This window comes from Nitratireductor aquimarinus (genome assembly GCF_017255295.1).
Taxonomy (GTDB): Bacteria; Pseudomonadota; Alphaproteobacteria; order Rhizobiales; family Rhizobiaceae; genus Nitratireductor; species Nitratireductor aquimarinus.
On record NZ_JAFKDE010000001.1, the window covers coordinates 1 to 50,853 of the forward strand.

General features: G+C 62.4%; 44 protein-coding genes and 1 tRNA gene. 27 read left to right on the forward strand and 18 right to left on the reverse strand.

The genetic code is table 11. The features are described 5' to 3' along the window. Positions 1-1,261 precede the first annotated feature (1,261 nt). The 4 genes from JYP46_RS00005 to JYP46_RS00020 all read left to right on the forward strand — a co-directional run bounded on the left by JYP46_RS00005 (position 1,262) and on the right by JYP46_RS00020 (position 3,518). Complete coding sequence (locus JYP46_RS00005; protein ID WP_206546865.1) at positions 1,262-1,510, forward strand: hypothetical protein; 249 nt, start codon at positions 1,262-1,264, stop codon at positions 1,508-1,510. Positions 1,511-1,728: 218 nt separating this feature from the next. Then, positions 1,729-1,802: transfer RNA gene (locus tag JYP46_RS00010), tRNA-Gly, on the forward strand. A gap of 98 nt (positions 1,803-1,900) precedes the next feature. Beyond that, a complete protein-coding gene (locus JYP46_RS00015) occupies positions 1,901-2,164 on the forward strand; it encodes a DUF6460 domain-containing protein (RefSeq protein WP_113154067.1) in 264 nt (87 codons plus the stop codon). A 10-nt stretch (positions 2,165-2,174) separates the two neighbouring features. Then, positions 2,175-3,518, forward strand: a complete 1,344-nt coding sequence (locus JYP46_RS00020; protein WP_206546866.1) for an MATE family efflux transporter — start codon at positions 2,175-2,177, stop codon at positions 3,516-3,518. A gap of 125 nt (positions 3,519-3,643) precedes the next feature. On the opposite strand, the gene JYP46_RS00025 is transcribed toward JYP46_RS00020, so the two are convergent. Together JYP46_RS00025 and JYP46_RS00030 are read right to left on the reverse strand one after the other, a co-directional pair. Then, positions 3,644-4,735, reverse strand: coding sequence for a quinone-dependent dihydroorotate dehydrogenase (locus JYP46_RS00025; protein WP_206546867.1), 1,092 nt, complete (start codon positions 4,733-4,735; stop codon positions 3,644-3,646). Beyond that, entirely contained in the window at positions 4,732-5,079 is a 348-nt protein-coding gene (locus tag JYP46_RS00030) for a DUF952 domain-containing protein (protein WP_113154070.1), read from the reverse strand. Before JYP46_RS00030 ends, JYP46_RS00025 begins: the two co-directional genes overlap by 4 nt. Positions 5,080-5,215: 136 nt before the next feature. Between JYP46_RS00030 and JYP46_RS00035 the strand changes: the two genes are divergently transcribed. Then, positions 5,216-5,653, forward strand: a complete 438-nt coding sequence (locus tag JYP46_RS00035; RefSeq protein WP_113154071.1) for a hypothetical protein — start codon at positions 5,216-5,218, stop codon at positions 5,651-5,653. Between the two features lie 40 nt (positions 5,654-5,693). Here the strand turns inward: JYP46_RS00035 and JYP46_RS00040 are convergent, their stop codons facing one another. Then, positions 5,694-6,071 (reverse strand): hypothetical protein, encoded by a 378-nt coding sequence (locus tag JYP46_RS00040; RefSeq protein WP_206546868.1) that lies wholly within the window; start codon positions 6,069-6,071, stop codon positions 5,694-5,696. A 180-nt stretch (positions 6,072-6,251) separates the two neighbouring features. On the opposite strand from JYP46_RS00040, the gene JYP46_RS00045 reads away from it, so the two are divergent. Beyond that, positions 6,252-6,929, forward strand: a complete 678-nt coding sequence (locus JYP46_RS00045; protein ID WP_222473776.1) for a response regulator transcription factor — start codon at positions 6,252-6,254, stop codon at positions 6,927-6,929. 11 nt (positions 6,930-6,940) lie between these two features. Here JYP46_RS00045 and JYP46_RS00050 read toward each other — a convergent pair whose 3' ends face one another. After that, positions 6,941-10,429: a PAS domain-containing hybrid sensor histidine kinase/response regulator gene (locus JYP46_RS00050; protein ID WP_206544532.1), complete on the reverse strand. Its 3,489-nt coding sequence runs from the start codon at positions 10,427-10,429 to the stop codon at positions 6,941-6,943. A gap of 204 nt (positions 10,430-10,633) precedes the next feature. On the opposite strand from JYP46_RS00050, the gene mscL reads away from it, so the two are divergent. Next, on the forward strand, positions 10,634-11,053 hold the full coding sequence (mscL, locus tag JYP46_RS00055; protein WP_206544533.1) for a large conductance mechanosensitive channel protein MscL: 420 nt from the start codon (positions 10,634-10,636) through the stop codon (positions 11,051-11,053). Between the two features lie 99 nt (positions 11,054-11,152). On the opposite strand, the gene hemA is transcribed toward mscL, so the two are convergent. Beyond that, on the reverse strand, positions 11,153-12,430 hold the full coding sequence (hemA, locus tag JYP46_RS00060) for a 5-aminolevulinate synthase (RefSeq protein ID WP_206544534.1): 1,278 nt from the start codon (positions 12,428-12,430) through the stop codon (positions 11,153-11,155). Between the two features lie 163 nt (positions 12,431-12,593). After that, the gene (locus JYP46_RS00065) at positions 12,594-13,112 is read right to left on the reverse strand and encodes a MarR family winged helix-turn-helix transcriptional regulator (RefSeq protein WP_206546869.1); all 519 of its coding nucleotides are present in this window, start codon (positions 13,110-13,112) and stop codon (positions 12,594-12,596) included. Between the two features lie 90 nt (positions 13,113-13,202). Between JYP46_RS00065 and JYP46_RS00070 the strand changes: the two genes are divergently transcribed. Genes JYP46_RS00070 through JYP46_RS00080 form a run of 3 tightly spaced genes read left to right on the forward strand, consistent with a single transcriptional unit; the run spans position 13,203 to position 18,011 of the window. Beyond that, positions 13,203-14,978 (forward strand): N-acetylglutaminylglutamine amidotransferase, encoded by a 1,776-nt coding sequence (locus JYP46_RS00070; protein ID WP_206546870.1) that lies wholly within the window; start codon positions 13,203-13,205, stop codon positions 14,976-14,978. Positions 14,979-14,981: 3 nt separating this feature from the next. Beyond that, on the forward strand, positions 14,982-16,796 hold the full coding sequence (gene ngg / locus JYP46_RS00075; protein WP_206546871.1) for an N-acetylglutaminylglutamine synthetase: 1,815 nt from the start codon (positions 14,982-14,984) through the stop codon (positions 16,794-16,796). A gap of 57 nt (positions 16,797-16,853) precedes the next feature. Next, positions 16,854-18,011 (forward strand): osmoprotectant NAGGN system M42 family peptidase, encoded by a 1,158-nt coding sequence (locus JYP46_RS00080; protein ID WP_206544538.1) that lies wholly within the window; start codon positions 16,854-16,856, stop codon positions 18,009-18,011. Positions 18,012-18,218: 207 nt separating this feature from the next. Here JYP46_RS00080 and JYP46_RS00085 read toward each other — a convergent pair whose 3' ends face one another. Beyond that, positions 18,219-19,676 (reverse strand): aminotransferase class V-fold PLP-dependent enzyme, encoded by a 1,458-nt coding sequence (locus tag JYP46_RS00085; protein WP_206546872.1) that lies wholly within the window; start codon positions 19,674-19,676, stop codon positions 18,219-18,221. A gap of 108 nt (positions 19,677-19,784) precedes the next feature. On the opposite strand from JYP46_RS00085, the gene JYP46_RS00090 reads away from it, so the two are divergent. Both JYP46_RS00090 and JYP46_RS00095 read left to right on the forward strand, forming a co-directional pair. Next, on the forward strand, positions 19,785-20,246 hold the full coding sequence (locus JYP46_RS00090) for an Lrp/AsnC family transcriptional regulator (protein ID WP_113154079.1): 462 nt from the start codon (positions 19,785-19,787) through the stop codon (positions 20,244-20,246). A 32-nt stretch (positions 20,247-20,278) separates the two neighbouring features. After that, a complete protein-coding gene (locus JYP46_RS00095) occupies positions 20,279-21,502 on the forward strand; it encodes a multidrug effflux MFS transporter (RefSeq protein ID WP_206546873.1) in 1,224 nt (407 codons plus the stop codon). On the opposite strand, the gene JYP46_RS00100 is transcribed toward JYP46_RS00095, so the two are convergent. Then, on the reverse strand, positions 21,503-21,853 hold the full coding sequence (locus JYP46_RS00100; RefSeq protein ID WP_206546874.1) for a RidA family protein: 351 nt from the start codon (positions 21,851-21,853) through the stop codon (positions 21,503-21,505). An 11-nt stretch (positions 21,854-21,864) separates the two neighbouring features. Then, positions 21,865-22,971 carry an NAD(P)/FAD-dependent oxidoreductase gene (locus JYP46_RS00105; RefSeq protein ID WP_113154082.1) on the reverse strand — a complete coding sequence of 369 codons (1,107 nt, stop codon included), beginning with the start codon at positions 22,969-22,971 and terminating at the stop codon, positions 21,865-21,867. 392 nt (positions 22,972-23,363) lie between these two features. Here JYP46_RS00105 and JYP46_RS00110 point away from each other — a divergent pair, with 392 nt between their 5' ends. Further along, on the forward strand, positions 23,364-25,994 hold the full coding sequence (locus JYP46_RS00110; RefSeq protein WP_206546875.1) for an ATP-binding protein: 2,631 nt from the start codon (positions 23,364-23,366) through the stop codon (positions 25,992-25,994). Further along, complete coding sequence (locus JYP46_RS00115; protein ID WP_113154084.1) at positions 25,991-27,190, forward strand: sensor histidine kinase; 1,200 nt, start codon at positions 25,991-25,993, stop codon at positions 27,188-27,190. Before JYP46_RS00110 ends, JYP46_RS00115 begins: the two co-directional genes overlap by 4 nt. Here the strand turns inward: JYP46_RS00115 and JYP46_RS00120 are convergent. Beyond that, a complete protein-coding gene (locus JYP46_RS00120) occupies positions 27,175-27,912 on the reverse strand; it encodes a response regulator (protein WP_206546876.1) in 738 nt (245 codons plus the stop codon). The genes JYP46_RS00115 and JYP46_RS00120 overlap by 16 nt on opposite strands. Positions 27,913-28,288: 376 nt before the next feature. Between JYP46_RS00120 and fmdA the strand changes: the two genes are divergently transcribed. The 4 genes from fmdA to ampC all read left to right on the forward strand — a co-directional run bounded on the left by fmdA (position 28,289) and on the right by ampC (position 31,931). Next, the gene (gene fmdA / locus JYP46_RS00125; protein WP_007007629.1) at positions 28,289-29,515 is read left to right on the forward strand and encodes a formamidase; all 1,227 of its coding nucleotides are present in this window, start codon (positions 28,289-28,291) and stop codon (positions 29,513-29,515) included. Positions 29,516-29,654: 139 nt separating this feature from the next. Continuing rightward, positions 29,655-30,167 (forward strand): AmiS/UreI family transporter, encoded by a 513-nt coding sequence (locus JYP46_RS00130; protein ID WP_206544545.1) that lies wholly within the window; start codon positions 29,655-29,657, stop codon positions 30,165-30,167. Between the two features lie 62 nt (positions 30,168-30,229). Continuing rightward, positions 30,230-30,535, forward strand: coding sequence for an FmdB family zinc ribbon protein (locus tag JYP46_RS00135; RefSeq protein WP_206546877.1), 306 nt, complete (start codon positions 30,230-30,232; stop codon positions 30,533-30,535). 196 nt (positions 30,536-30,731) lie between these two features. Continuing rightward, positions 30,732-31,931: a class C beta-lactamase gene (gene ampC, locus JYP46_RS00140; protein WP_206546878.1), complete on the forward strand. Its 1,200-nt coding sequence runs from the start codon at positions 30,732-30,734 to the stop codon at positions 31,929-31,931. 52 nt (positions 31,932-31,983) lie between these two features. On the opposite strand, the gene JYP46_RS00145 is transcribed toward ampC, so the two are convergent. The 6 genes from JYP46_RS00145 to JYP46_RS00170 all read right to left on the reverse strand — a co-directional run bounded on the left by JYP46_RS00145 (position 31,984) and on the right by JYP46_RS00170 (position 38,880). Beyond that, positions 31,984-33,222, reverse strand: a complete 1,239-nt coding sequence (locus JYP46_RS00145; RefSeq protein ID WP_206546879.1) for a Gfo/Idh/MocA family protein — start codon at positions 33,220-33,222, stop codon at positions 31,984-31,986. Positions 33,223-33,236: 14 nt separating this feature from the next. Then, on the reverse strand, positions 33,237-34,256 hold the full coding sequence (locus tag JYP46_RS00150) for a LacI family DNA-binding transcriptional regulator (RefSeq protein WP_113154089.1): 1,020 nt from the start codon (positions 34,254-34,256) through the stop codon (positions 33,237-33,239). Further along, positions 34,253-35,209 (reverse strand): ABC transporter permease, encoded by a 957-nt coding sequence (locus tag JYP46_RS00155; protein WP_206546880.1) that lies wholly within the window; start codon positions 35,207-35,209, stop codon positions 34,253-34,255. Before JYP46_RS00155 ends, JYP46_RS00150 begins: the two co-directional genes overlap by 4 nt. Continuing rightward, the gene (locus JYP46_RS00160; protein ID WP_222473777.1) at positions 35,206-36,198 is read right to left on the reverse strand and encodes an ABC transporter permease; all 993 of its coding nucleotides are present in this window, start codon (positions 36,196-36,198) and stop codon (positions 35,206-35,208) included. Before JYP46_RS00160 ends, JYP46_RS00155 begins: the two co-directional genes overlap by 4 nt. Further along, positions 36,195-37,700: a sugar ABC transporter ATP-binding protein gene (locus tag JYP46_RS00165; protein WP_206546881.1), complete on the reverse strand. Its 1,506-nt coding sequence runs from the start codon at positions 37,698-37,700 to the stop codon at positions 36,195-36,197. The genes JYP46_RS00160 and JYP46_RS00165 overlap by 4 nt, the downstream gene beginning before the upstream one ends. A gap of 157 nt (positions 37,701-37,857) precedes the next feature. Continuing rightward, entirely contained in the window at positions 37,858-38,880 is a 1,023-nt protein-coding gene (locus tag JYP46_RS00170; RefSeq protein WP_113154093.1) for an ABC transporter substrate-binding protein, read from the reverse strand. Positions 38,881-39,286: 406 nt separating this feature from the next. Between JYP46_RS00170 and JYP46_RS00175 the strand changes: the two genes are divergently transcribed. Next, complete coding sequence (locus tag JYP46_RS00175; RefSeq protein ID WP_222473778.1) at positions 39,287-39,610, forward strand: hypothetical protein; 324 nt, start codon at positions 39,287-39,289, stop codon at positions 39,608-39,610. Between the two features lie 23 nt (positions 39,611-39,633). Here JYP46_RS00175 and JYP46_RS00180 read toward each other — a convergent pair whose 3' ends face one another. Continuing rightward, positions 39,634-39,852 (reverse strand): hypothetical protein, encoded by a 219-nt coding sequence (locus JYP46_RS00180; RefSeq protein ID WP_113154094.1) that lies wholly within the window; start codon positions 39,850-39,852, stop codon positions 39,634-39,636. Between the two features lie 374 nt (positions 39,853-40,226). On the opposite strand from JYP46_RS00180, the gene JYP46_RS00185 reads away from it, so the two are divergent. From JYP46_RS00185 to JYP46_RS00215, 7 genes are all read left to right on the forward strand, one after another. Further along, the gene (locus JYP46_RS00185) at positions 40,227-41,018 is read left to right on the forward strand and encodes a GGDEF domain-containing protein (protein ID WP_206546882.1); all 792 of its coding nucleotides are present in this window, start codon (positions 40,227-40,229) and stop codon (positions 41,016-41,018) included. Positions 41,019-41,183: 165 nt separating this feature from the next. Then, a complete protein-coding gene (locus JYP46_RS00190) occupies positions 41,184-41,690 on the forward strand; it encodes a hypothetical protein (RefSeq protein ID WP_113154096.1) in 507 nt (168 codons plus the stop codon). 80 nt (positions 41,691-41,770) lie between these two features. Continuing rightward, a complete protein-coding gene (locus tag JYP46_RS00195) occupies positions 41,771-42,358 on the forward strand; it encodes a L,D-transpeptidase (RefSeq protein WP_206546887.1) in 588 nt (195 codons plus the stop codon). A gap of 246 nt (positions 42,359-42,604) precedes the next feature. Further along, positions 42,605-44,050 carry a TolC family outer membrane protein gene (locus tag JYP46_RS00200; RefSeq protein ID WP_113154097.1) on the forward strand — a complete coding sequence of 482 codons (1,446 nt, stop codon included), beginning with the start codon at positions 42,605-42,607 and terminating at the stop codon, positions 44,048-44,050. A gap of 29 nt (positions 44,051-44,079) precedes the next feature. Next, positions 44,080-46,254, forward strand: coding sequence for a type I secretion system permease/ATPase (locus JYP46_RS00205; protein ID WP_206546883.1), 2,175 nt, complete (start codon positions 44,080-44,082; stop codon positions 46,252-46,254). A gap of 60 nt (positions 46,255-46,314) precedes the next feature. Then, the gene (locus JYP46_RS00210) at positions 46,315-47,592 is read left to right on the forward strand and encodes an HlyD family type I secretion periplasmic adaptor subunit (RefSeq protein ID WP_206546884.1); all 1,278 of its coding nucleotides are present in this window, start codon (positions 46,315-46,317) and stop codon (positions 47,590-47,592) included. A gap of 5 nt (positions 47,593-47,597) precedes the next feature. Next, positions 47,598-48,212, forward strand: coding sequence for a ribbon-helix-helix domain-containing protein (locus JYP46_RS00215; RefSeq protein ID WP_206544555.1), 615 nt, complete (start codon positions 47,598-47,600; stop codon positions 48,210-48,212). Between the two features lie 2 nt (positions 48,213-48,214). On the opposite strand, the gene JYP46_RS00220 is transcribed toward JYP46_RS00215, so the two are convergent. Beyond that, positions 48,215-49,198: a transglutaminase-like cysteine peptidase gene (locus tag JYP46_RS00220; RefSeq protein ID WP_222473780.1), complete on the reverse strand. Its 984-nt coding sequence runs from the start codon at positions 49,196-49,198 to the stop codon at positions 48,215-48,217. Between the two features lie 357 nt (positions 49,199-49,555). Here JYP46_RS00220 and JYP46_RS00225 point away from each other — a divergent pair. Next, positions 49,556-50,853, forward strand: a 1,298-nt coding sequence (locus JYP46_RS00225) for an Ig-like domain-containing protein (protein WP_206546885.1), incomplete at its 3' end; no start/stop codon positions are given.

The window sequence follows — 50,853 nt, forward strand, 5'->3', positions numbered from 1 at the left end:
ATGCTCCTTCAAGATGCCAATGATCTGTTCTTCTGAGAACCGTGACCGTTTCATTGCCTGTCTCCTTCGTTGAGGAACAGGCTAACCCAAAATCGGGAACATCTCAGGGGAGCAGGTCATGGCATCTGCATTGATTGTTAGCGGGTGCGTTTCACCGCTCAAGCAAGCGCGGCATGAGCGAGAAGCGAAGCAATGCGAAGCATTTGGATACAAGCTTGGCACTGACGCATACGCGAATTGTCGGATGCAATTCGAAATGCAGCACAAACGAAAGATGTCAGATATTGGTAATTCAATCGCACAAGCCAGCCAGCCGCGCCCCGCGGTCTATACGCCGGCAGCGCCGACTAATTGTACTTCTCGGCAAAGCTATCCGGGTGCGCCGGTCTATACGAACTGCTTTTGAGCAAGTCCGGTATCTGCAATTAGTCTGTCGGTACGGGCGACTTCTCCCAACCATGGTGTATTAATTTTCCGTCGGTAGGTCGGAATTTGGGCGGAGTGTCTTCAAAATCTGGGCTAGGCATACTGCGTAGCAGACTTTCTAAATGTCATAATGAAAAGAATAGAAGCTCAATGGCTTTTCGATTTGTACGTTTTCTTGACATGACGAGAGCCTCAGTCCTCCTCGCTGGGGTTGTTGTATTCTCCGTCGTTCCCTCTCTGTTGGATCGGAAAGATGACGTCCCGATCACCACACTTTCGTACACTGCATGGGCTCAAGATGAAGCGAGTGCTGGCGACGTTCCAGACCTGGGTTGGAGGTCAGACGCCAGGGGCTGCCCGCGCGGCGAGCAGCTCGATCCTTATGAAATCTGGCGTGAGGCTGGAGTTCACTCTCCCGCTGAAGGAGAGCGCTTCCTCCTGCTGAAGTACCGTGAAAAAGGCTTGATGTCGTTCGTCGATTGGTTGCGGTGTCAGGGCTTTAGCGTAAGAGTTCTAACCGAGGCAACTGTCGGTGTGCCGCCGGGCCAGTTGAGCGTAGCAATCTCCTTCGGGGTAGCCTCACGGAATCGTAGACCGCTTTGGGAGATCAAGGTTCCTTGGCTTCGCAGTGGAACCGTAAGCGGACAGGGATTCCAGATGAGACTCACGCTTGAGAGAGAGGTCATATCAATAACCTACAGCGAGTCTCTTTGGTGAAGGCTCGGACCTGCATGCCGGTGAGGTTCCGGATGCCCCTCTGCTAGCGCACTACGCGCTTGTCAAAGCGAGATATTTCAATAACTGCGGAGCACCGGTCTCGAGCATCGACTACACGGTGACGAGGAGCAGGACCTATTCCAGCACGTTCGGTGTAGACTGGACACAGGTGCTCTCACAGGAGGCAAAGAGCGTCGAGGTGGATGCCCGGTTTGCATCTTACGTTCGTGAGGCAGAGTGGGTCTATCCGCGCGCTGGCTGGACCGGGAGCTTCCGCAACTTCATTGAAAAGGCCGGTGGCTGCGGCAGTCCGATGCTTCAGGCGCTTGAAGACAACATGCTTCGATATCAGTCCCACGGTTCTTGATATAGGTGATCTCCGGGGCGCAGCTGATTTCGGTTCTAACGGCTGCGCTCCCCCTCCGGTCGACTGGCGTCTACTGGCATGAAGCGCGGCTTCCGAGAGTTTGTCGAGCACTCCGACAATCAGCAGACCCGCCCGCCCCAGAAACCGGCAACAACCGCACTGCCTTCTCACAAACCCGCTTGACGCCGGGCCGCGGGTCGCGGATTAATGCGCGCTGCGCGGGTATGATGTAATGGTAGCCTGTCAGCTTCCCAAGCTGAACGCGCGGGTTCGATTCCCGCTACCCGCTCCAGTCCCGCTCAGCCGGTATTTCCTTTTTCGCAGCGCGCAAGCTTGCGCCCGCGCCAGCGGGTGCGTATCTCTTTGCGGTCAAGATCAAGGAGCATTCCGGTGTCGGCACTGACCAGATTTCTGGGCGACAGCCCGCTGCGCGTCATCATCAAACTGCTGATCGTGTCGCTCATCGTCGGCTTCGTCATGAGCGCCTTCAACTGGTCGCCGTTCGATATCTTCTATGCGCTGCGCGACACGGTCGTGCATCTGTGGAACATGGGCTTTGATGCACTCGGCCGCTTTGCAAGCTACATCCTTCTGGGTGCAGCCATCGTCGTGCCGGCGTTCCTGATCCTGCGTCTTCTCAGCTATCGCCGCTAGGCCGGCGGGAATGGACGTTTCCACGCCGACGCGGGCCGCGCGCCCGTTCGAGGTCACCAACCGGCTGGTCCTGTCGATCGCCGTGCCGATGACGCTCGCCTATCTGACCACGCCGCTGCTCGGCATCACCGACACGGCCGTCATCGGGCAATATGGCGACGCCGCCCTTCTGGGCGGGCTGGCGGCGGGCGCCATCGTCTTCGACGTGGTGTTCACCACGTTCAACTTCCTGCGTTCGGGAACCACCGGGCTGGTTGCGCAGGCGTTCGGCCGCGACGATGTGCTGGAAGAGCAGGCGGTGTTGTGGCGCGCTCTGGCGATTGCGCTCGTCTGCGGGCTTCTGGTCGTCGCGCTCGGGCCGCTGGTCAATGCCGCCGGCGTCCGGTTCATGAACCCCGATCCGCGCGTTGCCGAGGCCATGCATGCCTATGTGGCGATCCGCATTCTTGGCGCGCCCCTGTCGCTGATCAACTACGCCATCCTTGGCTATGTGCTGGGGCGCGGGGAAGGGGGGCTTGGCCTTGGCCTTCAGGTGATCCTCAACGGCGCAAACATCGCGTTATCGGTCTTTCTCGGTCTTTCGCTGGGCTGGGGCATCGAGGGCGTGGCCTGGGGCACGGTGGGCGGTGAGGCGCTGGGTGCGCTGGCGGGCTTTGGTCTTCTGGCATGGCGGTTCAGAAACGGCCCGCGCGTTTCATTGGCGCGGGTGTTCGATTTCCCGGAAATCATGCGCATGGTGGCGATGAACCGCGACATCATGATCCGCTCCTTCTCGCTTCTGGCAGCCTTTGCGCTGTTCACGCGGCAGGGCGCACAGTTCGGAACGGTCACGCTGGCGGCCAATGCGGTGCTGATGAATTTCTTCCTGATCGCCGGCTATTTCCTCGATGGCATGGCGACTGCGGCCGAGCAGCTTGCCGGGCGGGCGGTGGGCGCGCGCTATCGGCCGGCGTTCCGGCAGGCCGTGAGGCTCACCATCGTCTGGGGCTTTGGTCTCGCACTGGCGCTGGCCGGTGTTTTCGTGCTGTTCGGCGACGATCTCGTCGCTTTCATTGCGAAAGCCGAGGATGTGCGCGAGATCGCCAGCGTGTTCCTGCCATGGGCGGCGCTGATTGCGGTCTCCGGCGTGCTGGCATTTCAGATGGATGGGGTGTTCATCGGCGCGACCTGGTCGCGCGACATGCGCAACATGATGCTGCTGTCGCTCGCCGTCTATCTCGTCTGCCTGTTCTTCCTGACGCGCGCTTTCGGAAATTACGGCCTCTGGGCGACGCTGCACATCTTCCTGATCGTGCGCGGCATCAGTCTGGCAGCCATCCTGCCAGCGCGCGCACGGCAGACCTTCGGGAGTTAAAGCAGTTCCGGGAAAAGCGGGAACCGGTTTTCCGTCCGGAACTGCGAAAAACAATGCGCCGGGGCGTTCTCGCGGTTCAGCGAAAATGCCGTAGCGTCTTTTGCCGTCAGGTTTGCGGGCGCGCGTCAGTTCAGGGCGCGCGCGGCCCACTTATCCACCCGCGTATCGCGGATCTGGCGCAGCGAGGCGAGGTTCTCGCGCTGGGCATAGGCGCTCATCTCTTCGAGGATCTTTCCGGGCAGGCAGGTGCCGCCGAAGATCATGCCGCTATACATCTGCACAAGGTCGGCACCGGCGCGGATCTTTTCGAGCGCCGTTTCGGCCGAGTCCACCCCGCCAACGCCGATCAGCGGCATGGCCGGGCCCACCAGAAGGCGCATGCGCGCAAGCACGATGGTCGAGCGCTCAAACAGCGGCTGGCCCGAAAGGCCACCCTTCTCATGCGCAAGCCGGCTGGTTGCGCCGGTTCTGGAAAGCGTGGTGTTGCTGACGATCAGGCCATCAATGCGCTTGTCGAGCACCTCGTCCGCAATGTCGGACATAGCCTCTTCCGTCAGGTCGGGAGCGATCTTGAGGAACAGCGGCACCGGCGAGCGGCGGCGCTTGGCCACCTCGTCGCGTGTCGCCAGAACGCGGGCCAGAAGCTCGGAGAGGTTTTCCCGGTCCTGCAGCGCGCGCAGGCCGGCGGTGTTGGGCGAGGAGATGTTGACGGTGAGGTAGGAGGCGATGTCGCCAAAGGCGCGCACGCCCGTCTCATAGTCGGCGATGCGGTCTTCGCTGTCCCTGTTGGCGCCGATGTTGACGCCAACGATGCCGCCACGCCCGGCGCGCTCTTTGATGCGCTCGCGCACGGCCACGAGGCCGTCATTGTTGAAACCGAGCCGGTTGATCAGCGCGGCGTCCTCTTCAAGCCGGAAGAGGCGGGGCTTCGGATTGCCGGCCTGCGGCTTCGGGGTCACGGTGCCGCATTCGACAAAGCCGAAACCAAGGCGCAGCAGCCCGTCTGCCGCCTCTGCGTTCTTGTCGAAGCCGGCCGCCATGCCGAGCGGATTGGGAAACACCATGCCGCCGACAATCGTCTTGAGGCGTTTGCTGATCTGCGGAGGACGGGCGAGGGGCATGCCGCTCTTCAGGGCCATGATTGCAAGGTTGTGAGCGCGCTCGGAATCCATCCGGAAGAGGGCCTGGCGCGCAATCTTGTCGAGCAGGGACTTCATTTGGCAAGCTCTGGAAAGACGTGGGCTCCATCCGCGCCAAGCGGCAGCGGGCGAACCCAGGAAACCGCATCAAGCGAAAGCGGAGCATAGAGATGCGGGAAAAGCGCCCCGCCGCGTGACACTTCAAATTTCAGGGCGTCGCCCAGCGCGTCGGCGTCGACGGCAACGAGAAGCAAATCGTCCTGACCGGCGAAATGTTTGGCCGCCGTTTCCGCAGCCTGCCCGGCGGTCGAGAAGTGAATATACCCATCGGCAAGATCGACAGGTGCGCCATGAAACACCCCCGCCTCTTCGGCTTCCTGCCAGAGCGTGCGGGGTGCGATTTTATAGATCATGTCAGCCATGCCTGCGGCTATACTTGTAATGCGGGTTCAGCGAAAGGGTCGAAAAGGTGTTTTCGGGGGATTGCGCGCGATCCCATTTATGGCGCATTCCTTGCTCATGATCCCATCACCAATTGCATGAAAGCGGAGCGGACCAATGCGCAAGACCATTGCGGCCACCGGGGCGCTGATCGTCCTGTCCATGACATCGGGCGCCATGGCGCAGGATGCCGAGCGGTTCCGGCTGGAGCGCACGGAAGAAGGCTATGTGCGGATGGACACCCGCACCGGCTCCATGTCGATCTGCCGCGAGCGTTCCGGCCAGCTGGTCTGCTCTCCGGCCGCCGACGAGCGCACGGCCTATGAGGAAGACATCACGGCTCTGCAGGACCGGCTCGATGCGCTGGAAGAGCGCCTTGCCGCGCTTGAAAATGCAAATCCGCAGGCCGCTTCCGAATTGCCGTCGGAAGAGGAATTCGAGCAGACGCTCGGGCTCATGGAACGCTTTTTCCGTCGCTTCATGGGCATCGTGAAGGACTTCGAGGAAGAAGAGACCACGACCACGCCGAACACACCGGCGCCTGATCGCACCTGATCGCATCTGAGCAGGGGCTGCAAACGCCCCTGACCGTGTTTCAGACCGCGGCTGCGCGCATGAGGCGCAGCATCATCGAGAATATGAAGAAGCCGCAGCCGACCTTGAGGCTCAAGGCGGCGAAACGCAGATAGATGTCCTTCAATATCGAAATGAACACCCTGGCTCCCGACCGCCCCGCCGGTCGGGCGTCGGGGCTGAGATAGAGCCAGGTCTCGGTTTTCCGGGGGTTCTGCCGCGCGGTTGCGTAGGCCTTCAGGGTCAGAATTTCCGACATGATCAGGGTCATCAGCGCGCCGGCGCTGAAGGCAACGACCAGATCAAACGAAAAGCTGAGCATCACCAGACCAATGGCGAGCGCACCGAACATGACCGCTCGTCCGATGCAGAATCTCGCTACCCTGTGGATTTTCTCCATGATCAGCCTGCGGGGTTGTCACCCCTTTACCAGTCTGTGGCATAGGTTATGGGCAGACAAGTAAAACTTCTGCGAGTTCCGGCCCCGTGGCGGCAGCCCTTTGCCACCGTCGAGCTTGAAAATGCGGCTATTCCCCGCATAATCGCGGTGGAGGAGCCGTAGCGGAAGAACACGACAATAATGCTGCGGGCGCGGGAGGGATATTTGGTATCTGGCTATAGATTTCTGGTCGCCGACGACCATCCTCTGTTCAGGGGAGCGCTGAAAGGCGCACTTTCTGGATTGGACAGTGCATGCGAGATACTGGAAGCGGGCGATTTCGAGGGGGCGAAGGCGCTTGTCGATGACAGCGTCGATCTGGTCCTTCTCGACCTCACCATGCCGGGCGTAAGTGGTCTTTCAGGGCTGATTGCGCTGCGCGGCATGAACCCCGCCCTGCCCATTGTCGTCGTTTCCGCCCATGACAGCCCCGAGACCATCCGGCGCGCTCTGGAACTTGGCGCATCGGGTTTCATCTCCAAATCCTCTGGCATGGACGAGATTCGCACGGCGGTTCAGGCCGTGCTCAATGGCGATATCTACACGCCGGCGGACATCGATCTGGGTGCCGAGGGCGATCCGGAGGTCGCCGATCTCATCCAGCGCCTCCAGACGCTCACACCCCAGCAGACGCGGGTTTTGAGCATGCTGGCCGAAGGGCTTCTGAACAAGCAGATCGCCTATGAGCTGAACGTCTCCGAAGCGACGATCAAGGCGCATGTCTCGGCGGTTCTGCAGAAGCTGGATGTCGACAGCCGCACGCAGGCGGTGATCCGCCTTTCGAAGATCGGCGCAGACACGATCGCAACCGAGGACTGAGGCATTGCTGCCTATTCGGCGGCGGCAAGCATCTGACGGCAGCGCGTGAGCAGTGTGCGCAGCGATGCGGGACGTAACGGCTTGCTCAGCACCATGGCGGTCAGCGCTTCGGCCTGCGCGCGCACCTCGTTCGAGCGGTCGGCGGTGATCAGGATCGCCGGTATCGCATCGCCGTAACGCGCCCGCAGGGCTGCGATCACGTCGAGCCCGACTTCATTGTCCAGATGGTAATCGGCGAGGATGATGTTGGGCTGTGTGTGCGAAAGGTCGGGCAGGGTGGCCGATCCGGTCGCCGTCAGCACGGTGCAGCCCCAGCCCTCAAGAAGCCTGCGCATGCCATCCAGAATGCGCGGGTCATTGTCGATGCACAGAACGCGCAGGCCCTCCAGCATTGCCTGCGGCACGGCAGCCGACGGTTTTGGCTGTTCGGCGGGTTTGGCCGGCGTCGCGCTCACGGGGATGATGACCGAGAAGCGGGTGCCCTGCTGGCTCTCCGAATCCAGCCGGATTTCCAGATTGAGCACGCGCGCGATGCGGTCGACGATGGAGAGGCCAAGTCCCAGCCCCTGCGCCTGCCGCACGCCTTCCTCCAGCCGCGTGAATTCGCGGAACACGGTGTTCAGCTTGTCGGTGGCGATGCCGATGCCGGTGTCGATCACCTGTAGCTCAAGCAGGCTGCCGCGCCGGCGCACCCCCACCAGAACACGGCCGCTCGGCGTGTATTTGATCGCATTGGAAACGAGGTTCTGCACCAGTCGGCGCAGCAGGTTGCGGTCCGTGTTCACCGTCAGTGTTGAGGGCACAATGGTCAGGTCCAGCCCTTTCTCATCGGCCAGTGGCATGAAGTCTGTGCTGATCTGGCGCAGGAGGCCATCCAGCTGGAAAACGCTCGGAGCAGGCTTCAGCGCGCCCGTGTCCAGCCGCGAGATGTCCAGCACTGCGCCGAGGATCGCCTCCACGGAATCGAGCGAGGATTCAATGTTGCTGACATATTCCCGCGTCTCGCCGGCCTTTGCGCGCTCCAGAAGCGACGAGCAGTAAAGCCGCGCGGCATTGAGCGGTTGCAGAATGTCGTGGCCGGCGGCTGCCAGAAAACGCGTCTTTCCGAGATTGGCTTCCTCGGCGATCACCTGCGCCTGCGCCAGCTCTTCATTCAACCGGATCAGCTCCGCCGTGCGGTCGGCCACCCGCTGCTCCAGTGTTTCGTTCACGCGTTTCAGCGCCACATCGGCCTCCACGCGCGGCGTGATGTCGGTGTAGGTGGCGACGATGCCGCCATCGGGCATCGGGTTGGTGCGCATCTCGATGATGCGTCCGCTCTTGCGCAGGCGGATCTCCCACGGCATGCCGAAATCGGTAAACCGGTTGAGTGTCATCGTGTAGGCGTCGACGGGCAGCTCGCCACGCACCACCAGCAGATTGACGAACCGGTCGAGCGAAACACCGACCTGACCCATCTCGTCGGGCAGATTGAAGAGCAGGCGGTATTGCCTGTTCCAGCAGATCAGCTGGAAATCCCGGTCGAAAACGGTGACGCCTTCCTCCATCTGGTCGAGCGCGGTCTGCAGCAGGTCGCGATTGTGCTGGAGCGCCATGGAGGCGTCATCGAGCAGCCTCAGCGCGTCACGGGGCGAGCGGTCGTTGCGCTGAAACAGGAGCGACAGGATAAGCCGCGAGGAGGAGGAGCCGACGGCGCTGGCCAGAAGCTGCTCGGAAAAGCGCACGAGCGCGATCCCGGTCTGGTCGTTGCCGTTGAGCCGCACGCCATGGGTCGCCTCGAAGGTGGCGAAGGAGCGCTCGGTGCGTTCGGCTCCCAGATAGCGCGAGATCGTGTCCTTGAGATCGTTGACGGTGACCACCGTGCGGAAGCGGCGCAGGGTCGGTATCGGCCCCGTGTCGCGTGGCACGAAGATGGCGGCCTGAATGCGCTCTAGCGGCTGGGCGGCGCGCGAGAGCGAGCCCAGCACGAAGAACAGCGTGTTGACCGCGAGGCTCCACAGGACGCCGTGATTGAGGGGCTCGGCCACGGTGCCGAAAAGCGCCTGCGGCCTCAGCGCCGGCAGGCCGAAGAGCCCGTCGATGATGATGCCGGTGTCCTGCGGCGCGAGCGACGGGAAAAGCAGCGTGTAAGCCCAGATCGTGAAGCCTGCGCCCATGCCGAGCAGTGCACCGCGCGCATTTGCGCCGCGCCAGATCAGCCCGCCGAAGAAGGCCGGTGCGAACTGCGCGATGGCCGCAAACGAGATCAGGCCAATGGCGGCGAGCCGCGTGTTGTGGGTGGTTTCCCGATAATAGAGAAAGGCCACAAACAGGATGATGAAGATGGCCGCACGGCGGATGTTCAGAATGATGGTCGACCAGTCATCCTTCTCGCGATGGTCGGTTCTGAGCAGCCGGCGCAGGAAGAGCGGGATCACCAGATCGTTGGAGATCATGATCGACAGCGCCACACTCGCCACGATGACCATCGCCGTGGCGGCGGAAAGACCGCCGATGAAGGCGATCAGCGCCAGGGCATCGTGCCCGGCAAGAAGCGGCAGCGCCAGCACGTAGAGGTCGGAATTCGCCGCATCACCGACCATCGCCAGCCCCGCAAATGCGATGGGCAGCACGAAGAGATTGATGAGGATGAGATAGAGCGGAAAGAGCCAGCTCGCCGTTTCCAGTTCGGCCGTGCTGCGGTTTTCCACGATGGTCACGTAGAACTGGCGCGGCAGCATGATGATCGCAAATGCGCTCAGCGTGGTCATCACGATCCAGGTGGCGAGCGAGGTCGGATAGGTATAGGCCTCCTGCACCTGGGGCAGGGTGCTGACCGTGCGCGCCAGTTCCACCGGCCCTTCAAAGAAGAAGAAGGTGATGGCCACACCGACCGCCAGAAAGGCGGCGAGCTTCACCACCGTCTCCACGGCCACGGCCAGGATCAGCCCTTCCTGATGCTCGGTCGCGTCCGCATGGCGCGTGCCGAACAGAACGGCGAAGATCGCCAGAAGGAAGGTCACGATCAGCGCCATGTCGCCGACGAAGAAGTCCATGGTCGGTGGCGCGCCATCGTAATGCGTTACCATGAGGCTGACGGAATCCGAGATCGCCTTCAACTGCAGGGCGATATAGGGAACCGTGCCGAAGGTGGCGATCAGCGTGGCGACGGAGGCTACGGCAAAGCTCTTGCCGTAGCGGGCTGCCAGAAAGTCGGCGATGGAGGTGATCTTCTCGGACTTCGCCAGCCGGATGATGCGTTTCAGGATCGGGAAGCCGAACAGGAAAACCAGAACCGGACCGATATAGATCGCCAGGAACTCCAGCCCGCGCTCCGACGCAAGGCCAACGGAGCCGAAAAAGGTCCAGGACGTGCAATAGATCGCCAGGCTCAGCGCGTAGATGAAGGGGCGCGAGCCAAGTCCGGCCTTTCGCGAGGCGCGATTGTCGCCGACGCTTGCGATGAAGAAGAGCAGCGTCACATAGGCGACGGCGATGATGGCGATAACCCAGCCCTGCACTTGTGTGCCAACTCCTCCTCTGAAGGCCACCCGGAAGGCAAACACAGCCACGGGAACCTGTCCAATGCTTCTTTCGGCGAATGGTACTGTCTCATAGCCGAAAATGCAGTTTTTGTTGCACTTTTTGCTTGCATCATTGTTATGTAGCCGGAGCTGGCGGCGTTTGAGTCGCCGGGGGTGCAGCTAGATTGGGGAGAAGCCCTTATGATGAAGGAATTTCGGGAATTCATTGCGCGCGGCAATGTGATGGACCTTGCGGTCGGTGTGATCATCGGCGGGGCCTTCGGTCTGATCGTCAGGTCGCTCACCGATGACATCATCATGCCGATTGTTGGCGCAATCTTCGGCGGGTTCGATTTTTCGGATTACTTCGTGCCGCTCTCGTCCGCCGTCACGGCGACGACGCTGGATGCGGCGCGCGAACAGGGCGCTGTGTTTGCCTATGGCAACTTCCTCACCGTGGTCGTGAACTTCCTGATCCTCGCCTGGATCATTTTCCTCATGGTCAAGGGCGTGAATTCGATGCGCCGCAAGGAAGCTGAAAAGCCGGCCGAGCCTGCCGCGCCGCCTGCCGATGTTCAGCTGCTCACGGAAATCCGTGACCTTCTGTCCAAGCAGAAATAATCAGCTTCCGCTTTCTTCAAGGGAAGCGGTGGCCATCCACGAAAAACGCCGCCGGAAGCAATTCCGGCGGCGTTTTCATTTTCGGATTTTCGGGCTGGGTCAGCCGCCGGACTTTGGCACCAGAAGCGACACCACGCGGTCGGACTTTGCCTGCTGCGGCTGGTCGGCTTCGTTGAAGGGGATGCCGAGCGCTTCCCAGGTTTCCAGAAGCGCGTCGCGCAGCGTGTCGATCAGCGCATCGTCATGGAACGGCGTCGGCGTGATGCGCAGACGCTCCGTGCCGCGCGGCACGGTCGGATAGTTGATCGGCTGGATGTAGATGCCGTGCTTCTCGAGCAGCCGGTCGGTTGCCTGCTTGCACAGTTCCGGGTCGCCCACGAGAAGCGGCACGATGTGCGTCTGCGACGGCATGACCGGCAGGCCGGCCGCCGAGAGCTTGTCCTTGGTCTGCTGCGCCTGGCGCTGCTGCGCGTCGCGCTCGACCGAAGACGCCTTGAGGTGGCGGATCGAGGCGGTGGCCGCTGCGGCGATTGCCGGCGGCAGCGCGGTGGTGAAAATGAAGCCGGAAGCGTAGGAGCGCACGGCGTCAATCACGGCGGTGGAGCCGGTGATGTAGCCGCCGATCACGCCAAAGCCCTTGGCGAGCGTGCCTTCGATGATGTCGATGCGGTGGGCAAGGCCGTCACGCTCGGTGATGCCGCCGCCACGCGCACCATACATGCCAACGGCGTGAACCTCATCGATATAGGTCATGGCGTTGTACTTGTCGGCCAGATCGGCAATCGCCTCGATCGGCGCAATGTCGCCATCCATGGAGTAGACGGATTCGAACACGATCAGCTTGGCGCGTTCCGGGCCGGCTGCCTTGAGCAGGCTTTCCAGATGCTCGACGTCGTTGTGGCGGAAAATCTTCTTCTCTGCGCCCGAGCGGCGCACGCCCTCGATCATCGAGGCATGGTTTAACTCGTCCGAAAGCACCAGGCAGTTCGGCAGCAGGCGGGCGATGGTGGAGATGGACGCTTCGTTGGAGATGAAGCCGGAGGTGAAGACCAGACCGGCCTGCTTGCCATGCAGATCGGCAAGCTCGGCTTCGAGTTCCACCAGCGGATGGTTGTTGCCGGAGATGTTGCGCGTGCCGCCGGCACCCGCGCCCATGGCGCCGGCTGCGTCCTGCATGGCGGAGATCACGCTCTCATGCTGGCCCATGCCCAGATAGTCGTTCGAGCACCACACGGTGATCTCGCGCGCTTCTTCATCAGAGCGCCAGAGCGCGCGCGGAAACGCGCCGACGATCCGCTCGAGATCGGCGAAAACGCGGTAGCGGCGCTCGGCGTGCAGTTGATCGATCGCTTCGGAGAAAAAACGCTGGTAATTCATTGGACCTTCCTGCTGTGCGGCGCGATCATAGTGTCCGACCTTTCCCGCGTCCATTGTGCGTTGCGGGCAAATTGACACGTTTGCCTGCCGTCGCCTTGCGCTCGATCAAATCGCGGTCGAATGCGCATGATCTCTCAGGATTTACTGCGCGTTAGCGTGTATTTCAATGCGACAGAGTGGTCTTCGCGCGACCGGCCGAAGCGGGCGCGCCGCCGGGCGGCGCCATCATGTCGGCAATGGTGGCCAGCGCTGCGATCAACTGGTTGCGTCGTTCTTCATCGAGTGCGGCCAGACGATGCGCGAAGGCGTCTCCCATGGGTTCGGGCGCGCGCCGCACCAGCGCCTCGCCCTCGGGCGTGAGCCGCGTGTGCACCACACGGCGGTCATGGCGCGAGCGATAGCGCTCCACCAGATGGCGGCTTTCCAGATTGTCGAGAATGGTGATGACGGTTGCCGGGCTCAGGTCCACATGTGCCGAAAGCACGGTGGTGGTGACCTCGCCAAGGGCGGCGGTGGCCTTCAGGATCACAAGCTGCGCTGCGGTCAGCCCGATCTGCTTGGCGAGCGCCTTGGATTGCACATCGTTTGCGCGAACGATGCGGCGAATGGATTTTTCGACCGCGCGTAACTCTTCATTGCGGAACCAGTCGGCGGCTTTGTCAGTTGTCTTGTCGGAACTCATGCGGACGCCATTCATTTGACATCTAATAATCATAACTATAACTAAAGTGCGCTCCGAAGCAATGACAAACAAAGGATCAGATCTCTATCCATGTGCGGAATCTGCGGAGAACTGCGGCTCGACGGCCGCCCTGCCTCACCTGTCGCTCTTTCGAAAATGATGGACTGCCTGGCCCCGCGCGGCCCTGATGGCGCGGGCGCGGTCGTGCACGGCAACGCCGCCCTCGGGCATCGCCGGCTGAAGATCATCGACCTGTCGGAAAAGGCGCGCCAGCCGATGGAAGACCCGGAGCTGGGTCTCACCATCGCGTTCAATGGCTGCATCTACAATTATCCGGAGCTGCGCGCCGAGCTGGAGGGCAAGGGCTACCGCTTCTTCTCCACCGGCGACACGGAAGTCATCCTCAAGGCCTGGCATGCCTGGGGCGAGGAATGCGTGAACCGGTTTCACGGCATGTTCGCCTTCGTGCTGCGTGAGCGCGACACGGGCCGCGTCGCCATGGCGCGCGACCGGTTCGGCATCAAGCCGCTTTATCTGGCCGAGACGCCGGGCCGCATCCGCTTCGCGTCCACCCTGCCGGCGCTGCTGGCGGCGGGCGATGTCGACACATCCATCGACCGCCATGCGCTGCACAATTACATGACGTTCCACGCTGTGGTGCCGCCGCCGCGCACCATTCTGAACGGCGTGAAGAAGCTCCCGCCCGCAACGATCCGCGTGATCGAGCCGGATGGCAGCCAGCGCGACCGGGTCTACTGGGACCCGCCGTTTGCGCGCGATCCCGAAACGGCAATGCTGTCACCCGACGAATGGCGCGACCGCACGCTGGAGGCGCTGCGCCTTGCCGTCAAACGCCGCATGGTGGCCGATGTGCCGGTCGGCGTCCTTCTGTCGGGCGGTGTCGATTCCAGCCTGATCGTCGGCCTGCTCGCCGAGGCGGGACAGAAGGATCTGATGTCCTTCTCCGTCGGCTTTGAAGAGGCCAATGGCGAGAAGGGCGACGAGTTCGTCTATTCCGATCTGATCGCGAAAGAATTCGGTACCGATCATCACAAGATCTTCGTGCCGTCAGCCGATCTGATGGACGCGCTCCCCGGCACGTTCGCCGCCATGTCGGAGCCGATGGTCTCCTACGACAATGTGGGCTTCTACCTTCTCTCCAAGGAGGTTTCGAAACACATCAAGGTCGTGCAGTCGGGGCAGGGCGCAGACGAAATTTTCGGCGGTTATCACTGGTATCCTCCGCTGATGAACTCAAACGATGTGGTGGGTGATTATGCAAACGTGTTCTTCGACCGCTCGCACGCGGTTCTGAAAGAGCAGCTTTCGCCCGACTGGATCGCCGATACGGATGCAAGCCGCGATCTGGTCGCGGCCCATCTGACGCGGGCTGGCGCAGACACGCCGGTGGATGCGGCGCTGCGGCTCGATTCCACCGTCATGCTGGTCGATGACCCGGTGAAGCGGGTCGACAACATGACCATGGCCTGGGGGCTGGAGGCGCGCGTGCCGTTCCTCGATCACGAACTGGTCGAACTGGCCGCCCGCATTCCGCCGGAGGAAAAGCTCAAACAGGGCGGCAAGGGCGTGTTGAAGGAAGTCGCCCGGCAGGTGGTCCCGCATGAGGTGATCGACCGCAAGAAGGGTTATTTCCCTGTACCACAGCTCAAATATGTCGATGGCCCCTATCTCGACATGGTGCGCGATGCGCTGTCTTCGCAGCCTGCGCGCGAACGCGGACTGTTTCGACAGGACTATCTGGACAGGCTTTACGCCGCGCCCGCCGACCACATCACGCCGCTGCGCGGGTCGGAACTCTGGCAGGTCGGGCTGCTCGAACTCTGGCTGCAAACCCACGGGGTGTGACCGATGGCCAAGAAAGAGGACGTGGCTTTGCGCGCTTCACGCGGGCGCAGCGACAAGGCGCTCGGCTACCGCCTGAAGCGCCTGCGAAGCGAGACGATGAAGCCGACCCACGCGCCGCCGGACGAAGAAGCCGCGCGGCAGGAAAAGCACGTCTCGCTCGAACTTGGCTGGGGCAGGCTTCTGTTTGCCCAGACGTTTGAGACCAATGATGAGCTGGCCGCCGCATTGCGCGACGAAGGCCCCGCCCGCCGCGACATCGCCTTCTACATTCGCGACCCGCATGTGCTCCTGTCCATGGCGCCGCAGGAACTTTTCCTCGATCCCTCGCACACCTATCGGCTTGATCTGGCCACCTATCGCCCGAGCCGGCGGCAGCCGCGCGGCTTCTTCATCCGGCGGCTGACATCCGAGGCGGACGCCAACGCCGTCAACGCGATCTATCAGAGCCGGGGCATGGTCACCGTGCGCCCGGACTTTTTCTGGACCAATCGCGACAGCCGCGCCGTCACCTATTTCGTCGCCGAGGATGACCAGACCGGCGACATTCTGGGCACGGTCACGGGCGTTGATCATCGCCGCGTGTTTCAGGATGCCGAGAACGGAACGTCTCTCTGGTGCCTCGCCGTCGATCCGCAGTGCCGGCATGCCGGGGTTGGCGAGATGCTGGTGCGGCGGCTGGCGGAGCATTTCGCCGCGCGCGGGGCAAGCTTCATGGACCTGTCCGTGATGCACGACAACGAACAGGCCATCGCGCTTTACGAGAAGCTCGGCTTTCACCGGGTTCCGGTGTTTGCGGTCAAGCGCAAGAACCCGATCAACGAGAAACTGTTCACCCATCCGCCGGAAGAGTTCGACCGGCTCAATCCCTATGCGCGTCTGATCGTGGATGAGGCGCACCGGCGCGGCGTTGCGGTGGATGTGACCGATGCCGAGGGCGGCTTCTTCCGCCTGTCCTTCGGCGGCCGTTCGATCCAGTGCCGCGAGAGCCTTTCGGAGCTCACATCTGCCGTCGCCATGTCGATCTGCGACGACAAGGCTGTCACGCGCCGCGTGGTGGAGCGCGCAGGGCTGACCGTGCCCGAGCAGAGGGAGGCGGGCGATGACGACACGGCGCTCAGCGCCTTCATCGAGAAGCATGGCCGCGTGGTGGTAAAGCCTGCGCGGGGCGAGCAGGGCAAGGGCGTTGCCGTCGGTCTTGAAACGCTGGACGAGACGAAAAACGCCATCCGCGCCGCCCGCGAGATTTCCGACCGGGTTCTGGTCGAAGCCTGTTTCGAGGGCGAGGATCTGCGTCTGGTCGTCATCGACTATCGCCTGGTTGCCGCCGCCGTGCGCCGTGCGCCGCGCGTGGTGGGAGACGGGCAGCGGACCATCGAAGAGCTGATCGAGCATCAGTCGCGCCGCCGGGCGGCCGCCACGGGCGGTGAGAGCCGCATCCCCGTCGATGACGAGACGCGCCGCTGCATTGCCGGTCTTGGCTATGCGCTTTCCAGCATCCTGCCCAAGGGCGAGGAAGTGGAGGTGCGCAAGACGGCCAATCTGCACACGGGCGGTTCCATTCACGATGTGACGGAAAACGTGCATCCGGATCTGGTTGAAGCGGCCTGCGCCGCCGCGCGCGCCATTGACATCCCGGTTGTCGGCATCGACCTTATGATCAAGTCGCCCGACCAGCCGGACTATGTCTTCATTGAAGCCAATGAACGGCCGGGGCTGGCGAACCATGAACCGCAACCGACCGCCGAGCGCTTCGTCGACCTGCTCTTTCCGCGCTCCGGTGCAAAATCCGCTGAACGTGCGCTGACGCCCAAAGCCTGATCCGTGGCCGACGGCACAAGCTGAAATGACGAGGCCCGCTGAAATGACGAGAATTGCATGTCGCGACTGAAAATCGACGTTTCCTATCTTGTCGCGCAGCTCAAGGCGCTTCTGTCGATTGACAGTCCGACGGGCTACACCGACACCATCGTCCGCCATGTCACGGCAGAGCTGGAGCGGCTTGGCCTCGAGCCGGAGCTGACGCGGCGCGGCGCGATCCGCGCGGTGGTGCGCGGCGGCCGGCGTCAGGGCGCGCGCGCCATCATCACCCATCTCGACACGCTCGGCGCGCAGGTCAAATACATCAAGGACAATGGCCGTTTCGAGATGGTGCCAATCGGTCACTGGTCCGCGCGGTTTGCCGAAGGCGCGCGGGTGACGATCTACACCGAGAAGGGTAGCTATCGCGGCACCATCCTGCCGCTCAAGGCTTCGGGCCACACCTATAATGACGGCGTGGACGAGATGCCCGTCGGCTGGGATTACGTGGAGCTGCGCATCGACGCCATGTGCTGGAGCCGCAGCGACGCGCACAATCTTGGCATCGATGTGGGCGACTTCGTCGCCATCGACCCGCAGCCGGAATTCCTGGAAAACGGCTTCATCGTTTCACGCCATCTGGATGACAAGGCGGGCGTCGCCATCGCCCTTGCCGCGCTGGAATCGCTGCTGCGCCACGAGGTGACGCTGCCGGTCGACACGCACTGGCTCTTCACCATCGCGGAAGAGGTGGGGGTGGGCGCGGCGTCCATCGTCACGCCCGAGATTGCCTCCATGGTCACCATCGACAATGGCACCACCGCGCCGGGGCAGAATTCGGCAGAGTTCGGCGTCACCATCGCCATGGCGGACCAGGCGGGGCCGTTCGACTATCACCTGACGAAGAAGATGGTGGATCTGTGCCGCGAGGAGGACATTCGCTACCAGAAGGATGTTTTCCGTTACTACCGCTCCGATTCCGCATCGGCCATCGAGGCCGGGCATGACGTTCGCACGGCGCTGATCGCCTTCGGTGTGGATGCCTCTCACGGCTATGAGCGCATCCATGTGCATGCGCTGCGTTCGGTGGCCGAGCTGGCCACCGCCTATGTGGCAAGCCCGCTGGCAATCGAGCGGGATGTGGAAGAGGTGTCCGACATCGAGGGCTTCACCGAGCAGCCCACCAATGAAGCCGAGATGGCGCGGCGCGCCAACAACCTGCCGAAGCAGGAGTAGGGCGCACCACCGTGCAGGATGGGGCATTGCATTAAGGCGGTGCGTGGTTAGCCCTATGACAGGCTCAGGGGCTCGCCATGAGAGGAGCAATCCCCTCCTGGCGGAGAACCTTGGCCAAAGGCGTAGTGACGGCTTTGGTAGCCAAAGCCCTCCCTCATGGTGAGCTTGTCGAACCACGCACTACGCCGACCCTCACGGGTTGATGCTCTAACCGGCCATGGCCAGCGTCTTGTGGCGGAAGCGGGCCGTGCGCGGATCGAAGTCGTAAGCGCCTGCATGCCGCTGCGCCTCGCGCGCCAGCCGGTCGACGGTCTCGATGATGAAGTCCGCTTTCTCGTCCGTCATCAGATAGCTCAGATTGAGCCGCACCCAGCCCGGCTTTTCCATCTCCTGCCCGTCGCGAATGCTCTGCAAGAGCGCATTCGAGGTGGGCTCGTCGATCTCCAGAAGCTGGTGCGCATAGGGGCCGGCGCAGGCGCAGCCGCCGCGCACCTGAATGCCGTGCAGATCGCTCAGCATGCGGGTGAAAAGCTGGTGGTGCACCGTGCCGTTCTCCGGGCACAGAATGCGGAAGGAGTAGATCGGCAGACGCCGGGCAGCCGGATTGCCGAGCATCTGCAGGCACGGGTTCTTCGACCACACGGCGATTGCGCGCTGATGCAGCTCTTCATGCCGCCGGTCGATGAAGTCCTGTCCAAGCGCTTCCTTGATGATGAGCACGAGGGCCGCGCGGATGTCGCCCAGAACATCGGGTGTGCCGGCTTCTTCGCGCGCTGAAAGCGAGGTCGAGTATTCGTGGCCCCAGGGCGAAACGAAACTCACCGAGCCGCCGCCGGGCATGGAGGGGCAGGCGGTGCGGGCGATTTCGTTGCGCAGGACCAGAAGACCCGATGCGCCCGGTCCGCCGGGGAATTTGTGGGGCGAAAGCACCACTGCATCCTTGGCGCAGTCCGTGCCGGGCTTCATGTCGATTTCCAGATAGGGCGCACCACCGGCATAGTCCCAGATGGCGAGCGCGCCATGGGTCTTCAGAAGCCGGGTCGCCGCGTCCGTGTCGGTGGTGATGCCGGTCACGTTGGAGGCGGCGGAAAACGTGCCGACCTTCAGCGCCGCGTCGGCATTTGCTTCAAGGGCCGTGGCAAGCGCGCCCAGGTCCGGGCCGCCGGTCGCTGCTTCGGGAATGGCGATGATCTCCGCGCCGCTTTCACGCCAGGGCAGAATGTTGGAGTGATGCTCGTAAGGCCCGGTGAAAACCACGACGCGCGCCCCTGCGGCCACGGCCTCGGATATCTGCAAAAGCCGCACCAGCCGGTTGATGCCGGCGGTCGCGCCAGCGCCTGAAAAGACGACGCTGGTCTTGTCGTCGGCGTTGACGATCCGGTGAATTTCCGCGCGCGCCGCCTGACGCAGGCGGGTGCAGAAGGAACCGCAATAGGAGGCTTCCGTATGGCTGTTCGCATAATAGGGAAGCACTTCATCACGGATGAAATCCTCCACCTGCGCCAGCGCCCGGCCTGACGCCACATAGTCGGCATAGACCAGCGTCTTCTTGCCGAAAGGACCGTCGATTACGGCATTCTCGCCGATCAGCCCGTCACGCAGATAGGCGTCGAGGTCTGTGCGCTTGAGATTGTCGGCAAAGGCTTTGAGAAGGTCACTGGGCATGGCGGCGGTCCGGGAAGTTGATCAATGCGCAAAGATCGCACAATGATGAGCGATCATTTCCACACAAAGTGATGGCAAAACTCTCAAAATTAGGTCATATGATCGAATATGAGTGAAAAAATCGATCAGTTTGATAGAAGAATATTACGCGAGCTGCAGCGTGACGCCGGCCTGTCGCAACGCGACCTGGCGGAGAAGGTCGGGCTGTCGCAGAATGCCTGCTGGCGCCGGTTGAAATCGCTGGAGGAGCGCGGCGTCATTCGCGGGCGCACGCTCAATGTCGACCGCAACAGGCTGGGGCTCGGGCTGGTGGTTTTCGTGATGGTCAAGACGCGACATCACTCGACAACCTGGCTGCAGACCTTCCGCCAGCACGTGTCCAGCATTCCGGAAGTGGTCGACTTCTTTCGTATTGGCGGCGATTACGATTACATGCTGCGCATCGTGACAACGGACATGCAGAGCTTCGATTCCGTCTACCAGCGCCTGATCCAGAAGGTGGAGCTGGAATCGGTCACCTCCTATTTCGCCATGGAGGCCATCGAGGAACGGCGTCCCCTTCCAATCTGATACGCCCCTGCCAATCTGATAAACATGAGCCGATGGAAAAACGGACAATCTCCTTCGAGCGCATCGCGCTTTATGCGTTCCTCACATCGCTGACTGCGCTCAGCATCGACGCAGTGCTTCCGGCGCTGCGCCTGATCGAGAGCGATCTGCATGTGGAACCGCCCCTGTCCACGCAGCACATCGTGTCGCTGTTCATCTTCGGCATGGTGTTTGGCGAACTCGTGATTGGCCCCATTGCCGACGCCATCGGCCGCAAGCGGGCGCTGGTCGGTGGTCTCGCGCTCTACATGGCCGGAACCGTGGTGGCGATGCTCTCCACCTCGGTGGAAATGATCGTGCTCGGCCGCATCCTGCAGGGAATCGGCGTCGCCGGCCCCAAGATCGCGACGCGCGCGCTGGTCCGCGACCAGTTCGAGGGTGAGGCCATGGCGCGGATCATGTCCTTCATGTTCGTGCTGTTCATTCTGGTGCCGATGATCGCGCCCGCCATGGGGCAGGCGGTGCTGGCATTCGCCGGCTGGCGCGCCATTTTCGCGGTCTATCTGGCGCTCTCGATCCTGCTCTGCATCTGGCTTGTCATGCGCCAACCCGAGACGCTGGCCCCGCAAAACCGCATCCGCTTTCACCCGGTCACGCTCCTGCAAAACGGTTCGCGCGTTCTGCGCAACCGGCGCGTTTCGCTTCTGATCGTGGCCACGGGCTTCGTGTTCGGCGCGCATCTGCAATATCTGAGCACCGCAGCCGATATCTTCTTCGATGTTTACGGGATCGGCAGTCTGTTCCCGGCCTATTTCGCAGCCTTCGCCGCCAGCATCGGTCTGGCCTCCATGGTCAACGCACAGGTGGTGCGTCGCTTCGGCATGCAGGCCATGTGCGAATATGCGCTTTGCGGTCTCGTGGCGTTCGGGCTTTGCCTGCTTGCCCTTTCCCTTGTGTGGGAAGGGCATCCGCCACTGCCCGCCTTCATGGCGCTGGGCTTTGCCATCTTCTTCTGCATCGGATTTCTGTTTGGCAATCTGAATGCCATGGCGATGCAGTCTCTCGGCCAGTTGGCCGGGCTCGGCGCATCGCTGATCGCATCGGGGTCGAGCCTTGTGGCGGTGGTCTTCGCCGTGGCCTTCGGCGCATTCTACAACGAGACGACCATCCCGCTTGCATCAGGCTTTCTCGTCACGGGCATTGTGGGCCTGATGCTGGTCCGGCTCGCCGCGCGGGCGAGCCGGGAACCGGTGGTACCGGTCAAGCGCGGGGCCTGATCAGCCAGCCGCCGCGACGACGATGATCTCGACCGTGTATTCGGGCGTTGCCAGTGCGGACTCGCCGCAGGCGCGCGCCGGTGCGTGGCCGGGAGCCACCCATGCGTCCCACACGTCGTTCATCTCGGCAAAGTCGTTCATCGAAGCGAGCCAGATGGTCGCCTGCAGGATGCGCGACTTGTCGGAGCCGTTCTGCTCGAGAAGGGCGTCGATCTTGGCCAGAATGTCCTTGGTCTGCGTGGCGACGCTTGCGCCCGGCGTGCCGACCTGGCCAGCCAGGTAGATGGTGCCGTTGTGAATGACGGCCTGGCTCATGCGGGTGCCGGTGTCGACGCGTTTGATATCGGACATGTTTTTTCCTTTCAGGTCTTGATGAGGCGGTGTGGCGCAAGTGCCTGCACCACGGTTTCAGCGAGGCCGGACTTGCGACCGGCGCACAGGTCGGCTGCGAGCGCGGAAAGGGCAGGCGAGGTCTGTACGCCATAGCCGCCCTGGCCGGCCAGCCAGAAAAAACCCTCCGCATCCGGCGCGAAGCCGACAGCGGGGGTGCGATCGGGGAAGAAGCTGCGCAGGCCCGCCCAGCTCCGTTCAATGCGTGTCACAGGCACGGTGACGGCCTGTTCAAAGCGATGCAGGCCCTCGGCCAGCACCATGTCGTCGGGCCAGGCGTCGAACGGCTCTGACGGATCTTCGTCAGCCGGCGAAACCATCAGCTTGCCCGCATCGGGCTTGGCGTACCAGCCTTCGCCCGCGCAGGCGAAAAGCGGCCAGCGCGTGACGTCGTGCCCCTCGGGTGCGGGCAGGATCACGGCCGAGCGGCGCATCGGCGTCAGGCCGAGCGGCTGCACACCGGCAAGCTTCGCGACCTCGTCAGCCCATGCGCCTGCGGCGTTGACGATGATGGGTGCGGAGAACGAGCCCTGCGGGGTTTCAAGCGTCCACACGCCATCCGCACGCGAAATGGCGGTGACGGGGGCCTTGTTGACGATGCGGCCGCCCTGATGGCGCAGCATCTTCGCAAAGCCCTGCAGCAGACGGTCGACATCGATGTCCTGCGCGCCTTCCTCAATGGCGGCCGCCACGATGTTTTCGCGGCGCAGAATGGGCACGCGCGCAACCGCAGCGTCCGCGTCGAGCCGCTCCATGCCCGTCGCGCCTTCGAGGATCTTGTCCAGCGCGCCGACATGTTCCTCGGTCGCCACATAAAGCAGGCCGCGCGGAGTGAGCAGGCTTTCGTCAGAAATGCCTTCCGGCTCCTTGAACACCGGTTCGGCAGCCGCATTGAGGGCGCGCAGGGTGTCGTTGCCGTAATTGCGGATGTAGATCGCAGCCGAGCGGCCGGTGGCGTGATAGCCGATGGCCTCTTCCGTCTCCAGAACGGTCACGCTGGCGTCCGCCGCCATGCGCGCGCCCGCGCCGATGCCTGCAATGCCACCGCCGATGACGATGATGTCGGATGTCTCGCTCATGCTTCCCCTCAAGCTGTTTTGCCGCCGCTCGCGACGTCCGAATGTGCCTGTGCCTCTGCGGGCACATGATTGCCCCGTGCGTCTGCGGGCGCGGGGAGATTTTGTCAACTCAAACGCTGCCGGTTGGGCGATTTAGCGACGGCACACAGATAACGGGCATGAAGCGAAAGCAATAGGCTCAACGCGGTCGGCGCATTATGGCACTGCGCCGGCGCGACCCGTCTTTCACACACAAACCGGGTGGGGAAGAACGCCGTTCCCCCGTGCTGCGGGGACTGGTCTCGAAGCCGGCTTTGTGTGATCATTTACCGGGGAGAATGGGAGAACCTCAACAAGATGCGTAAAGCACAGGCTTCGCCTGACTGGCGGTGTGCAGGGCGGAGTGCGGGTTAGTGGAAACACCGCAATCGCCTGCCTTACGATCCTATCATTCATGGATCGCCAATGAGACGCTGGAGGACTATTCGCTGCGCTATGCGGCGCGGTCGTTCCGGCGCTGGTCTCCGTTCGTCATCGCCAACACAGCGCTCGGCGGCATCTCGTTTCTGGCTCTGGAGGCAATCGGCGGGGCGATCACGCTCAGCTACGGGTTCGCCAATGCGTTTCCCGCCGTTCTGATCACCTGCCTGTTCGTCTTCGTGACGAACCTGCCCATCGCCTATTATTCCAGCCGCTACAACATCGACATGGATCTGCTCACGCGCGGAGCGGGGTTCGGCTATATCGGCTCCACCATCACGTCGCTGATCTATGCGACCTTCACCTTCATCTTTTTCGCGCTCGAAGGCGCGATCATGGCGCAGGCGCTGAAGCTGTTCGCGGATGTGCCGCTGGTGCTGGGCTACATCATCTCATCGCTCGTCATCATTCCCATCACCTTCATGGGCGTGACGATGATCAGCAAGTTGCAGATGGTCACCCAGCCCATCTGGATCGCAATGCTGCTTGCGCCTTTCATCTACATTGCGGTCGCCCATCCCGAAACGCTCGATCAGTGGATGGCGTTTGCCGGCAGCGAAACGCCGGATGGCGGGTTCGATGTGCTCGCCTTCGGTTCGGCCATCGGTGTTCTGTGCGCGCTCTCGATCCAGATCGGCGAGCAGGTGGATTATCTGCGCTTCCTGCCCGACAAGACGCGCGAAAACCGCTGGCGCTGGTGGGCGGCGGTCATCTCCGCCGGTCCCGGCTGGATCGTGGTCGGCGGTTTCAAGATCCTGTGCGGCAGTCTTCTGGCCGTGCTTGCGGTCTCGGCCGGCCTCTCGCCATCGACGGCGCTCGAACCGATCCACATGTATATCAAGGCCTATGAATATGTGAGCGACGATCCGCGCACCGTGCTGGCGCTGGCGGCGATCTTCGTTCTCATTTCGCAGGTAAAGATCAATGTGACGAACGCCTATGCCGGCTCGCTCGCCTGGTCCAATTTCTTCTCGCGCGTCACCCATTATCACCCCGGCCGCGTGGTCTGGCTGATCTTCAACATCCTGATCTCGCTGCTTCTGATGCTGCTCGGCATCTTCCAGACGCTTGAGCTGGTGCTGGCGGTCTATTCGGTCATCGCCGCCGCCTGGATCGGCTCCATCTTCGCCGATCTCGCCATCTTGAAGCCGATGGGCGTCAGCCCGCCCTTCACCGAGTTCAAACGCGCCTATCTCTACGATTTCAATCCGGTCGGCTGCGGGTCGATGGCGTTTGCCTCGCTGTTCGCGATCATCTGCTTCATGGGCAGTTTCGGCGATCTGGCGGAAGCCTATGCCGCCCCCATCGCCTTCTTCACCGCGCTTTCGAGCGCGGTGCTGATCGGCGTGGCGACACGCGGCCGCTATTATCTCGCCCGTCCGCGCGTGCCGCTTGCCGAGCCCGACAAGCCGGTGGTGCGCTGCGAGATCTGCGAACTGGAATATGAGCGGCCGGACATGGTGCACTGCACTTTCTACCGGCGTCCGATCTGCTCGCTCTGCTGCAGTCTCGATTCACACTGCCACGATGCCTGCAAGGTTCCCGGCGCAAATCTGGAAGCGCCGCATTATCTGGGCCGCGCCCTGCGCAGCAAGATCGCGCCACGCATGACGCAGCGCCTGCTCAAGGTGAGCGGCGTTCTGTTCTCGCTGGCGGTGATGACGGCTGCCGTCTTTCTGCTGACCTACCGCTTGATCGAGCCGACCGCGCTTCAGCCGCATGTGGAAAGCGGCGCGCTTCTCCTGCGGGTGTTTCTGGCGCTCCTGCCGCTGCTCGCCATCGGCGCGTGGTGGATCGTTCTTTCGCACGAAAGCCGCGAGCTTGCGGAGCGCGATCTGGTGACATCGCTTGAAAAGCTTCGGCAGGCGCAGCAGGAGCTCGCCTCCAATGAGCGTCTGGCGGCAATCGGTCAGATCACCGCCACGGTCAGCCATGAGCTGCGCAATCCGCTGGGCACGATGGTCACCTCCGCCGATATTCTGCGCCGCTCGCTCAAGAACGCGGATGAGCCCGTCACCGGCGAATTGCAGCGCCTGCAACGCAATGCCTGGCGCTGCGTGCGCATCATCGAGGATCTTCTGGACTTTTCACGCAAGCACGCGCCCGTCATGTCGCCCGTCGCCATCGACCGCTGGGTCAAACAGCAATTGAGCGAAGAGGATCAGGAGATCGCGCATCTCATCACGCTCAGGCTTGATGCCGGGTGCGACGTGCTTGCCGATGCAGAGCGTCTGCGGCAGGCCTTCTCCAATGTTCTGCAGAATGCGGCGCAGGCCTGCGAGGAACGCGGGAAGCAAAGCGGTCAGATCATTATCTCCACGCAGCGTCTGCGCGACCGCGTCTACCTGTCGGTGTCCGATAATGGCGGCGGCATGTCTCAGGATGTGGCCGAGCGCGTGTTCGAGCCGCTGTTCAGCACCAAGGCGTTTGGCGTCGGGCTCGGCATGCCGCTCGTCAAGCGCATCATGGAGCAGCATGGCGGCGATGTGCTCATCGAAAGCCAGAAGGGTGTCGGCACCACCGTATCGCTCGTTCTGCCATGTGCGGGAGCGCGCAAGGCATGACTGATCGTGAACTCGACCTCCCCGCAGAAGTCATCGGCGAACATCCGTTGCGTGAAACCACACCGGCGGAAGACCATTGCGTCCTGATTGTTGACGATGACGAGGATTTCGCCGCCAGCCTGTCGGGCCTCCTGAAACTCGAAGGCTACAGGATCGTGGTTGCCCACGATCCGCAGGCAGCACTCGCCTTCCTTGAAGAAGCGCGGATCGCGGTCGCCCTGGTCGATGTGCGGCTCGGCACCGGCAATGGCGTCGATCTGGTGCGCCAGATCCGCCAGCGCGAACCGGACGTGGTGTGCGTGATGGTCACCGCCTACGCTTCCATCGATACTGCCGTCGAGGCGTTGCAGGCCGGCGCCTATGACTATCTCTGCAAGCCGTTTCACAGCGAAGACCTGCTTGCCACGCTCGCCCGCTGCTTCGAGCGCATCCGGCTTCTGGAAGAAAAGCGGCTGGCCGCCGAGCGGCTCGGGCAGAAGCAGCGCATGGAGGCGATGGGCCAGCTCACCAGCGGCATCGCGCATGACTTCAACAACATACTCGCCGTTCTCCTGAGCAATCTGCGCTGGCTGGAAGAGCGGCTGGCCGACCAGCCGGAACTGGCCGAACTGGTCACCGATGCGCTCGAGGCCACCAGGTCGGGTTCCGAACTCACCGACCGCCTGCTGCGCTTTGGCCGCCAGCGCGCGAAAGACATTGCCGTGGTGCAGCTTGGCGAGGCGCTTCCGCCCCTGATGCGGGTTCTGGGGCGCACGCTGGGGGATACGGTGTCCGTTTCGCTCAATGTCGCAGACGGGTTGAACAGCGTGCTCATTCCCGCCGGTCAGCTGGAGCCGAGCCTCGTCAATCTGGCGCTCAATGCGCGCGATGCGATGCCGGGCGGCGGGAGCCTGCATTTCGACGCGTCGAATGTGATCGTTCGCCCGGAGGATGCGCGCGTCGCTTCGGGGCTGTTACCGGGGCGCTATGTGCTCCTGTCGGTGCGCGATACCGGTCATGGCATGCCGGTGGCGGTGCGCCGCCGCGCGCTCCAGCCCATGTTCACCACCAAGCCGCCGGGGCAGGGCAGCGGTCTTGGCCTGTCGATGGTGGATGGCTTCGTGCGGCAGGCCGGTGGCCGTCTCGGCATTCTCAGCACGCCGGGCAAGGGCACCAGCGTCAATCTGTATTTGCCGGCGCACTATTCCTCGGACTGAGGCGCGAACATGTAACCGACACCGCGAATGGTCTTGATAAACTGGGTGTCGCGGGCATTGTCGCGCAGCTTGCGGCGGATCTTGCCGATCATCACGTCGATGCTGCGGTCATAGGGGTTCCAGTTGCGGTTGGCGACGATGTCGAGGATCTGCTCGCGCGAAAGAACACGCCCGCGCCGCTCCACCAGCGCCGCCAGAAGCTGGAATTCCTGGCTCGTCAAACGCACCGATTCTCCCCGGGGTGAGGAAAGCTGATGCCGTGCGGGATCAAGTTGCCAGCCGGCAAAGCACATGATCGGCGAGCGGCTTTTCTCCTGCGGTTCCGGCATGCTGATGCGCTTGGCGAAGCGGCGCATGACGGTGCGGATGCGGGCCAGAAGTTCGCGCGGCTCGAACGGCTTGGTCACGTAATCGTCTGCCCCCAGCTCCAGGCAGACCACCTTGTCGATCGTGTTGTTCTTGCCTGAAAGCATGATCAGCGGCAGGTCGTGCTGGGCGCGCAGGCCACGCGCCAGCGAGACACCGTCTTCGCCGACCGGGAAGGTCAGATCGAGAATGACGAGATCGAAGTCCTCATCCGCCATTGCGCGGCGCATGGAGCGGCCATCCTCGGCGCTTGTCACGGCATAGCCTTCGCTCGTGAGGAAACGCTGAAGAAAGCGCCGAAGACGCTGATCATCATCGACAACAAGTACGCGATGTTTTTCGTCCGTGATCCCCATGGCTCATACGATAGTCGCAAACGGTTGCATCGGTCGAGGAGGGAGTTTGCTCCGGTCTTTTGGAAAATGCGCGTTTTGTATCCGGCCAAAGGTAACCGGGGCGGGCAAGGCGCTGGCGGCTCTGGATGCGCCCATGGCAAATGACTGAAATTCAGAGCTTATTTCAGGCTGTTCAAGCGAAAACGAATTCTCCGGAATGTCCCTGGGCGGTTACAAAAAATTACAAAGCGGGCGTTCTCCAGAGCCAATCGGCTTACAGTCCAGACCTAATCTTCTCCGGCACGGTTTCGTCCGGTCGCATCTTGCGGGCGGGCGCAAAAATGACGGGGGGCTCGACACTGGAACCTCCGACTGGCCGTTCAAGAGGAGGAGACCTATGCCTAAAACAGTGTTTTCAGTCGATCTCAACAAGGCGCCCGAGGATCAAGCGATCAAGACGCACAATCGCTGGCATCCCGACATTCCGATGGTTGAGACCTTCAAGCGCGGTGAGGTGTTCCGCGTCGAGTGCTACGACTGGACCGGTGGTCAGATCGGCAACAATGACAGCGCCAACGACGTGCGCGATGTCGACCTGACCCGCGTTCACTATCTGAGCGGTCCGTTCGGTTTCGAGGGCGCAGAGCCAGGAGATCTGCTGGTCGTCGACATTCTCGATATCGGCGCAATGCCTGAATCCGAATGGGGCTTCAACGGCCTGTTCGCCAAGGAAAATGGCGGCGGCTTCCTGACGGAGCACTATCCGAACGCAACCAAGTCGTGCTGGGATTTCCAGGGCATTTACACGACCTCGCGCCACATTCCGGGCGTGCGCTATCCGGGCATCATTCACCCGGGCCTGATCGGCTGTCTGCCCGATCATGCGCTTCTGGCCGAAGCAAACCGCCGTGAGGAAGAGCTGGTTTCGACCGATCCGAACCGGGTGCCGCCGCTGGCCGCACTGCCTTATTCCGACACTGCGCTCATGGGCCAGATGTCGGGTGATGCAGCACGCAAGGCGGCGGAAGAAGCGTGGCGCACCGTGCCGCCGCGCGAACATGGCGGCAATTGCGACATCAAGAACCTGTCGCGTGGCTCCAAGGTCTATTTCCCTGTCTATGTGAAGGGTGGCGGTCTCTCCATGGGCGACATCCACTTCTCGCAGGGCGATGGCGAAATCACCTTCTGCGGCGCCATCGAAATGGCCGGTTGGATCGACATCAGCGTCGATGTCATCAAGGGCGGCATGGCGAAATACGGTGTCGTCAACCCGATCTTCAAGCCGAGCCCGATCGATCCGCATTTCGATGATTACCTGATCTTCGAGGGCATCTCGGTCGATGAGCACACGGGCGAACAGTATTATCTGGACGCCCATGTGGCCTATCGCCGGGCCTGTCTCAACGCCATCGAGTATCTGAAGAAGTTCGGTTACACGGGCGAACAGGCCTACAGTATCCTCGGCACAGCGCCGGTGGAGGGCCGAATAGCCGGCATTGTGGACATACCGAATGTGTGCGCCACGCTGGCCATTCCGACAGCGATTTTCGACTTCGACATCAATCCGAACTCGACCGGGCCGACCAAACAGGTCTCCGGCGTGGATGTCGCGCGAACAAGCTGAGTGGCCTGGAGCATCGGGCGGGGAGGCGCAGGCCGCCTCCCGGTTGTTCCGGTGCTCCGTCGGGCCGTTTTCAAAAGAAACGAGTGGGACAGCCGGGGTGGGACCCGGCTGAACCCGCCTTTCGGGAGGAAGAGCTGCCATGCTGCTCGGGTTTGCCTTGCTTTACGTCGGCGCCGTCCTGTTTCTCAACGGGCTGTGGCTGATGGGAAAGATCGACGACAAGGAAATTGTCGTCATCAATGTGGTGTCCGGCTTCGTCACGCTCTGCGTCGCGCTGGCTTCGGCATTCGGCGCTGCGGCGGATGCCGCGTCGATCAAGTCTGCGGCGCTGACGCTGCTGTTCACCACCACCTATCTCTGGGTCGCCTACAACCGCGTGGTCGCGGTGGATGGCCGCGGGCTCGGCTGGTTCAGCCTGTTCGTGGCAATTACCGTCGTGCCCATCGCGATTGAAGGACTGGCCGGCGCGCAGACCTTCACCGACACCTGGCTCGGCCTCAACTGGGCCATCTGGGCGGTGCTCTGGTTCATGTATTTCCTGCTGCTTGCCCTCAAGCGTCCGATCCTGCAGGCCACTGCGGTTGTCACGCTCCTCACGGGCATCATCACCGGCTGGCTGCCGGGGTTCCTGCTGCTTCAGGGAATGCTCTGAGCTTTTTCGTGCGGCGGCGTCAGGCCGCCGCACCATGCGAGACAGAATTTTCGGAGACCAACATGCCGCTTTACAATTATGTTTGCGAAGATTGCGGACCTTTCGACGAGTGGACGTCCATGGCTTATGCAGGCAATGCATGCGCCTGCCCGAGCTGCCAGACGCCGAGCAGTCGCGATGTGGCCGCGCCAAGCCTCAGCCTCATGAACGGCACGCTCCGGCGCGCGCTGGCGCGCTCGGAAAAAAGCGGCAGCGAGCCGCGCGTGGTCAAGAAGGAACATCTGGCCGGTTGCGGCTGTTCGCTGTGCAATATCGGCAAGAAGGGCCCGCCTTCTCCACGCAAGAAATGGATGATCGGCCACTGCTGAGTTCGCGCTCGCGTACACAGGCCTTCAGGCCGATTCAGGGTGCTTTTCAGGCAGACGGCGCCCCCGCATTCCGGGGGCGCCGTCCGCCTGTTTCATTTTGTCGCCAGATTTGTTGAAACGGTGCGCTTTATGATTTCTGCAAATTGGCGTAATTCCTTCTACAAGGGGCAAGTTATTGATATTTTAGAGTAATTTTATGATTCATAAGCTTTGGCGTCGTGCGGCGTCTTTCAGCATTCTGGCGGTTGTCGCTGCACCGGTTCTTTTTGCTCTTGAGCCCCATTCGCCCGCGCGGGCTGCGGATGTCAGTCAGTTGGCAGAGCCAGTCGCGACAATCGAAGCCGAAGCGCAGCGGCTCATGCAGGACCACGATCTTCCCGGTCTTGCAATCGCGGTCACGGTCGGGGGGGAACATCGCATCTTCAACTACGGCGTCGCTTCGCGTGAAAGCGGTGCGGCGGTGGATGACGACACGCTGTTCGAGATCGGCTCGATCAGCAAGACCTTCACCGGTCTGCTTGCGGCCTACGCGCATGTGCAGGGAAAGCTCTCGCTTTTCGACGAGGTCAGTTCGCGCCTGCCGGCGCTTGAAGGAAGCGCTTTCGATGCCGTGCGCATTCTGGAACTGGCGACCCATACGAGCGGGCTCGAACTCTTCCTGCCTTCGGGCGTGGACAGTCAGGACGCGCTTGTCGCCTATTGCAGGGGCTGGGAGCGTCGCTATTCGCCGGGTACGGAGCGCACCTATTCCAATATCGGCATCGCGCTTCTCGGTTCCATCGCGGCCGACGCCCTGCAGCGGGACTATGACGATGCCCTCGCAAATCTGCTCCTGCCGAAGCTGGGGCTCGCAAACACCTATACGCAGGTTCCTCCTGACCGGATGAAGGACTATGCGCAGGGCTATACGACGGAGAACGAACCCGCCCGCCTGTCAGACAATGCGCTGGCCTCTGCACCCTACGGCGTCAAGACAACGGCGACAGATCTCATCCGCTATGTCGAGGCGCATATGCAAAGCGGGGATCTGGAGCCGGATATGCAAAGCGCCATCGGTCAGGCGCTCACCGGCTATTACAAGGCCGACGCCATCACGCAGGATCTGGTCTGGGAGCAATATGCCTATCCGGTCAGCCTGAAGCGTCTGCTCGATGGCAATTCCAGAAGAATGGCGCGCGACGATGTTCCTGCCATGCATCTGAAGCCGCCATTCCCGCCGCGCCGTAAGGTGCTCGTCAACAAGACCGGTTCCACGAGGGGCTTCTCGGCCTATGTGGCGTTTGTGCCGGGGCGCAGGATCGGCGTGGCCATTCTGGCCAACAGGAATGTGTCGGTGCGTGACCGGGTGCGGGCAGGGTATCGCATTCTTGCAGCCCTGAAGCAGGCACAGCCGTGACAGGGCCATTCGCCGGCAGGCGGGAGAGGCCCGCCGGCGAACGATTGGTGGGTTATCGACGCGCCACCAGAGGCACGTAGTTTTCCAGGTCCGGGTTCGGGAAACGCACCGTGTCGCCGGTCTCCGAAGACAGGTAGAGACCCATCAGAATTTCCAGAACGGCAACGCCGTCGGCAAAGGTTTCCAGCGGCTCCTCGCCCTTGCGGAAGCACTCCACCATGTGCCGGTTTTCATCCGTGTAGCCATAGATCCCGGCCTCGTCCTCCAGCACGGGCATCAGGCCCTGTTCGGCATTCTGCTTCTCGACCAGATCCTCGCCTTCCTCGCCCTTCACTTCACGCGACATGAAGATTTTCAGGCCGGTGCCGAGCGAGTTGAACTCCATGGCGTATTCCGGCCCAAGCAGTTCCAGCTGGATGCGCAGACCCGCCCCCACATAGGCCCAGGAGGTTGTCGTCTCGATCATCAGCTCGTTGCCGTCCTCGTCCTCCAGGATCACATTGCCGCGCGCAAAGTCCTCGGAGGGGCGGTTGGCGTAATCCACTTCCGGGCCGAAGCGGTTCTTCAGGTCTTCGATATAGCGCGGGCGTGTCCATTTGAGGTTGGCCACGGTGCCATGCACGGCCTTCAGCTTCAGGGAATCCCGCTTCCTGCCGGGTTCCGTCAGAAGGTGCCGGGCCACTTCAACGCTGTGGCACATCATGTCGAGCAGAACGCCGCCGCCTTGCTTGTCGCCCTGCCAGAACCACGGCTCGTGCGGGCCGGAATGCTCTTCTGCCGCGCGCGCCAGATAGGGGCGTCCGGTGGTGGAGGCGGCACGCCGCCAGATGATCTCCTTGCCGCGCAGGACCGGCTGGGCGAAGACCTGGTTTTCCAGATAACCGTGGTTCAGCCTGGCGTCTTCCACGAGCCGCAGCATCTCACGCGCATCGGACAGCGTGCGGGCAAGCGGCTTTTCGCAGGCCACCGCAAACACTTTGCTGCGCCCGGAAACGACTTCGTCATGGATGGTGCGCATCGTCTCGAGGCGCGTGTCGTTGGGGGAGAGAATCCAGACCGCGTCCACATCTTCGGCCTGCAGCATGGATGCCAGACTGTCATGGCTCTTGCAGTCGCCCAGCCCCAGTTCCGCCACCAGCTTCACGATGCGTTCGCGGTTCTCCGCCTTGCGGCTGTAGACGCCGGTCACGTCGACATGGCGCACGCCGAGCATGGACCGCAGATGGAATTCGGCAATGAAGCCGGTGCCGACAAGGCCGATGCGCAGGCGTTTTCCGGGCTGTGCGGACATGGTTGTTTCCCCTTTCATTCTGTTTTCGGTGGTGCGGTGGTGCCGCGCACGCGCAGCGTGGCTGGCAGCACCACGGGTTCCCTGGGCACGGCGGCCCCTGAAAGCATTTCGAGCAGCATGCCCATGGCCTGCCGGCCGATGTCGGTGCGCGGCTGGCGCACCGTGGTCAGCGGCGGGTAGAACGCTTCGCTCAGATAGAGATCGTCGAAGCCGACGACGGACACATCGCCGGGCACGTCGCGGCCGATCTCGCGCAGGTGATGAACCGCGCCGAAGGCCATTTCGTCATTGGCCACGAAGATCGCGGTCGGCGGTTCGGCGAGTTCGAAAAGCGCCTTGCAGGCCGCAGCCCCGCCATGCAGCAGGTAGTCGCCGCGCTGCTCATAGCCTTCGGCAATCGCAAGGCCGGCATTGCGCATGGCGCGGCGATAGCCCTCCTGTCGGCGAAGGCTCATCACTTCGGGAACCGGCCCGGAAATATGGGCGATGCGCCGGTGGCCAAGTCCGATCAGATGCTCCACCGCCTCGCAGGAGGCGGCCACATTGTCGATCTGCACATGCGGAAAGCCGGAGCCTTCAATGGTTTCCAGCGCCACCACGATGGGCGCATTGGGCGGCAGCCTGTTGCGCGCGCCCTCCTGCGCCGGCAGCTTGCCCGTCATCAGGATCATGCCGTCGGCATGACCGTCGCGCAGCATGTCGAAATACTCGATCTCGCGCTCGGGATCGTTCTCTGTATTGCCCATCAGCACCGAGTAGCCGGCGGCGCGGGCGGTGGCCTCCACGCTCTTCAGAATGTCGAGATAGAACGGGTTGCCCACATCGCGCACCACCATCAGCACCGCCATGGAGCGGGCTGTGCGCAGGCTGCGGGCGCTGGCGTTTGGCCGATAGTGCAGGGCGTCCGCTGTTTCGCGCACCCGCGCGCGCGTCTCCTCCGTCACCAGATCGCTGCCGCTCAGCGCGCGCGACACGGTGGCGGATGAAACGCCCAGCGCCTCGGCAATGTCCTTGATCTTGGGTCGACGGTTCATGCGCGCAGGCCCCGACCGCGGCCATAGAACAGCATCAGCACCAGAAGCGTGGCGCCAAACACCATCTGCCGTCCGGATTCATCGATGTTGATCGTGGTCAGGATGCTTTGCAGCACCACCAGCAGAACCGCGCCGGCCATGGTGCCGGTATAGCCGCCCTTGCCGCCGGAAAGCGGGGTTCCGCCAAACACCACGGCGATGATCGATGGCAACATGTATTGCTCCCCTACATTTGCGAAAGAGGAGCCGGAATAACCAAGCAGGCAGAGCCCGGCAATGGCGGCGAACACGCCCGACAGCATGAAGAGAGCGATGCGCGTGCGCCGCACGGGCACACCGGCCATGAAGGCCGCCTGCTCGTTGGAGCCGATGGCGTAGATGCGCTGGCCGAACACGGTGCGGTGCAGGATGAAGGCCATCAGCAGGCCAACCCCGATCCACAGCCAGATGATGCCCGGCAGGCCCAGCAGGAATGGCCGGGTCACGAATTCCGAAAGGGCCGGGGCTGCGCGACCGGAGGGAATGCCCTGCCGGATCACCACCAGAAGCCCCTGAAGCACGCCCAGCATGCCAAGCGTCATCACCAGCGGGGGAATGCGCAGCAGCGTCACGCCGAGCCCGTTGAACAGGCCGAACAGCGCGCCGGTCGCCACGCAGGCCAGAATGGCTAGCGGGATGCCGCCATCCATGCCGTTCATCACATTGCCGGCCACAATGGCCGAAAGCGAAACCACGCCGCCGACGGACAGGTCGATGCCCTCGCGCCCGCCCAGAATGACGAGGTTCTGGCCGGCCGCGACAATGCCCAGCAGCGCCGCCACGATGAGGAGCCGCAGGATTTGCCCGCCCGAGGCGAAGCCCGGCGAAAGCGTGTTGCCGAGAAACAGAAGTGCTGCGATCAGCACCAGTGCGATGGTGAGCGGGTTCTTGGCAATGTCGATCAGCCGGTTCATGCGCGCCCCCTGCGGCTGACGAGAACACCCACCATCAGCGCGGCGAGAATGGCGAGCCCCTGCACCAGGTTCTGCCAGTGCGAGGGGGTGCCCGCGAAGAAGACGAGCGAATTGATGAGCCCGATGATCAGCGCCGCGATGACGGAGCCTGCAACCGTGCCAAACCCGCCGGAAAGAGCGCTGCCCCCAAGCACCACGGCGGCAACGCTGAACAGCGTCATCTTCGCGCCGACCAGCGGGTCGCCGCTTGCCGTGTCACCGGTGATGCAGAAGGCGGCAAGGGCAGCGAACACGCCACACAGCGCATAGCCGCCAATGCGGATCGCGGTGACGGGAAGCCCGCTCTGGAAGGCCGCCTGCTGCCCGTCGCCCACCGCCAGAAGCTGCGTGGCAAGCCGGGTGCGGGCCAATAGATAAAGCAGGATTGCAAGCGCCACAGCGGCATAGAAGACAAAGGGAATGCCCAAGAAACTGCCGCCATAAGTGCGCCAGAAAACGGTCGGTGCGGGCATGCCGGCCACCGGCAGGATCACCAGCGCCAGCCCTGTGAAGAAGATGCTTGTGGCGAAGGTGGCGACGATGGCCTGCAGGCGCAGCGCCGCGACCACGAAACCGTTGACGAGGCCGCAGGCCAGTCCGACGAGAACACCCACGCCGAGCGCGGCCAGCACCGAGAGCCCCCCACCGCCCATATGCTGCATCAGCACGATGATCGTCACATTGACCAGCGAGGCGATGGCGCCGACCGAAAGGTCGATGTCGGCGGCATAGACCACATAGGTCTGGGCAACCGCCAGAAGCATCAGCGCCATATAGGTGCGCACGAGGCCCGTCAGCGAGCGAAAACTCAAACTGTTGGGCTCGAAGATGCCGTTCAGCACCAGAAGCACCGCGAAAATGAGAAGGGCAGGCAGGAACGGAAAGCGCCTCAAAAGCGTGCCGAAACCGCCGCCATCCTGTTTTGTAAGAGAAGCGTTGGTCGTCATCATGCCGCCTCGTAGGCTGCCTGGTAGAGATTGTAGCGGGTGCGCTCCGCGCCGCTCAGCTCCCGGCTCACCGCGCCGCCGTTGAACACGAGAATGCGGTCGGCATTGTTCAGGAGCTCGGCGTCTTCCGACGAATAGAGCACGATGGCGAGCCCTTCCTCGGCGAGCCTGCGGATCAGCGCGAAAAGGTCTGTCTTGGCCGAAAGATCGATGCCCTTGGTCGGGTCGTCGAGCAGCAGGATGTCGGGCTTGTCGATCAGCCAGCGGGCGATCACGATCTTCTGCTGGTTGCCGCCCGAAAGCGAGCCGATGGAATGGGAAAGCCCGGCGAATTTCGTGTTCAGCGCCTTGAGCGCCGGCAGCGCCTTTTCAGCGAGCTGCCCCGGGCGCGCCAGCACGAGCCTGTTGCGCAGCGCATGGATGGGCGTGACATTTTCGAGGATCGGACGTCCGGTGATCACCCCGTCGCGGCTCCGGTCGCCGGAAACATAGGCCACGCCCTGGGCGATGGCGCTGCGCGGGCTGTCGGTGCGAAGCCGCTCTCGTGCTATCCGCGCTTCGCCGGCACTGGGCGGCGGCGCGCCGAAAAGCGCCTTCAGGAGAGCGGACTGGCCCTGTCCGTGCAGGCCGCCGAGGCCCAGGATTTCGCCCCGTCTGACCGTAAAGCTCACATCGCGAAAGCCTGCGCCGGTGAGGTTCTCAACCGTCAGCGCCGCATCGGTGGATGCTGCCTGTGCGGGTGGCGCAGCTTGCTGTGGGGCGGCAAGCTCTTCCTGCTCGCCCACCATCATGTGGATCACGGCCTCCGGCGTCGTTTCCGCAATGGCCATCGTGTCGATGGTCTCGCCATCGCGGATCACGGTCACGCGGTCGCCGATGGCGAAGATCTCGTCCATGCGGTGTGAGATGAAGACGATGCTGCGGCCGTCATTCCTGAGGTCGCGCAGGATTTCGAAGAAGCGGTCCACCTGCGCGCGGTCGAGGGCGGAGGTGGGTTCGTCGAAGATCAGGACCGGCGCTTCCGTCGCCAGCGCCTTCATGATCTCCACCAATTGCCGCTGGTCGGCGCGCAGATCGCCCACATTCGTGTCGGCCCTGAGTTCCGCACCGGCCACGGCCTCGAACAGCGCGATGTAGCGTTCGGCCTTTTCGCGCAATGCCGCCCGGTCGATGAAGAACCCGCTCTGCTTCGGCAGGTCGGGCAGGCAGATGTTTTCGGCCACGCTGCGATGATCGGCGAGGCTCAGTTCCTGATAGAAAATGCCGATGCCCAGCGCCTGCGCCGCACGCGGCCCGCTCACGGTCACCGCGCGCCCGTCGAGCAGCACATCGCCGGCATCCGGGCGCACGCTGCCGGCCACGATCTTGCAAAGCGTGCTTTTGCCGGAGCCATTGGCGCCGATCAGCACATGCACTTCGCCGGTGTCCAGTTCAAGGTCGCCACGGCGTAGCGCCAGCGTGGCGCCGTAAGCCTTGCTTACACCGCTGAGCTTCAGTTTGGTCATGTCTACATCAATCGCTGAAAGGCCGGCGTCAGTCCCTCATCCGCCCGCCGCGCCTTCTCCCGTCAACGTCGCGAAGGAGAATGGCCGTGGCGTGGATGTCTCCCTCTCCCCGCATGTGGGGAGAGGGTGAGGGCGAGGGGCCTTTTCCGGCATCGTCCTATTTGAACAGCGCTTCCGCGTCGTCGATGGAAAGCGAGCTCGTGTAGGAATAGTAGCCCGGCTTTCCGTCAACGGAGGCGGCCACTTCTTCCAGATTGTCCGAACTGATGAACGGGATCGGCAGATAGAGCGCGTTCTCATACTGCCCTGCCTTGGCCGGCTCCTTCAGTTCACGTCCCTGCAGCATCAGCACGGCCACATTGAGCGCGCTTGCCATCACGCCGGGCGGGTTCACCGAAGCGCCGGAGTTCAGCTTGTTCTCGGTCCAGATGTCGATGAAGTCCTTGCGGATTTCGCCGGTTGCGGCGATGTCGCCAGCCTTGTCGGCGTCCATGATGGAGCGCCATGCGCCGGCGGCCATGCCGTCCTGCACCCAAACGCCGTCAATGTCGGGATAGGTCGCGAGCAGGTTCTGCATGGCCTGCTGGCCCTGCGCCTGATCCCAGTTGGCGTTCACTTCATTGACGATCTCGATACCGTCATGCTCGCCGAACACTTCGCGGTAGCCCGCAACGCGCATCTCGTTGGCCGGGTGCCCGGCAACGCCGTTGATGGCGACGACCTTGCCTTCGCCGTTCAGCGTGTCGGCCAGCCATTTGGCGCTTTCCATGGCCCAGCCCTTCTGGTCGATGCCCACGTAAAGGGCGTCGGGCGAAGAGACTTCGGCATCGGTGGCGATCACCAGAATGCCGGCTTCCTTGGCCTGCGCGAACACCGGGTCAAAGGCGGTCGGGCTGTTGGGGTTGATGATGATGGCGTCAACGCCCTGGCTGATGAAGTTGCGCACATGCGCGATCTGGCCGGGCACGTCGACATTGGCGCTCTGGGCGACCACTTCGACATTCACGCCCTTGTCCTTCCAGGCGGCGGCGGCTTCCTCGGCCTCCTCGATCATCTGGGTGCGCCATTCGCTGCCCACCCAGCCGTTCGACAGACCGATCTTGAAGTCCTCGGCCAAAGCCGAAAGCGCAGTGCCCGCAAGGGCAGCGGCGGTTACGGCAGCAATTGCCAGTTTTTTCATGAACTCCTCCCTGGTGAAATGCACCAACGGCGCAGGCAGCCAAGGCCTTTTCGCCGATCGTGCGGCACTCCTCCTCCATGACGTGTCCTCCGCGAAAGGTATCTTCCGCCACGTCAATGAAATCGATTGTATGGCAAATGTAATCGATTTCAATACGTAATTTGGGGCGTAATTTTGTACGTAATTTTGTGGATTGCCGCCCTGATGCCTCAAAGAAGCTGCAAGCGCCCGATTTTACTTATGCAATCAGAAGGCGTGGCTGAGAGACGTGCTGGAGAGAAGGCGTGGTTTTTGAGGAAGTGAAATTGTTTCAAGACGACACAATCTGTTCACATGCCTGCGTTGCCCGCATTTCATTCACTCGGCTAACTTCTTCGAAGTGAGTAATGATTCGAGTAACATCGCCGTGCACAATGAACCGTCGCTTGAGGTTGTCCAGCTGGAGCTTCTGCTCGACCTCGCCGACCTGATCGCGCAGGGCTTCGAGGCCGCGCTTCTGTCGGTGCTGGACGATGTGGACGGGCAGATTCTTTTCAACCACAGGCTTGATGGCGATCCGCAGTATCAGCGGGTCGCGGCCGTGATGGTCGGCGCGGACGCCGATGTGGCGCTCGTCTTCCTGGACCGTACAGGAACCACCACGCATGTGGAGGGCGCAGCCGAAAGCGACCGCGCGATTGCGCGTGAGGCCGAGAAGGCCCGCAACCGGGTGCTTGCCGCTCAGGCCTGACGCAGCAATTTTCGCATGGCGATCTAACCGTGGCGCGAGTTCTGGCCGGGTCGGGCGCGTGCCACGCGGGGGAAGCGGACCACATTGTCTGCTTCCGGCTTTGCCGAGAATTCGGCCTTGAGCGCGGCATCGAGCAACAGTCCGATGGCTTCGCGCAACTGGTGCGTCGCCGGATCGGAACCGGTCAGTTCGGCCTGTGCGTTTTCGAGGTGGGCGTGCACGGACGCAAAATCTGTCGGCATGGTGTTCCTTTTTCGGTGCCCCCGGTATGGCAGGACCATGCGCAGAAAATTGTAACCGGCAAACAAACACGATCCATGGCATTTTAACGACCGGCGCTCTCCCGGCGCATTCTCTTTGGAAAACCCGATTTAATCTTGCACGCTGGTTGGGAAGGTCCGACCCTGAAGCTTGCCATTGCTTGTGGGGAGATTGTTTTCTTCTGCCGCGTCAGAGCCGGAATTAAGGAATAATATTCCTGTTTTTCATCGGCTTAAGCGTGTTGTGGTCGGAAGCGTCTTATGCGAATCGTTAAAAGACGAAGGGTCCCGTCAACTTTTATTAGAAGTTTGCCGGTTACCAACGGGATCAGTCACACTGGGGACGTTGAAAGCATATGGACAAGTCGCTCTTGCAACGCAAACCGCGCTGGACATGGCTCATTGCCTTTACGCTGCTTGGCACACTGGCAGCGGTCGGGCTTTCGTTCCTTGTCCACTACCTCCTCTTCTTCGGCGAAGAGATCAATCCCTATCAGCGCAGCCTTGCTGCCGCGCTCATTCTGCCGGTGGTCATCGCCACGCCGCTGCTTCTCTATATAGGGCAGGCAAGCGAGCAGCTGCGCCGCTTCAAGCGGGACCGGAATTTCTCCGCCGCTCATGATCCCTCGACCGAGGTGTTCAACGGCGAGATGTTCACCACGCTGGTGGAGCGCCGCCGCGCCGCGACGGTTTCCGAGGCAGGGCGCACCTTTGGCGCGCTGTTGATCCTCGAAGCCGAGAATGTGCGCGACATCGCCATCGATTACGGTTTCAGCTGGGGTGAAGAGTCGATGCGCCAGATCGCATCGGTGATCCGCGCCAATGTGCGCCGCAGCGATGTGGTCGGTCGTCTGAACGACAGCGAGTTCGGCGTCTTCCTTCCCGGCGCGACGGTTGAACAGGCCCGCGATGTGGGAGAGCGCATTCGCACCGCCATCACCAAATCGCGCTTCCTGGCGGAAGGCGAGCCCGTGGAACTCGGCGTCGATATCGGCGGCGTGATCTTTGAAGACCAGATCGAGTTCCGCGGTCTGATGCGCATCGCGTCGGAGCAGCTCGAAATGGCGCGCCAGAGCGACAGTGACCGGTTCCGCCTCAGCGCGATCAATGCGATGGGAACGCGCGAAAACGGCGAGAGCCACGAATAGAAGCGCTCCGGCCCGCCCGCTATGGGCGCTGGACTCAAAGATTGTTTAGCCTCAGAATGATCGCAAGTGCGCCGCCCATGCAGCAGGTTGCATGGGCGGCGCAGCTTTTGCTGACGGCATCGGCGCTTTCCCGTCAGGGGCGCGGCGGTGCTGCAAGGGGCGGCAATGAACCGTATGCGAAGTTTTCTGCTGGTCGCCGTTTTCCTGCTTGGCTGCGGGGCCGGCAGCGCGGATGAACCCGGGGCTCGGGTGTTTCAGCCGGCCATGCCCCTCGACAACGCTGCGCAAACCGACATCACCACGCTCTACAATGGCCAGCCCGGCGTTCTGGAACGCTATGCCTGGGCGATGTCCGCCAATCGACACATGCTGGTCGGCCGGAATGGCGATGCTATCTATGGCCGTGGCTTTGACGCAGCGTCCGGGGATGGCGGTGTCTGGGCGTTTGTTGGTCCGCAGGATCAGCATGTCATCCGGCTTGCTGACGGCGCGCTTGTGATCGCGCGCGGTGCGCCACTGGCAAACCTCTATGCGGAAGTCGGTTGCAAGGTCGGGGAATGGCCGACGCTGATCTGCGCGGATGGGCGCAAGAGATCCATCTCGGCGCCCAACGCCACCACCATCCGCATAGAAGACGAGACATTTGAACTGGCCGGGCAGGAGGCTGAATGAGCATTTCAGGAATGGACCGCGTTCGTGACAGGACGTGGATGATGTCTGCGCTCTGTCGGCTTCTGCTCTTGCTGGCTTTCATGCTCCCGGTGTTGCCGGGGCTGATTGGTGGCGCAGTCGCCGAAGAGACGGTCACCGTGCGCCAGTTCGATCCGGCAACGGGCCGCTGGGTCCGCCGTGAGCGCACGCTCTCCTTCAAGGCGCCGTGGGGCGACGCCGCCGTCAAGCCGGCGGTCGTGCCTTATTCCGAGAACCTGCCTGCCGGCTCCATCGTCATCGATACGGGCGAGCGCCGCCTCTATCATCTGCGTGGCGACGGCACCGCGGTGCGTTACGGGATCGGCGTCGGACGCGAGGGTTTCGCCTGGCGCGGCCGTGAACGCATCACCAGAAAGGCGAAATGGCCGGACTGGCGTCCACCCGCCGAAATGATCCGTCGTGAGGCAAATGAGGGGCGCATCCTGCCGACCCTCGTGGAAGGCGGTCCGGAAAATCCTTTGGGCGCCCGCGCGCTCTATCTGGGCTCAACCCTGTTTAGAATTCACGGAACGAACCAGCCCTGGACAATCGGGCAGGCCGTCTCTTCCGGCTGCATCCGCATGACCAATGATGATGTTATAACCCTTTATAACAAAGTCAAAATTGGCGCTCTCGTGATCGTGAGATAGGGCAGTAAGGCTGACTGAATTCCTGCATTTCAGGGTTGAAATGCTTAACAGGAAGTGGATTTTGTTGCGCCGGCGCAACACCGCTATTTAAATGAGGCGACTAAACTACTCCAAAATGGGTAGGAGCACGACTTGGGACATAGCCAGTTGTGAATGGTTGTCCTAGCATAACATCATATTGAGACCCGATGTGGGATCGGGCTTTTCCATTTGCTGCGCAGGGAACGCGCAGTCAAAGGGGGGATAATGACGCTGAAGCCACGCATTACGCGCGTTCTGGCAGCCGCTCTTATGAGTGGCGCCGTTGTGTTTTCGACTGCTGCAAACGCCCTTTCCGTGAAGGAAGCCATGGCGGTCGCTCTGGAATCCAATCCCGAGATCGGGCAGGCGATTGAAAATCGCGAAGCCATCGAGTTCGAGTTGCGGCAGGCGCGGGGCCTTTATCTCCCGAGTGTCGATCTTGAAGCCTCGGTCGGCGCGCGTCGCCTCGACAATCCCTCGCGCCGTGGCACCGGCATTGAGGACGATCCGCTCTACCCGGCGGAGATCGGTCTCTCCATCACGCAGAAACTGTTCGACGGCGGTGGACGCCGCGCCGAGCTTGATCGTCAGGCCGCGCGTGTGGATTCCGCATCCTTCCGCGTGCTCGAGCGTTCGGAAACAATCGCCCTTCAGGTGGTGCGCGAATATCTCGAATATCTGCTTCAGGTCGAGATCGTGAATGAAGCGCGCAAGAATGTGAGCTTCCACCAGTCGATGCTGGGCGATATCGGCTCGCTGATTTCCGGCGGCGCACTCACCGAGGCTGACCGTCAGCAGGCGCAGGAGCGTTCGCTGTCCGCCAGGGCGCGTCTCAAGGAAGCCGAGGAAGAGCTGGAAGCGGCCAAGATCCGTTTCTACAAGCTCGTCGGCAAACCGCTCAGCAATCCCTCCATGCCGGGTTCCGTGGCATCGGCGCTGCCGGCCTCGCTCGACAAGGCCATCGGCATTGCGCGCGCCAACAACCCGCGCATCAAGGTCGCCAACGCCGATATCGATGCAGCCGATGCGCTGGTCGATGCCGCGCGCTCGAACATGCTGCCCGAGATCAGCGCCGAGGGCCGCGCCCGCGCCGGTTACGACATTGACGGTTCGGACGGCCGCACCAACGATCTGCAGGCGCGCGTCGTCGCCAAGTGGAACCTCTATCGCGGCGGCATCGACGTCGCCAACGAGCAGGAGCAGATCCGCCGCGCAAGCGAGCAGCGTCTGGTCCTTCATCAGGCCTATCGTGAGGTCGAGGAAGCGGTCCGCATTTCCTGGGATCGCCGCCAGCGGCAGATCGATCTGTCGCAGACCCTGCGTCAGCAGGCGCAGACGAATGCCCAGCTGGTCAGTTCCTACCGCGAGCAGCTCGTGGTTGGCCAGCGTTCGCTGCTTGATGTTCTCGGCGCGCAGAACACACGCTTCAGCGTGAATGTCCTGTCCAAGACCGCGCAATATGCGGCGCGCTTTGCCGAGTATCGCATTCTGGCGGCCACCGGCACGCTGCTCGACACGATGAACCTCTCCAGTGCGAAACAGTCGGAGGCCTACGCGCGGGCAGAGTTCAACGTGCCTGAAACGGCGCCGACGGAGACGTATAAGAGACTGCCATCGCGGCAGACCAACGATCTGCCGCTCGATCTTCTCGCTCCGATCCGGTCTCAATAGCCGGTCGGGGCAGCAGGCAAGGGCGCAAGGTGGAACAGCTTCGCAACCCTACAGCCGACACGCCGCTCCTGGCAGACAGTTTCAGGTTTGCCTTTCGGGAGGTCGCGCAGTTTCTCGCGCGCCCGAGTTCCGAAACCGTCCTCTTTTCCGATACGCCCTTCGACGAGAGCAATCCGTCGCTGGAAGATATCGAGCGGCTCGCCGCGCGTATCGGTCTGGAAGTGGAGCAGCACAGCCGGCGCGATCTCGCCAGCGGATCCATCGATCTGCCGGTGCTTGTCGTCTATGCGGATGGCACGGCGCAGGCTCTTCTGGAGCCGCTCGATGGCGACCGCCTGCGCACCACGCTTCTGCCCGATCCCATCGCGGAAGAAGGCGTCACGCTCAAGGATGTCCTGTCCAGAAAAGTCGGGCTGATCGTCTCCTTCAGCATCATCTATGAGAACAAGTCCGAAAGCGCGGGTGCCGGTCTGCCTCAGCAGATGGAAAAGCGCCACTGGCTCACCACCACGCTTGCGCCGTTCTGGCGGTCCTATGCGCAGGTGGCAATTGCCGCGCTGTTCGTGAACCTTCTGGCGCTGGCATCGCCGCTCTTCGTCATGAATGTCTACGACCGGGTGTTGCCCAACCAGGCAACCGCCACGCTCTGGGTTCTGGCGCTCGGCGTCGCCGGGGCAATCCTGTTCGACCTGCTTTTGAAAAGCGTTCGCGCAGCCCTCATCGATTACGCCGGCCGGAAAGCGGATCTGAAGCTTTCCTATCTGCTTTTCGAAAAAGTGCTGCACGCCACCATGGCGTCGCGTCCCATGTCGACCGGCGAATATGCAAGCCGCGTTACGCAGTATGAGTTCGTGCGCGAGTTCTTCACCTCGAACACGATCAGCACGCTGATCGACAGCGTCTTCGTTTTCGTCTTCCTCTTGGTCATTTACAGCGTTGCCGGCTGGCTGGCGCTGATCCCGGCAACCGCCTTCGCGCTCGCATTGATCATCGGGCTCATCGCGCAGGCGCGCATCGGCCGCCGTGTCGCCGCCGCAAACAATGAGGCATCGCAGCGCCAGTCGCTTCTCGTGGAAACCATCGCGACAATCGAAACGGTCAAGTCGCTGCGCGCAGAGCGCACATTGCTGCGCCGGTGGAGCGAGCTTGCCAAGAACGCCTCGCGCACCTCCGAGGGCATCAAGCAGTTGTCCTCCTGGGCGTCGAACATGACGCAGTTCGTGCAGCAGCTGGTCACCGTGGCGCTTGTCGTTGCGGGCGCCTACGAGTTCTCCGAGGGCAATATCTCGACGGGCGCGATCATCGCGACGGTCATGCTGTCGGGCCGCGCTGTCGCGCCGCTCGGCCAGATCGCCATGACCCTGTCGCGCATGCGCCAGGCGCTTCTGTCGCTGCGCATTCTGAACGCCATCATGGAGCAACCCGAAGACCGGCCGGAGAGCACGGGCTTCGTGAACCGCGAAATCCGCACCGGCGATGTTGCCTTCCGCAATGTCGGGTTCACCTATCCGGGGGCCGCGAGCCCCGCGCTCAACGATTTCAACCTCGCCATCAAGGGTGGTGAGCGCGTCGGCATCATCGGGCGCATTGGCTCCGGCAAGACCACGGCTGGCCGTCTGCTTGCCGGGCTCTATCCGCCGTCGAGCGGCAATCTGCTCATCGATGGGGTGGATATCCGCCAGTATCACCCGTCCGTGGTGCGTTCCGCGGTCGTCTTCGCGTCGCAGGCGGCAGACCTCTTTTCCGGGTCGGTGAAGGAAAACCTCCTGATGGCCAAGCCCGGCGCGACCGATGATGAGCTGGTCGAAGCCGCAAAGGCCGCCGGTGTCGATGCGTTCGTCGCCCGTCATCCCAGGGGCTATGACATGCCGGTGGGTGAGCGTGGCAGTCAGCTTTCGGGCGGTCAGCGACAGGCGGTCGCGATTGCGCGCATTCTCCTGAGCGACCCGAAGATCGTGTTCATGGACGAACCGTCTGGCGCAATGGATCTGGCAAGCGAGCGCGAACTCATCGCGCGGCTCAAATCCGCCTTCCGGGATGATGTGACGCTGGTGATCTCCACGCACCGGCACAGCATGCTTCAACTCGTCGACCGGCTCGTGGTCATCGATCAGGGCCGTGTCATCGCCGACGGACCCAAGGAGAGGGTAATCGCAGAACTGCAAAAGAACGCCGCGGGTGGGCGTTCGGGAAGGGGGCAATAGCTCCAGGCGTTGCCCGCGTGGCGCGCGACCTTACATAAAAAGACGAAAGGCGGATTGAAAATGGACCGTCCACCACTGGCTGCGCGATTGGGGTTAGTCGTTATTGCAGCCCTCTTGATGACATTTATTGGCTGGGCGTCCATCGCCGAGGTGCAGGAAATTGCGCGCGGCGAAGGCAAGATCATTCCGATCTCGAAGACGCAGATCATTCAGTCGAGCGAAGCCGGTGTCGTGCAGGAAATCGCTGTCACGATCGGCCAGACCGTCAGCAAGGGCGACCTCATCCTTCAGCTTGATGATACGGTCACGGCGTCGTCGCTTGGCGAGTCCGCCGCCCGCGCCCGCGCGCTGCGCGCCCAGATCGCCAGACTTGAGCTGGAAGAGAAAGGCGATCTAGAAGCCGAATATATCTGCCCGGAATCCTTGCAGGAGGTTGCGCCCGGCATCTGCCAGAACGAAGCGCGCCTGCTGCGCGCCCGCGCCGACAACATCAAGAACAAACGCTCGGTGCTGATCGAACGGCGCACGCAGCGCATGAATGAGCTCGACGAGGCGAACGCGAACATCTCCCGGCTGGAAGAAAACCTGTCGCTCGCCCAGCGTGAGGCCGATCTTCTGGAGCCCATGGTCAAGCGCAAGCTGGTGGCGCAGACCGAGCTTCTGCGGGTGCAGAAGGAACTATCCGAGACGCGGGGCCAGCTTGAATCCACGCGCGAGTCGGTCGAGCGCATCGAAGCCTCCATCAAGGAGGCGACGCTGCAGATCGAGGAGCTGGCGCTCCAGGTTCAGCAGGAAGCGCTGGTGGAAAAGACACAGGCGCTGGCGGAACTGTCGGTCATTGAAGAGACCATTCGCGGGGCAACCGACCGGGTTGCGCGCACCGATATCCGCTCGCCGGTCGATGGCATCATCAACACGCTCGAGGTGAACACGATCGGGGCCTATGTGGAGCCCGGCACCGTGGTGGCCGGCGTGGTGCCCACATCCGACACACTGCTCGTCGAAGCGCGGATATCGCCGCGCGATGTCGCCTTCGTACGGCCGGGTCAGCCTGCGCTGATCAAGGTTTCCGCCTATGATTTTTCCATCTATGGCGGGCTTGAAGGCGAGGTGGAGAACATCTCCGCCGACAGCCTCGTGGATCAGAATACGGGCGAAACTTTCTATCAGGTGCGGGTCAAGACCGATCAGGCCGAGCTGGTTCGGGATGGCAGGAGCCACAAGATCATTCCCGGCATGATCGCGACTGCCGACATCATGACCGGCAAGAAGACGATCCTCGCCTATCTGATGAAGCCGATTAACAAGGCGCGCACCGAAGCGCTGCGCGAGCGGTGACAGCCATGGACAAAGCGGTTGAAACGCACGGTGAAGAAGACTGGGCCTTCCAGCCCCGGTTTCGCGTCCTCAGGGTCGGGGCCGCGCGGCGCGGCATCCGGCTGGAAGAGATATTCTGGTCGTCCCTGCAGGAGATCGCGGATGAGAAGGACTGCAGTGTCGGCGATGTGATCGAGGCCTGCGAGAACCGGCTTGAACAGGGCTCAAACCTCACATCGGCCCTCAGGGTGGAAACCGTCTCCCACCTGCAAGGCGAGCTCGATCTGATGCGGGCCAGAACCGGCAGACAGGCCGTGCGCAACATGGTCATGGCCTGCCCGTCGCCCTGTTTTGCCCTTGCCGGTGACCGGCAGTTGATGGCCCACAATCCGCCTTTCATCGCCTTTGTGCAGTCGCGGCTGTCCAGCCTGCCGTCGGATGCCACGGCGCGGGGTGTGCGCCTGTCGCTCGATATCCAGTTTTCAGAGCTGATCGAGAAGCTGAAGATGAAGGGCAGCGGACCGGCAATGGTGGGCTTTGTGATCGGTGTGGACCGTCAGCTTATCCGCGGTCGTCTCAACGCCATCCTTGCGCCGCTGGCCGGGCTTGACGCGATTGTCGGTTTCATCCTGCCGAACTGACCCTAACCGCCATTCACGCCGGTCACCCGGTTCTGGGGCGCCGCCGCATTGTCGAAGCCTTCTCCCGGAGAAAGATCCGAGGGCAGTCCTTCAAGCGTTGCGACCATGGAGCCGTCGCGCTTTCTTCCATGGATCCAGGAGCGGTCTGCGCTCAGCGAGTAAAGCGGCAGGTAGTCGCCAAAGGCGGTGTCCTTCATCACGCGGTCGTGCAGATTGTCGAGCACATAGTGCCCCTGGCTCGTGGAAACCGTGAGAACGGCGTGGAACAGGGATCGCCGCTGGTCCTGAAGCACCACGATCGACATGCTGCCGAGCGGAATGCCCGCAGCGTTGAGCGCCGCCATCTTCAGGATGGCATAGTCCTCGCAATCGCCCTTGCCGCGCTGGAGAATGTCCCGGGGTTTCGCCCAAAGATCCAGCTGGCGATAATTGTTCCGGTCCGAGACGTAGGCAATTCTGCGGTTGACCGCCCGGTTGATCTCCGCAAGCTTGCGCGAGAACGGGCCTGCTTTGACGTCACGCACAAGCTGCGCCAGGTCTTTCGCCCGTTGCGCGCAGTCTCCGGCCTCCGTACAGGCGGCGAAATCGGCGCGCGCTATGGATGGGTACACGGCTTTCCAGCTGGCGCTGGATGGCAGGGCGCGAAAGGGAATGGCCACGGAGCCGAAAACGCCCGTGGCGGCACTGCCCGCCTGCCTGCGTTCTCCGGCGGGCCTTTTGCCGGCGCCTGCCGCAAAGCGCGCATTTTGGGGAGCGGCGCGCGAAGCCGCCCGTTCCCACTGCATCTTCAGTTCGGCAAGCCCCCGGGTCGCCGCCGTCATTGTCGCGGCCGCCGACATGGCGCTCATGCTGGAGATGAAGGAAACCTGCACCGGCGATGGCGCATAAGCCCCTGCCTGCGCTTCATTCTGCATGGCAAGTGAGGCGGATGCCGAGATGGCAAGCGCAAGGCTTGCACCTATGTATAGGCCTCTGGAGTTTTTCATTTGATCGTCCCCTGATCTTGCAATGACGATAAGAGGCGCAAATGAAATGCAGATTAAGTTGTTTGGATTATTTTATACTTAGATATGTTGTTCAATTTATTTAAAATGGGATTTTGTCTATTTCATCTCTGTTTACCATTCAGGTCTCTGGGCAGAATGGCCGGCGGGAGCAGCCGGCGCAGGCTGTCAAAAAGGGATAATTATAGGCAAATGTATAATCGCTTATATTCAAGCATTAACCAACGGGAAATTTTCGTCCGTTCGGAATATGATGATATATCAATGATGCTCAGTTCATATTGTGCCGCCTAAAACGGCGTGTCTGGCTCCCGGGAACATCTGTTTCTGGGGGTTCCCATGGCCAACAATGACCGCACGAATACCACCGACGAGCGCGCAACTGCCGCTGAACAGTCTTCAACCAGCACGCGCCTGAGCCAGGCAGAGCAGAACGCTCTCCAGTTCGCGCAGAACGAGACTGCCGCCGAGCCGACGCCCGTCGATCCGGCGACCGGTCAGCCGGTCGCGGAGCCAACCTCTCAGGCAGCCGTGCCGGATGTGCCGGAAACGATCACGCCCGATGCCGACAATGTTGTCCGCCTTCCGCAGGGGGTCTCGATCGACGAGATCAGGCTCGACGGGAACAATCTGGTTCTCGTGCAGCCCGACGGCTCCACCGTCACCATCCTCAACGCCGCTCTCAAGGTGCCCACCTTCCTGATCGGCGATGTGGAAATTCCCGAGCTCGCGCTCGCTGCCGCTCTTCAGGCCAACGGCATCGACGTCGCGGCGGGTCCCGATGGCGCGCTGACCGTGGTGTCCGCCGCGTCCCAGAGCGGCGGCGGCGGCTTCAACACCCCCAATGGCGATATCGGCGATGCCGGCCCCGTGATCGATCTGCTGCCGCCCACTGCATTGCAGTTCGGCACGCTGGAGCGGCGCGAGCTGTTCCCCTCGATCCGTGAAAACGATTTCCCCGAGCTCAGCATTGTGAGCCTCGGAGCGCCGCCCGGACAGGTCAATGAGAGCGCGCTTGCCAGCGGATCCGGCGGCGGCACCACCAGCACGCTGGGCAATATCCTTGTCGATCCGGGCGATGATGGCCTTGGCTCGCTTGTCGTCACAAATGCGTCCGGCGTCAGCGTCGACGTGACCAATGGCGGCAGCATTCAGGGTGTCTATGGCGAGCTGATCGTCACGCTGAATGGCGATGGCACTTACAGTTTCGAATATGTGCTGACCACCAACACCATCGATCACGCCAATGCCGGCCAGACCGGCGCAGACGATGTGGTCACCGACACGTTCGATTTCGTCGTCACCGATGGCAATGGCGACACGGCGTCCGACGAACTGACCGTCACCATCACTGATGACGGGCCCACGGCCTCGAACGACGCGAACGGCGCGGCGGAGAACGGTGCGTCTGTCAACGGCAATGTTCTGGACAATGACGATCTCGGGGCCGACTACGGAACGGTGGGCACGGACGGCCGTGTCGACGGTGTGGTCGCCGGGGCCGGCGGCGGTGTGACGACGGGTGGCACGAATCTGGGCGGCATTGCCGGGGCGTATGGCCAGCTTGTTCTGAACGCTGACGGCACCTACAGCTACACGCCGACGGCGGGGATGTCGGTGCCGGCGGGCTCGACGGA

Coding starts and splice junctions, on each gene's coding strand:
- JYP46_RS00120 (WP_206546876.1), bottom strand. CDS start 27,912: ATGGGGATCACGGACGAAAAACATCGCGTACTTGTTGTCGATGATGAT.
- JYP46_RS00080 (WP_206544538.1), top strand. CDS start 16,854: ATGTCGCGACTGAAAATCGACGTTTCCTATCTTGTCGCGCAGCTCAAG.
- JYP46_RS00200 (WP_113154097.1), top strand. CDS start 42,605: ATGACGCTGAAGCCACGCATTACGCGCGTTCTGGCAGCCGCTCTTATG.
- JYP46_RS00150 (WP_113154089.1), bottom strand. CDS start 34,256: ATGAACCGTCGACCCAAGATCAAGGACATTGCCGAGGCGCTGGGCGTT.
- JYP46_RS00095 (WP_206546873.1), top strand. CDS start 20,279: ATGGAAAAACGGACAATCTCCTTCGAGCGCATCGCGCTTTATGCGTTC.
- JYP46_RS00190 (WP_113154096.1), top strand. CDS start 41,184: ATGAACCGTATGCGAAGTTTTCTGCTGGTCGCCGTTTTCCTGCTTGGC.
- hemA (WP_206544534.1), bottom strand. CDS start 12,430: ATGAATTACCAGCGTTTTTTCTCCGAAGCGATCGATCAACTGCACGCC.
- JYP46_RS00145 (WP_206546879.1), bottom strand. CDS start 33,222: ATGTCCGCACAGCCCGGAAAACGCCTGCGCATCGGCCTTGTCGGCACC.
- JYP46_RS00215 (WP_206544555.1), top strand. CDS start 47,598: ATGGACAAAGCGGTTGAAACGCACGGTGAAGAAGACTGGGCCTTCCAG.
- JYP46_RS00180 (WP_113154094.1), bottom strand. CDS start 39,852: ATGCCGACAGATTTTGCGTCCGTGCACGCCCACCTCGAAAACGCACAG.
- JYP46_RS00070 (WP_206546870.1), top strand. CDS start 13,203: ATGTGCGGAATCTGCGGAGAACTGCGGCTCGACGGCCGCCCTGCCTCA.
- JYP46_RS00195 (WP_206546887.1), top strand. CDS start 41,771: ATGCTCCCGGTGTTGCCGGGGCTGATTGGTGGCGCAGTCGCCGAAGAG.
- JYP46_RS00155 (WP_206546880.1), bottom strand. CDS start 35,209: ATGAACCGGCTGATCGACATTGCCAAGAACCCGCTCACCATCGCACTG.
- JYP46_RS00130 (WP_206544545.1), top strand. CDS start 29,655: ATGCTGCTCGGGTTTGCCTTGCTTTACGTCGGCGCCGTCCTGTTTCTC.
- JYP46_RS00065 (WP_206546869.1), bottom strand. CDS start 13,112: ATGAGTTCCGACAAGACAACTGACAAAGCCGCCGACTGGTTCCGCAAT.
- JYP46_RS00100 (WP_206546874.1), bottom strand. CDS start 21,853: ATGTCCGATATCAAACGCGTCGACACCGGCACCCGCATGAGCCAGGCC.
- JYP46_RS00020 (WP_206546866.1), top strand. CDS start 2,175: ATGGACGTTTCCACGCCGACGCGGGCCGCGCGCCCGTTCGAGGTCACC.
- JYP46_RS00030 (WP_113154070.1), bottom strand. CDS start 5,079: ATGGCTGACATGATCTATAAAATCGCACCCCGCACGCTCTGGCAGGAA.
- fmdA (WP_007007629.1), top strand. CDS start 28,289: ATGCCTAAAACAGTGTTTTCAGTCGATCTCAACAAGGCGCCCGAGGAT.
- JYP46_RS00170 (WP_113154093.1), bottom strand. CDS start 38,880: ATGAAAAAACTGGCAATTGCTGCCGTAACCGCCGCTGCCCTTGCGGGC.
- JYP46_RS00185 (WP_206546882.1), top strand. CDS start 40,227: ATGGACAAGTCGCTCTTGCAACGCAAACCGCGCTGGACATGGCTCATT.
- JYP46_RS00035 (WP_113154071.1), top strand. CDS start 5,216: ATGCGCAAGACCATTGCGGCCACCGGGGCGCTGATCGTCCTGTCCATG.
- JYP46_RS00115 (WP_113154084.1), top strand. CDS start 25,991: ATGACTGATCGTGAACTCGACCTCCCCGCAGAAGTCATCGGCGAACAT.
- JYP46_RS00045 (WP_222473776.1), top strand. CDS start 6,252: ATGCTGCGGGCGCGGGAGGGATATTTGGTATCTGGCTATAGATTTCTG.
- JYP46_RS00220 (WP_222473780.1), bottom strand. CDS start 49,198: ATGAAAAACTCCAGAGGCCTATACATAGGTGCAAGCCTTGCGCTTGCC.
- JYP46_RS00210 (WP_206546884.1), top strand. CDS start 46,315: ATGGACCGTCCACCACTGGCTGCGCGATTGGGGTTAGTCGTTATTGCA.
- JYP46_RS00085 (WP_206546872.1), bottom strand. CDS start 19,676: ATGCCCAGTGACCTTCTCAAAGCCTTTGCCGACAATCTCAAGCGCACA.
- JYP46_RS00160 (WP_222473777.1), bottom strand. CDS start 36,198: ATGATGACGACCAACGCTTCTCTTACAAAACAGGATGGCGGCGGTTTC.
- ngg (WP_206546871.1), top strand. CDS start 14,982: ATGGCCAAGAAAGAGGACGTGGCTTTGCGCGCTTCACGCGGGCGCAGC.
- JYP46_RS00025 (WP_206546867.1), bottom strand. CDS start 4,735: ATGAAGTCCCTGCTCGACAAGATTGCGCGCCAGGCCCTCTTCCGGATG.
- mscL (WP_206544533.1), top strand. CDS start 10,634: ATGATGAAGGAATTTCGGGAATTCATTGCGCGCGGCAATGTGATGGAC.
- JYP46_RS00040 (WP_206546868.1), bottom strand. CDS start 6,071: ATGGAGAAAATCCACAGGGTAGCGAGATTCTGCATCGGACGAGCGGTC.
- ampC (WP_206546878.1), top strand. CDS start 30,732: ATGATTCATAAGCTTTGGCGTCGTGCGGCGTCTTTCAGCATTCTGGCG.
- JYP46_RS00165 (WP_206546881.1), bottom strand. CDS start 37,700: ATGACCAAACTGAAGCTCAGCGGTGTAAGCAAGGCTTACGGCGCCACG.
- JYP46_RS00105 (WP_113154082.1), bottom strand. CDS start 22,971: ATGAGCGAGACATCCGACATCATCGTCATCGGCGGTGGCATTGCAGGC.
- JYP46_RS00090 (WP_113154079.1), top strand. CDS start 19,785: ATGAGTGAAAAAATCGATCAGTTTGATAGAAGAATATTACGCGAGCTG.
- JYP46_RS00135 (WP_206546877.1), top strand. CDS start 30,230: ATGCCGCTTTACAATTATGTTTGCGAAGATTGCGGACCTTTCGACGAG.